This is a genomic window from Paenibacillus sp. NN59 (assembly GCF_057597225.1).
On the sequence record NZ_CP199678.1, the window covers coordinates 288,357 to 346,027 of the forward strand.

Sequence of the window (57,671 nt, forward strand, 5' to 3'; positions counted from 1 at the left end):
ACGTGGAACTTGGTGCTCTACCCGCTGGGGTAGAAGCTTAAAAGGGAAGTCCGGTGTGATGCCGGCGCGGTCCCGCCACTGTAACAGAGGAGTCAGGCAGCATATCCACTGGTCTTACGAAGACCGGGAAGGAGCTGTTATGGCAATGATACTGGAGCCAGGAGACCTGCCAGGTTGGACAAACACAGCAGTACCCTACGGGAGATAGGAAGGTGTTTAAAGAGCATGATTTTTTCTGAAAATCTGTTTATTTAAGGCGTCCTTATCCCGTGAAACGGAAAAGGGCGCTTTTTTGGCTTGAATTGGCTTGTATTGAATGGAATGAAAATGAAGGCGTACACGCGCATTAAACCGGGAAGGGCGTTTTATTATTGGGCAGATATATCGTTAAACGGTTATTACAACTGGTCGCCGTTCTGTTTGGAATCACCTTCCTGACATTTCTATTAACGTATCTGTCTCCTGGGGATCCCGCCAGACTGATGCTGATGTCTACCGGAGTCACACCTTCGGATGAACTGGTCAGACAGGTGAGGTCAGAGCTTGGGCTGGACAAGCCATTTCTGGTTCGGTATGGCACATGGCTGGGACAAGTAGTCACTGGAGACTTTGGTACGTCGTATAAATATGACCGTCCGGTGCTGGATGTGTTAATGGCCCGCCTTCCAGCAACGCTCAAGTTAACCGGGAGCGCAATGCTTCTGGTGATTTTGATTTCCTTTCCGCTCGGAGTTCTTTCGGCTGTACGCCGGAATCAAGGGCTGGATTATGTGATTCGCCTGTTTTCGTTTGCCGGTCTATCCATGCCGAGCTTCTGGCTGGGGATGTTGCTGATGCTGGTATTTGGTGTGCAGCTGAAGCTGCTGCCGGTCATGGGTAGTTCCGGCTGGAACAGCCTGATCCTGCCTGCTGCGACACTCGCGATTCCATTGATCGCCCAATACAGCCGGCAGATTCGTGCAGTCATGCTGGAGGAGACAAGCCAGAATTACGTAGTGGGTGCAAGAGCAAGAGGTGTGAAGGAATCAATGATTATTTGGCGACATATTTTGCCCAATTCACTGTTGCCAATTGTGACCTTGCTAGGCATGACAACAGGAGCACTACTTGGCGGAGCAGCAATTGTGGAGAGTTTATTCGTATGGCCGGGAGTAGGACAGATGGCGGTGGATGCCATTTTCACCCGCGATTACCCCCTGATACAGGGTTATGTAATCTGGATGGCAGTCATCTATGTCACCCTGAATCTGATCGTGGATCTCTGGACACATCTTCGCGATCCGCGCATTCAACTGGATGTGGATGTGTAGATGGTGATGAAGATTCGAGCATATCTGACACAACGTCGTCTATTTATTTTCTTGCTATCCCTGACCACAGGCTGGATCGTTCTGGCTCTGATTGCGCCGCTTCTGGCGCCTCACGATCCACTTGCTACGAATTTTGCGAAAGTGTTGCAGCCATCCAGCCCCGAATATCCACTCGGTACGGATCAGCTTGGGCGATGTGTCCTATCCCGACTTTTATATGGAGCACGCACCTCTCTGTTGCTTACATTTATGATGATCGGTATTGTTTTCGGCTTAGGCGTAGCGGTTGGTGTCGTCGCAGGTTTTCTGCGAGGGCTGGTGGATACGCTGCTGATGCGGCTGTGCGATACGTTGATGGCATTTCCGGGTTTGATTTTTGCTATTGCCGTAGTAGGCATGTTAGGGCCGGGGTTATTTAACACGGTGGTCGCACTGTCAGTTGTCTGGTGGGCAAAGTATGCACGGATGGCCCGAAGCCTGGTCATTTCTCTTCAGCAAAAAGAGTTCGTCACTGCCGCCGCGTTCAGCGGTGCGCGTAAAATCCAGATCATTAGCAGAACGATTCTGCCGAATATGTTGCCACCCTTGATCGTCATGGCGATGATGGACGTAGGCGGCATGATGTTGTCGATTTCGGGTCTGTCCTTTCTCGGACTTGGTGCACAGCCGCCTGATCCCGAGTGGGGAGCGATGTTGAATGAAGGCAGAAGATATCTGCAGACAGCGCCTTGGCTGTTAATCTATCCGGGGCTCGCGATATTTGGCACGGTTATCATTTTTAATTTGCTGGGGGACAGTCTGCGAGATGTGCTTGATCCCAAGAAAAATACAGTGTAACTGAGGGGAATGGGGAAGTATGGGTAAGTTTCAAAAAACATGGCTACTGGCTATCATATCAATGATGACTATTCTGTTGCTCGCGGCCTGTGGTAACGACAAAAATTCAACACCTTCATCATCCGATGCTACGGGGAAAAAGGCAGGGGTGGATGCGAGTGGTGCGGCTGGTGAGGACAAGAAATCACATCTGAATGTGGCCTTGTTCTGGCTGGGGAGTAGCCTTGATCCTGCGGAGGAATGGAACGGCTGGACGCTGACGCGCGCGGCTATTGGGGAGACGTTGATTCAGTTTGATGAGCAGATGAAGATCGTCCCCAAACTTGCCGATAAGTGGGATCGGATCGATGATACAACCTGGCATTTTCATATTCGCGACGGAGTAACGTTCCATAATGGCAATCCCGTGACTGCGGATGCGGTTAAAAAATCAATCGAACGCTCCATCTCGCTGAATGAGAGAGGTCAATCCACACTGCCAATTGCGTCAATGACTGCCAAGGGGCAGGATCTGACGATCAAAACAACACAGCCAGATGCCTCACTGCTAGGCAATATTGCAGAGCCACTGTTTATTATCGTGGATACGAGTGCAGATACATCAAAATTCAAGAGTGAGCCCATCGCTACCGGGCCGTTCATGGTTACAGGATATACGCCCGACCAGGAGATTCAGGTGAAAAAGTACGATAAGTACTGGGGTGGCGCGGCTGATCTGGATACGATGACACTAAAATACATCAAGGATGACAATACACGGGCGCTGGCACTGCAATCAGGGGAAATCGATGTAGCGAGTAATGTGGGACGCAGCCAGATGCCTCTTTTTCAGGATAAAACACAATATACGATTGATGAAATTCCGAGCCTCCGTACGCAGTTTGTGTGGTTTAACACGACCCATTCACTGCTAAGCGATGTAAAGGTTCGCCGTGCCATATCTTACGGAATTGACCGCGAAATGTACGCGAATACGCTGGTGGGTGGACAAGCAGCCAAAGGTCCGTTTACCTCTGCATTGCCTTTTGGGTACGACAAAATTACCGGATATGATTACGAGCCCGCGAAGGCAAAACAATTGCTGGATGAGGCTGGATATCAGGATGCTGATGGAGATGGCATTCGTGAAAAGGAAGGGAAGAAGCTGTCGTTACAACTCATTCTTAACTCAGCTTATGAATCCGATTCCGTTGTGGCTGCTGCGATGCAGTCCCAGCTTAAAGAAATTGGGGTTGAGCTGGAGCTCACCTCATATGAGGATCTCACTGACCATCAGAAGAGTGGGAATTATGATCTGGCTCTGACGAGCATCAATACAGGCATAACGGGTGATCCGCAGTATATTCTCGACTTTTATTTCAAAACAGGTGCGGAGTGGAATGTTGGCGGATACAGCAATCCGAAGCTTGACGAGCTTATTGAGCGTCTTCACTCGGAGTTTGATGTGGAGAAGCGTTATGCACTTGCGGCAGAAGCGCAACAGATGATTCTGGACGATGCTGCTTATATGTTCTTGACATATACACCGATTAATATCGTCAGCAAAAGTAATGTAAAGGGTGCAACGATGTACCCGATCGACTTCTATCTGCTAGATCGCAACATTAAGGTCGAGTAGTGATGACGTCCTTGCGTGGGGGAACGACATCTTTGCTTGTTGAGATGAAGAATCTGTCTGTAAGTTACAAGGAAGGCGTGCCTTCCTTGCAGGATGTATCCTTTTCGATGAAGCCAGGAGAGATCATTGGCATTGTGGGGGAAAGCGGAAGCGGGAAGTCGACCCTGATCCGGGCTTTGCTGGGACTACTGCCTGTAGGCGGACGATACACCGGAGGAGAGATTATTTTTCGGGAACGGGTGTTGCTACGTGACTCGCAACAAGATTGGCAGGGGATGCGTGGCAAACGAATCGCGATGGTTTTTCAGGACAGCGGTTCATATCTGAATCCGATTCGTAGTATTGGAAGTCAGTATGTGGAGGCGATTCGTGCCCACCTGCCTATGTCCCGTAAAGAGGCTTGGAGATTGGCCGTTCACACACTGACCCGTATGGGGCTGGATGATCCAGAGAGAGTCATGCATGCCTATGCTTCCCAGCTTAGCGGGGGGATGAAGCAACGAACCGCGATCGCAATGGCGGCTGCGTTGGAGCCGGAACTGCTGCTGGCGGATGAGCCGACGAGTGCGCTGGATGTTACGACTCAAAATGAAGTAATGAATCAATTGAGCAGGCTTTGTGCGGACAAGGGAACGGGCATGATGCTCGTGACGCATAATATGGCGGTTGCGGCCCATATGGCTGATCGGATCGGTGTGATGTTAGACGGCAGGTTAGTGGAACTGGGAGATACACTGCGTGTCATATCGAATCCTGACCACGAGTATACCCGCAAACTGTTAGAAGCTGTACCTGAACTGGAGGGGAACCATACATGATCAATGCCGGATCACCCATTCTAAAACTGAGTAACGTATGTAAAACGTACGAGATGAAAGGGCGGCAGGCTGTTCAGGCTTTACAGAATGTAGATCTTGCGTTATATCCCGGGGAGTGTCTGGGTATTGTCGGGCAGAGTGGAAGCGGCAAAAGCTCACTGGCCAAGTGTGTAACTCAGCTGGAACAGGTGACTTCAGGAGAGATTTGGTGCTATGGGCAGGAGATTACCCGTTTGAAAGGTGAGAAGCTGCGCCAGATGCGTAAGCAGATTCAGATGGTCTTTCAGGAGCCTGCGGCGATTTTCAACCCACGCATGAAGGTGGGCATGTTTATCGGTGAGCCTCTGTTGAATTATAAAATGATGAAACGGCAGGCGGCTGCTCAGGAAACACGCAGATTGCTGGAGCGCGTTGGATTGTCTGCTATGGATGCGGATAAGTATCCACATGAATTAAGCGGCGGGCAACAACAGCGAGCTGTCATTGCTCGTGCGATTGGTTTACGGCCTGAGATCATTTTGTTTGACGAAGCTACCTCTGCTTTGGATGTTTCCATTCAGCAACAGGTTTTGGATCTGCTTATGGAACTACGTAGGGAGACGGGAGTTTCCTCCATATTCATATCACATGATCTTGCTGTGGTGCAGCAAGTGAGTGACCGTATTGCAGTCATGCATCAAGGGAGAGTAGTGGAGGTTGTGGACAGTGCCAAGCTGACCAGTTCGGCCAATCATCCGTATACCCGAAGTCTGATGTCCTCCGCTCTGTCGCTGAGAGAGCTGAAGGATGATATGCAGATGCGTGAGCGTGTGGTGGTACTAGCGGGAAGTAGATAGATCAGGTTAATTATGAATAAAGATTAGATGAGAAAAGGGTTATCTGGAGTTGAATTCTGCTGATGAATGAATTCATTCGAGATAACCCTTTTGCCTTTTTTGATAGTTGTCATCTATACGGAATGAGAATGATCTTGCTGTTTCTGCCCTGGGTTAAACTTTATCCTGATATTCATTCTCCAGATATCTTTATCCGTCATCCGTAACTCTATTTCTTAATGAGGCACCTGAGACTGAAAGTCATTTCGACTGGACTGGTCTGCATAATAGAAGAGAATATCACCATCCTTCAATGGCCATCTACTGCTGTCGTTAGCGCTGTTATTGAATGCAGGTGGGTAGTTGAAACCCTCCAACTGCCACTGATCCATAAGTGGAGCATGGGTATATTGCAGATGCGGTGCCTGTGAATTGCCATTACGTAGACTCTCGATATTAAAGTTGACGACGATGTACCCATTTTTCAAAAAGATATCAGATTGTTCATCTAGCTTATTCTGTCTGGCAAGTGGTTCAAGATTTGTGCCTTTGGGAACAGCGTACACATCTGCCGGCAGACTGTATTCCCCGTACCACCGCTGGATTGCAGCATTGGCCCTGTCAACGTTAACGCTGGTAGGGATATTTGTTTTAGGACCAATCAGTGTACGAATCGGCGCCGTCAGAATCATCCAGTCATAACGGCCTGTCCAGGTTTTTTGGTGTGAAGTCTGGTTGGCGACTTTGACCATATGTTCTGCTAATGTGAGACGATTGCGTTCGTCTGGTGAAAATTCATACGTATATTGGTAACGTGCCGCATCGCTCAATTCGGTGCCGGGTACATTACGCAGTCGTGAGTTCAACACAACAAATCGTTTCTCCATATCCTGCGCTGAACCAATTCGAATAAGACGTTCCTGCCCCCGATGGTAGTATAGATCAACATCCTGACGGAAAGAGTTATCCTTGTTTATAAAAGAGAATGTGGGTGTTATTCGAATACCATCCTGTTTTCCGAACATATTACCCTTCGTCTTTAGATCAAACTTGAAGTGATAGCCTGTTTTCACAGCAACGTTCCGAAATCCTTCGACCGGATGACTGCCAGGCCTAATCGGCAATACAAATGGAGCAAGGTTTCCTCGGGAATCACCATCGATGCCGCGTAATCCGCTCCAGTAGCTATGACCTGTAGGTTCCGGGCCACCTGGTCGTTTGCGGAATACACTCTCCCAGTTATAGTCGGATACATCAGTCACATGAAAGTCATACAGCCTGCCGATTACATCTACAGGTATCTTATCGCTTGCAACATGATGAGTTAGATCGGTGTTGGCATCGGGTTGCTCTGTGAAGTTTGCTGGTGCATTCTCGGCGATGTTCCGAAATTCAATGGTATATTTCCCCTCGTCCACCCATACTGGCATATAGAATGTTGTATCCATTTGGTTAACCGGAATGTTGACCCATGTGTGGCTTGGGATGAACTGTGTTCGATCTGCTGTGTAGACGTCAAACGGGAATAACACCTGTTTGACGCGAAAATATGTGGCATAGTCCCGGTTGCCATATCCAGGATAGATGGATGCATCTAGGTGCTGTCCGGATGTAGGGATACGCACAATGAAGGGGCGCTCCAAAATCAGTGCAGCACGGGTAGGGTCAGGTGTTGTTTTCTGATTATGCGGCTGATCGTCCGACACCCATGCGTAGTTTACGACGGGGGTGTGCACCGTAACAGGGTTTATCCCATGAATCGGAAGTATCTTGTTGGCTCCGCCGTTCACGTTACCCGGTAGTAGATCATAATAGATCTGGCCAGAACTTTCCGTGTTGGCATTGTTTCGCAGGGAACTGCTGATCCTGTGGTTGGGAGTGTACAAGACATCCCGTCCAATTGTTGTTGGTGAAGGAATGTTATTCGGCAGTGGCCCATCCTTGGTAGTTTCGGTATCATTCATGATCACTGCATTGTTGAACTTCACCAAATCATTTTTTACGGTGCTTTGTGGTGTGTTAGTTTCCGCCATTCCCTTTAATAGGGCTGTGTCATCTGGTACATCCGGGGGTGCATTCAAGCCACCTGTCAGTTTGGATGGAGTGTACGAGATTGATGACGTTTGTCCTGGCCTCACATGACGTTCAACGGCAGAGTCATTGCTGGATTCAAGTGTCGGTGGAACATAACCGGCAGGATTCATCGTAATGGTTTCGCCAGGCAGTGCATAATTTTTCATCGTTGCTTTGACGAGCTTGTACACTTCAAGATTGCTAATCATCCAGTAGGAATAGTCTCGTGTAATTTGGAAGTTGTATGGTTTAGGAACGGTATCATTTTTAGGTATAGGTGTGCCATCCCTACATCCGTCGTCATTACACACCTGCGGTCCAGATACGGTCCATTCTCTATCATAGGAGATGGTGATATTACAATCATATATAACTTTGCCGCTCATCTTGGTCCAGGCTTGCTTGAATAGATAATTGTCCGCGAAGGCGTTAGTGTAAAGAGACTCGGAAGTAGGAATTCCTTTTAATACATCGAATATTTCATTACCTCTGTTATCTGACTTTATTATACCTGTAGCGTTGGGATCAAGGTCACTCATATTCATCGTTGTACCTGGAGATGGTGATCCAATCGTAGGTGTACAGCCACCCCCGCCTCCGCTATCTCCACCGCCGGTATTCCCGCCTCCGTCGTCACCACCACCACCACCACCGGTTCCCTGTTCAACACCAATGGTTGTGCGGGTTGTTAATTGGAATCCGTCTTTTTCCCATAAAATCGTTATAGATGTAGTACCCCTGCTAATCGCTTGTACCAGTCCGGAGTTACTTACCGTTGCAACCGAGGGATTGGAGGACTCCCACGTGGTCGTTCCTCCGCTGCCTGTGTTTACATTGGTTTCTGCACCAAAGTTACCATCCCCTGTTTTGGTTTTAACCATCGCATTGAGCTGTTTGGTTTGATTTAACCGAATTTGTTCCCCAGGAGAGAGGTTGATTTCTTTGGTGGTTTCGGCGACAGCCCGCCAATATATATCGGTATTAAATACATAGTCTGCAGAGTATTTGGGTGGGTTATAGGGTCTGTAGCCTGATGGTTGAATTACGCCTCCAATCTGCATTGTAAATTCTGCAATATCACCAGTGAATCTATCTACACTTACTAGTATGGGATTACCAGGTGTATAGTAATCTGAATTATCAATATAAATTGGTTTATTTGATGCAGAAACAAACTCAGAGTGATCATGTGGCTGGTCATTTTTATCTTTGTATTGTGATGGCTTATAGACTTCTTGGTCTAGAGGGAGATTTATACATACAAAAGAAGAATTAGGTTTGTTTGTTGTCGAATTATTTGATAGCTCTTGTCCATTACACTCTCCCTCTACTTTCCATTTCATATTATCTAATTGATATATGTATATGCCAATATTACTTGTACCTTTACCTTCTACAGGACTAATTTTCCTTTGGGATTTTGCTGGGGTAGAAGGCTCCCAACGAGGAGCCTCCAATGGAGGTTTTGTACCGGGGCCTCCCCCAGCGTAAATAAGATTCATAGGAATCACCAAGCTTAATGATATTATTGAGATCAGTGATTTATTTATAAAAGTTCTTAGATTCAAACTAGATCACCCTTCAAATTTATTAGTTTGCTGTCATGTTGAAATCTGTTCCATCCTTAGCGATGACTTTCACTTGAGTTGTAAGTGATTTATCGAAGTGCAACAATCCTGTAGACCAATATGTTGGATTCTTAACTTTAAATACTCCCCTATTACTTAGGAAATCATTAATGTGAGGTACCGAGTATTCCAAGAATGAATTTGAGTTTGGTGATTTCAAAGGGTTAATACTTGGTGACTGTAAGAGGCTCCCCGCCTGAAGTTGCGTCATGGAATCTTTGATATTTAAGTCAAATTCAGCAAAGGAATAGTAAGACCCACGTAAGAGGGAGTCTTTTTCATCAACAAAAACAGGGTAAAAGATACTTCTTTTCGATTCGATAGTGTATGGATTTACAATGATCCAGTTACGCAGTTTAACATCAGCATAATTCGTAATTGTAACTAAATCTTTATTTCTAACCTGTGAAAAGTCGGTTGTAACTTTGCTATAGTCATATGAATCAAGAAATTTATTTTTTGAGGTTTTCTGATACCTCGGTGCAATCACACTCAGATTGGTGCCTGTCAATCCCACCTGCCGCAGTTCATTCAGCCCTTGAAGATCGGCAGGTTTGGTTTTGGCAACGGACGCGTAACGACTGAGCAACACGGCGACTTCTGCCCGGGTTGTGGTGCGGTTTACGCCAAATGTTTTATCATTCGCAACGCTCATCAGCCCGGTTCCAAGGGCAACGGCGACAGCATTTTTTTGCGAGTCGGCCAGCTTGCCTGTAAAATATTCCTTCGCAGGAATGACGGTGTTTGTTACATCCGAGAGAGCCTGTCCATAGTCTGAATCTACTACACTCAATCCTTGTGTTAACCATTCCGCCATTTCGCCCCGTTCAAGTGCAGCTTGAGCACTTAGTTTGTCCTTATAGCTGGAAGGATGGATAAATCCTTTGGCAATCGCCGTAGAAACACCATTTTTAGCCCACTCCGGTACATCTGTAAAATGATTCGGTTCAGCAGTCGGTAGCTCCGGCTGATCATTCAAACGTGCTAAAATACTAGCCATTTCAGCTTTGGTGACGGGTAAACCTGGTTTAAACGTTCCGTCTGCATATCCCTTGAAATAACCTTTCTCTACTGCGGAATAAATTGCTGAGGATGCCCAGTGGGATGCGGGTACATCTTTAAATGAGCTGACGGCTTGCGCTGCTTCGACTGTACTAGTGCCGCCTATTCCCACCAAACTTGCATATCCCCCTACGAATAAAGCTAATGCTGTTAAACTGGAAATCATCTGTTTTCTCATGAATCTAACTCCTCTCGATGGATATAATTTGGCGCTGATATGTACTTACTAGGATTATATCTGCTAAATTTGTAATAATAATCAATATTCTACCATGTATATCCTCTCAAAACACAAAAAAAGGCCACGAATCCGCAGATTCATAGCCTTATGCTTTAAGGTCTCTCGAAATATGTAATTCATTTCAGTTATTGCTCAATACATAGAGAATACTCCATTTTCCAACATTTGAAAACCCCATGTACATAAAAATAAATTCAAGCAATCGGTGTTCCATTCGGTAACGGATGATCTGGGGAGAGCAGGACGACGTCACCTTCGCCGGGAACACCGCCCAGTACAAGTACCTCGGACACGAAACCGGCAATCCGCCGAGGTGGGAAATTCACGACAGCAACGACCTGTTTGCCAATCATCAGCTCGGGCGTGTAACGGTGGGTGATCTGGGCACTGGAATTTTTTAAACCGAGTGGCCCGAAATCTATTCTCATCTTAATCGCAGGAACACGAGCCTTCAGAAAAGGTTCAGCCTCCACCACGGTACCTACTCGAATATCATGTTGCGTGAACTCTTCAAAAGTAGCCATAAATAAACTCCTCTCAACGAAACGATGTCATATAGTATAGATGATATATCCATCCCCGAAAACAAAAAATCCAGATTACGCTGTATCGTAACCTGGATTAATCCCTGAAAAACTCTGTTTTTCTTTATGCAATTTTGATTAAGATCTGTTCCAGTTTTCTCCCGTGAGATATTTCTCGGTAAGAATGGACAGCATCTGAATCCCTACTTCATTATGCCCGCCCTCAGGGATGATGATATCCGCATACTTTTTGGACGGTTCGATAAACGCATCATGCATCGGTTTTACCGTTTCGAGATATTGTTTGTACACGGATTGAATCGAGCGTCCACGCTCTTCCATGTCCCGTAGTACTCTGCGCAGAATGCGTACATCGGAGTCGGTATCTACAAATACCTTGATATCCAGCAGTGTACGAAGATGCTCATCAATCAACACATGTAACCCTTCGACAATGATGATGTGGTTCGGCGCAAGCTCAATCGTTTCGCCTGCAGCGCGGTTATCTATGGTGAAGTCATACACGGGAGCATACGCTGGCTGGCCCTTTTTCAACAGGGTAAGATGCTCAATCAACAGATCGTTATCAAAAGCAAACGGGTGATCGTAATTCGTCAGTCTGCGTTGCTCAGGTGTGAGGTCTGACTGGTCTTTGTAATAATTGTCTTGGGATATGAATGTAACTTTGGCTGATCCCAGACGTTCAATAACGGAGCGAGCTACCGTTGTTTTGCCGGAGCCGGTTCCTCCGGCGATACCAATAATGAGCATGGTTGTTCCATAAACCTCCCTAAAGTGGCAGCATGATCAATCGATAAAGAGTGCCCAAAATGTTTTATTTTTAAGCGCGATCTGCATGTCTGTCTGCGAATACACAATTCCTTCATTGTATCACAGTTCGCGAACTTTTTCATCTTAAGGAACAGACCATGTTTTGCCTTCAAAGGAGGAAGCTCATTTTCAGATGTATCATTCTAACGTTGCGTAGAGTGTGATTTATGACCTGGCATTTTCCAAGGAAGAATCAGCTTTTGGCCGATCAGGCGGGTAAGCAGACTAAGCACAATAAACCCAAGCACACTTCCTGAAGTATTGGCGATCAGATCATTAATATCGGTTGAGCGGCCGTTGCCTACCGCAATTCGAATCACGAGTTGCAATAGTTCAATAGTTAAACTTACCGTTAAGCCTGTCTTCGCCACTTTTTTTATGGAGTTGACCGAAGGTCTCCAAAGAGGAAGCAGGAATCCTAACGGCATAAACAGCAGGATGTTCAAAAGAAAGCTTGGCGCATCCGCAGTCAGCAATGGAACCCACTGAATGTTTGAATACCAGGGTGTTTGGTTGGCATACATCCCGATGTTCACATCAATGGGGAAAAATACAAAATGCATCATGCCCAGCATATATATCACAAATGTCAGCATCAACATATACTGTTTGCCTGTATATCTGACTTTGCTCACCCTGGCATGAATCACCAGAGTGAGCAGGGTCAGAATAAACAGTGGCACAAGAACTACAAAGGATGAAATGGTAAACTGAATGGACATGCGATAACCCCTCTGCAAGGAAATGAAATTGAGCTATGGCAACTGGATTTTCATTTCCATTCCTTTAATGAATTGATCGTCCTTGACCTCTTCGGCAAAATCATCTTTCACCTTAAAAGGCTTCACAATCAAGTATTTCACATCCTTGGCTGTGGTAGCATAGATGTTTTCCCAGTTCAACTGGTTTGCTTGATACACACCTTCACCGCTCAATGCAGTCAATTGTCGGCCTTGATCATCATAGACAGCAAATCGGATTTCACGTAGCTGTTTCTCTTCTTTTTTACTTAACGTTTCTTCCCCTTTTAACGCGATCGAAGCAGTTAGACGAGTCGTAATTGGGGTGACCTCGGCTTTGTTCACAGTGACCGTGTACAGATCATTTTCTATCGTGCTATTCGGCTGAACGTTATGAGTGTCCGTTATAGATTTAGTGAACGGAACGGTCAATTCGAACTCATGATCCATACCTTGCAACTTCAACTTCACTTTAGCTTCGAACTGATCCGGGATGACGCCTGTGTGATCTGCAGGAATAACCTGTTCAAAAAGCAACGTATCAGGCTCGTTCGCTCCGGCTGAAGTATAGAACAGACCGCTATCTGGACGAGAACCGTTCACATCGAAAAATACATTTTCAACGCCACTGCTCAGCTTTACGATATCTTTGCCATTGTCGTACATGCCCTGATTGAGATTAGGTGCAGTAACATGAACGAGAAACGCTGCACGTGTGCCGTCATAGACCGTTTCTAATACTTTGAATTTCACATCCTGATAAGTGAAAGAGCTGTTCACTGGTGTAGTCAAACCTTCGTTGCCTGCTGTTCTCAGACCCATATCAGCTTCAATCGAGCTGAAGAGACTGCCTATCAGTGGAATGTTGCGCAACGAGTCAGCCATTGCTGGAGAGACAAAACCGGATGCAAATACCGTTAAGCCCAGCACACCTGCTGCGACAGCAGCTCCTGCGGTACGGCGTAGTGGCTTATGAACACGTTTTGATGGATGAGCCTGAACCGACTCCATATTCATTTGGCTAGCTGATTCCGGAAGGGAATCCAGTGTGGCATCAATGCGGTTACGTACGATTTTAGACATGGCAGGACGCTCCTTGGCTTGTTCTTTTAATTTTTGATCGAGATTAAACGGGTTCGACATGTAATTTTACCTCCCGAAAGTTTTTGAATTTTTGATATAGCTCTTTCCTTGCCCGGCTCAGCCTCATCTTCACGGCGCTTTCGGACAGGCCCAGTGTATCGGCGACTTGACGCAGGCTCATATCTTCAAAGTAGTGCAGTACAATCACAATGCGTTTGGCTTCTTCCAGCTGATCGACTGCTTCTCGCATATCCACCTCATCGTATGGACTGGATTGTGCCTGATGTTCTGCGGGTACTTCTGCGTAAGAAGTGGAGAGAGAGCGGCGGGATAACAAGGTATTGCATTCATTGATGAGAATACGGAACATCCAGGTTTTGAAATACTGTGGTTCCCGAAGGGTATGCATGGATTTGTAGGCTTTCAGGATCGTCTCCTGAATCGCGTCTGCGGCATCCTCTTCTTTGCGCAGCATGGATATGGCGGTATTGTATAGGGAATTTTCGATCTCTCGGATCAGCCTGATGAAAGCTTCACGATCTCCCTGGATAGCCTGTGTGATGAGATCGGGTGAATCCATAGTTAACAGCTCCTTTCGTAACGGGTTTATATCGTGTTAGAGATACATCTCTTGGCCGGTTTTACATAGATTAGACTGCCGGGTGGGGCAGATGGTCACATTTATTTTTTTGTAGGATAAAAATGAAGAGTTACACTGAATGCTGCAAACTTCATATGTTAGACGTCTAAGGAGAGAGCCTGCCCTTCACTTGAAGCAGTATAAGGATAGAAGAAGTAGCGTCTGGCGTTTTTGGAGAACATAAAGAACATCACTAAAAAGCACGTACCTGTCAGATCTTGAAGGGTACGTGCTTTTTGTTAAAGTTTTCATTTATATAAAAGCTCATGGGGGAGCTGAGGTATCTTACAGACCAAGCAATTCTTTGACACTTTCGGCTACGGCTTTGCTGGATTGCGGGTTTTGTCCCGTAACCACACGTCCATCTGTTGTCACATAGGAAGTGTAAGGAGAGGATTTGACGTACTCGGAAGCACGTTCCCGGAGTGCATCTTCGAGCAGGAATGGAACATATTTCGTTTGTTGTGCCAGTTCTTCTTCCTCGTTGGTGAAGCCAGACACTTTTTTATCGTTAATCAGAAGCAAGCCATTGGACAGCTTCACATTCAGCAGGGCAGTAACCCCGTGGCACACGCCGGATACTACGCCACCTTTTTCATAAATATCACGTGATAGCGCTTGAAGTTCGGCATTGTCCGGGAAATCCCACATTGTACCGTGTCCACCCGTGAAGTAGATGGCATCGTAGTCGCTTGCGCTTACTTCGCTCGGTTTCAATGTATTTTTCAATTTGTTCATGAAGGATTCGTTCTCGAAATAAGCTTTGGTGCTGGCATCCAGAGAGTCGCCCAGACTTTTCGGATCAAGTGGCACGTTGCCGCCATTCGGGCTAACCAGATCAATCTGCACATTATCGTTATGGTCGAACTCTTCAATGAAGTGAGTGGCTTCACTGAGCCACAGACCTGTAGGTTCATCTTTGGTTGCATATTTATCGACATTGGTCAAAACAACTAATATTTTTTTCATCGTGAAAACCTCCTGTACATGCTTGTAATTTAAATTGTGTAAAATATAATCGTTAACAACTTCATGCAGACAATATACCATACTCATTTGTTAAAGTAAACTAAAACGATGAAATTCGTATAGTTCGTTTATTCTATCTATTTTGTCCAGGCATGGTATACTCATTATATTGTCCAATTTGGAGCAATTGACGCAGCATGAAGGAGGTACCCCCTTGAAACGTTTGGAAAATTCACAAAAACTACTAACCAAAATCATTCCGGTTCTGCGTGCAAAGTCCATCAGTTCCCTGCGCATGGATGACATCGCGAAACATATGGATATCAGCAAGGCAACCCTATATAAATATTTCTCATCCAAAGAGGAAATTATCCAGAACGTACTGAACGTGTATATTGAGGAGATTCATGATTCCCGGGCAACAATGGACGATGATACGATCTCGTACGAGCGTAGATTTCAGATCGCCTATGAGCATGCGATGACCCATGTGTTATATCTGCCCGAGTTCTTTTGGAACGAGGTGAAGAAGCTTTACCCGGAATTATACGAAGGCATTGCTTCCGCTTTGAGGCATCATAGTGAACAGTTATGTTCATTTTTTGAAAAGGGAATAGAACAAGGTATTTTTAATCGCATTAGCCCGGTGTTATACATGATTCAAGATGAAGCTGTGATCCGCAGAATCGCTGAACCTTCGTTTTCCATTACACATGATATGACCATCCGGCAGGGTTTGTTTGACTTCTACATCCTAAAGAAACATCAGTTACTTAACCCGTCAAGGATTAAGAATCTGGATGATCAGCCGGTGAAATCATACATTAACGAACTGATTCAACAGCTATCACGGACGATGTAACTAGCAGATATGAGAGTTTATTGGATGGCTAGCTCTGGATATAACAACGGGAAGTATATATTTTATTTCAAATTTAAAATAAATAGATTTAAAGTCCTAGGTCTTCTGATATAATCATGTCGAAAGATGTCAATTATGACCAGATGTCTTCTACATATTTTGGGAGGTCTACCCTATGAAAAAGTCAACAAAGCTTCTCTCTTCAACAGCTATTGCTGCAATTGCAGCAGTATCGGTTGTCACTTCTGCATCGGCAGCAAGTGCAACTGTGGCAAAGCCCGTTTCTTCATTGTCCGGAGTAAACGTCTCTGTAGCCAGCGTTAACATCTCCTCTATGGATATTGAAACGGCCTTGATGATGGTGCAGCAGGAGCGCACCAGATTGCTGGATGCTCAATTGCAAACACAAATTCAAGAGGTACAGAACCGCAATCAACAGATTGCTGATCTCAATGCAAAATTGCAAGTGGCTCAGCAAAACGGAGATCAAGCCGCTGTGCAAACATTGAAAGGCCAGATTGATGCCCTCAGCAATTCGCAACAAATGGATATGCTTCGTCTGCAGTCCATGTCTAACAAGCGGAATGAAGCTTTTGATCTCATGACTAATTTCATTAAAAAGATGCAAGACTCCAGATCCTCCATCATCGGTAACATGCGCTAGAACTGGGATCCCAAAACAAGGTTTAGAATGGTACTTTCATCAAGAAGCACAACGTTACAAAAGCAAAAAGAGCGAAGCCGGAATCCACATTCCAAAGCTTCGCTCTTTTTTTATTTTACTCAGCCAGCTTAACCAGACCAGTCCCGGCGACGCGTGAACAAATCCTTCAGCTCATCGGTCGACAGTTCGGTAATCCAGTTCTCCGAACTCGTGATGATGTTGTCACTAAGTTGTTGCTTGCTCTCCAGCATCTCGTCGATGCGTTCCTCGAGCGTACCGAGAGAGATAAACTTGTGCACCTGCACGTCCTTGGTTTGTCCCATCCGATAGGCCCGGTCTGTTGCCTGGTTCTCCACTGCGGGGTTCCACCAGCGGTCAAAGTGGAAGACATGATTGGCCGCCGTCAGATTTAGCCCAACACCACCAGCCTTGATGGACAGAATGAAGACCGAAGGTTGCTTGTCCGCAGGCAGTGTACGGGACTGAAATTCCTCAATCATGCGATCCCGTGCAGTCTTCGACGTGCCGCCATGCAGGTAGAGTACAGGCTCTTGCAGCTCCTGCCGTAGCACTTGCTGTAATATCTGCCCCATGCCGATATATTGTGTGAAAATCAGGCAGCGTTCGCCCTCGTCACGTAGCTCACGAACCAGCTCCATGAGCCGTTCCAGCTTGGCCGAGCGGCTGATCAGCATCGCCATGTCCTGCGGACTGTACACGTCATAGGTTGATGTTGCCGGATCATCCGCAGGCAGTTCTTCAGGCAACGTTTCCTTGGTGAGCAACAGCGGGTGGTCACACAATTGCTTCAATTGGGTTAACGCGGAGAGAATCGCACCTTTGCGCTTGATGCCCTCCAGCTCTTTCATTTTATCCATCAGGGCTTGCACCGATTGGTCATATAATGCACTCTGTTCACCTGTGAGGTGAATATATGTTTTCATCTCATTTTTGTCCGGCAGATCGAGCTGGATATTCGGATCTTTTTTCTTACGGCGAAGCATAAAAGGTTTCACCAGTTGTTGCAGATCCTGCATGCGCTGCTCATCCTTATCCTTTTCAATCGCACTGATGAAGCGGGTTTGAAATGCCCGGGCACTGCCCAGATAACCCGGATTAATGAAATCATAGATCGACCACAGTTCGGATAACCGATTCTCGATGGGCGTACCTGTAAGCGCAATGCGATGTTTCGCCGGGAAGCTGCGTACAGCCACGGACTGTTTCGTCTGGGCATTCTTGATATTCTGTGCTTCATCGAGGCAGATAGCAGACCACGTGTAGGTTTCCAGCAGTTCCTGATCCAGCGTCGCCGTGGCGTAGGAAGTAATGATAATATCCGACTGTTCGGCTTGCTCCCGGAATTCTTCTCCGTTTAACCGGCGTGCCCCGTAATGCAGACTGACACGGATGGAAGGAGCAAAACGGCTGATTTCCTTCTGCCAGTTCCCGAGTACGGATGTTGGACAAATCAGAAGGGCAGGTGCTTGTCCAGGTAGTCTTGGCTCATAATCTTTAATGTGCAACAAATACGTAATGAACTGAATCGTTTTCCCAAGACCCATATCATCAGCAAGACAAGCGCCTAAGCCGAATCTGCGCAGAAAACCAAGCCAAGCAAAACCTTCCTTCTGGTAGGAACGTAGCTCTGCGTGAAGTCCCTCCGGAACTGGCAGGGAAGGGGCTCCGCCTTGTCCGCCTCCGAGCTGAGCGATGACCCGGTTCAGATGATCATTTAACTCCACCTCAAGCCGGATACTCTCGCTGGTCTGAGATGGCTCTGGTTCCTGTTCGCCCTCGGCCTGTTGACCTTCCTTCCATTTCTGCTTGGCATATTCACGCTGTTCATTGTGAAGTAGATGCAGATGCAGAATATCCTGGAAAGAGAGTCCTTCCTCCCGATCTACACCCCCCATCGCTCTGCGAATTTGCTCCAGCAGATCGGGGTCGAGCGGAACCCATTCGCCGCGGAATCGGACGAGTCGTTCATTACGGGCGACGAGATCTGCAAATTCTTCTTCACTAAGATCACTATCCCCAATGGCGATGCGCCAGTCAAAATGAATGATGGAGTCCAATCCAAAGAACGATTGGCCACGCTCACTGCCTTCCTCCGGTTTTACTTTGGCTCGCAGCTTCGGTTTTTTCTTCCGGGCGGCTTCCCACCAGCCCGGCAATAGAACTTGCCATCCCGCGGCTAGCAAGCGACCGCTCTCTTGGGTCAGAAACTGCCAGGCTTGCTGATCATCCAGCGGATCGCTCAGAATATCTCGTCTGCCGCTGATGGAACTGCCAAGACGCGGCAGTTGCGCACGCAGCTGATCCAGCCAGCCAGCCGAGCGATCCAGAACAAATGGCGTCCAAGCTTCGGGCCATTCGCCCTCCAGTCGTCCGCGTGAATCGAGCATGACGGGCACGAGAACGGCAGCATCCAGCTTGTTCTGCAATACCAAACGCAGTCGCCAGGAGAAGTCGTCCTCGTCCGGCTCCTGCAATTGCAGCATCGGGCGGAAGGGTGCAGCATCGGCTTTCCAACCGATGGACACCAGCCACGACCGAGCATCAAGGCCGCCTGTTCGCGGAAGCACTCCGCGCTCGGGGAAGAGCTGTGGGAACTCCCGCCGCAGGTCGGTGGCTGCTTCTTCGGAGCTATACCAGCGCTGGAACACAGCGGCGGAGTAAGCTGCGCCAAGTCCTTCAGCGAAACTTTCATCCGTCTGCTGCATGGCTTGGTGAAGTGCAGCCAGATCCTGCTTTTTCAGACTATCCGAGTCCCACGTCCATTGCAGTTGTCCGGCACGATAAGCCTCAAAGCTGGGTACATGCTTGCGATGATCAATAGACGAGGACAGTATCGGGGCTAGTCGGATCAGGTACTCAGCCTGTTCATCCCACTTCCACTCAATATGAATCAGAGTCTTCATCTCTGCAAAGAATGGGAGAACCTCTTCCGCAGGCAACACCACAAGCTCAATCTCTTCAATCTGCCGGATTTCAAGCTCCGTGCCGTAAAAGGAAGGAGCATGCCATGCGAATAGACGCTGCTTCAACGATTGGCCTGACACAAAGTGATGTGTATTCAGCGCACCGTAAAATAGCGCATCGCCATAGCCGGTCAAAGCCACGTGTACCTCAATCGTTTCCGTGTATGGGTGAATTAGACTCATGGTATCAGCTTACCTTTCCGAAGCTCCTCCTGCAGGGCGCGCAATCGGCTGTTGCGAACAGCCAGTGCAGTAATGAACTGCTCCCACGGCTCCTCTCGCTTCATTTTTTTATATATTTTGGACAGTCGTTTCAGCAGCTTTACTGCGGCTTTGTAACCATCCCTGTTCTTGTGTGCAATATAACGCTCCACCGCCTGATGATAGAACGGCAAAAGCAACTCAGGGGCGTCCTTCTCAATGGGTTGCAATACAGCTACTCGGAATTCGAGAGGTTCAGTGCCTGTGCTCAGCTGAAAATCAATCCACCTGCGCCACTGCCCCCGAGAATGCATGGCATCCTCATAAGCAGGCCTGGAGTGGGGAAGCATGCTGACCAGCGTGTCCCACATCCGGTGCTCTGCATCCGGGACATGCTGGATTGCAGTATCCCACAATCGCATATAGTCCTGTAAAGGAGCATTGCGGCGACCCGCCAGCAGGGGCCCGAGCTGTACCAGCCATTCGGACAGACGTGTCCATTCAGCTGCATCGGTCAGTGTATGGAGAAAGTACAACAGATGTTCCGGCGGAATGCCATAGGCTGAGCTGCCATGGACAAGTTTCTGCCAAGCTGATGAATCCTGTTCCAGATGGTAGTACATCCAGCTCTGTGCCAGAACAAGCGGTAAGGGTAAAGATCCTTTTCTGACGTTCTTCTCTCCGCCGGGGACAGCTCCTTCTGGCGAAATGATCTTTGCTTCTGCTTCGTTCAGTAGATGAAGTTCTGACTCCAACATCGCCTGTTTACCTTGAAGCCAGGGCACAATCCAGTTCAGCCACAGCTTGGAGTAAACGGGTGAGAAGAACATCATATTAGCTGTCTCCGGCAACATCTCTGTCCGCAAATAAGCCGAAGTTTCTTCGAGCCTTGCCCAGACTTGTTCAAATGCCGTGCCCTTCAATCCGGACAAGTCCAGCGACTGGAGCAGAAGGGTCTCAATTCCTTTTTGGAGAGAGTCTACCGCCAGCTGGGCAGGGTAACTTAAATACACAGGAGTATGCGTAATAGAGTTGCGCGCGGGTGGTATACAGTATCGCATGAGGTAAAGCTGAACATGCAGCTCAAACAGCTGATCCATCGCCACTGACATCTTGGGTTTGATCGCGTATAGTTCATCTGCAGCTTCCTGAATGTAGCCCGTCGTTGCCGTTCCTGTCCCGAGTCGCTTAAGGGTCGCTCGAAATAGTTCATGCCATTCAACAATGTCCATTCCAGCGAGTTCGGTTGCCCGCTCCTTAATTGTGCTATACTGGGGTCCATCCGAGGAGATATTGTCTTGGACAGCCTCCTCTTGTTCCGTAACATCGCTGAAGCTATAAGCTCTCGCAGATGTCGAACCTGCCGGTTTGCTGGTTTGTTTCAAGGCAGTACTTGCATGTGCATTGACCAGTGCAGGAACGGGGCGTCCTTGCTGTTCAGCATAACTCATCAATACAGCAGCCATATGTTTGCATGGAGAGTTAACCGGGCAGGTACAATAACTGGTGGACAAGTCCTGCATACGGAGCACAACCTCGTAAGATTCTGATCCTTGTACCTCGGCGGTAATAGCCTGAGCATCGTTGAAATTTATAGATATAACACGTTTCTGTTTATAATATTGGAATCCACGCATGATCGTCAGGTTGTTAAAAAGATCTGCAACTTCACGAATCAGTGCTTGCCACTGCGTGTCATCCATGATCTGATCCTTAGGTTTGTTCATCATTCCATCTCCTGGGGTATACATGGTTAACTAATGATGACGTCTTCGACGTCAAGGTCTAGAGTTTCAATGCTTCTATCATATCAGTTCTGGAGATGCTCGTGCAGACGTCATCGGAATCTACTGCACGAATACTCCATATTGTGTATGCTTATCTTATAACGTATGTATTCATTTCAGGAGCGGTACTGGCTGCGCGGCAGCCATATAAAGACTATATTCAACAACAGGAGCGAGCATAGAGATGAAAATCCTTACATTAAATGTCCATGCTTGGGCGGAAGAAAACCAACGAACCAAGATCAGTCAGCTGGCTGATTTTATCAATACACATCAATTTGATATCATATCGATGCAAGAAGTGAACCAGCCGATTCAAGAAACGGCTCTGACCCAAGAGGAATTGCAGACGTATACAGCAACCGAAGCGGATGTGACGATCAAAAAGGATAACTACGCTCATGTCCTGCTACAGCAACTAACCGAGACGTATTACTGGACCTGGATTCCAACACATATCGGGTTTCGTACATACGATGAGGGGCTGGCGATTCTAAGCCGGACACCCATTACTCGTTCATTCGGCGAATACGTGTCCCACATGCGGGATTATAACAACTATCGAACACGCAAAATCGTCGGGATTGAGACTACCCTGGAAGGTGAGTCCACATCCACATGGTTTGTGAACGGACATTATAACTGGTGGGATGATGCACAGGAACCTTTTAAGGGGCAATGGGATTTGACCGAGCGTGTGCTTGCACCTTATATGCATCAACCGTTGTATCTGATGGGGGACTTCAACAATGTCGCGGAGATTCGTGGACAAGGCTACGATTACATGATGGAACATGGCTGGAATGATCTGTATACGACAGCCGAACAAAAAGACGACGGGGCTACTGTGGTTAAAGCGATTGCCGGTTGGGCGAACAATGAACAACCGCTAAGAATTGATTATATTTTCTCGAATCGTCCTGTTCAGGCGCAGATCTCCAACGTTGTGTTAAATGGTAAAAAGGGACCTGTCGTATCCGATCATTTCGGTGTTGCGGTAGAGATATAAGGATATTCCGAGTTTATGCTTTTGCACGTACATTCTCTTTCTCGTGTACGCCTGAATGCTATATTCGATCATGTAGATAGAAAGCCTCCGCTCATATCCCGAACAGGGAATGACTGTGGAGGCTCTTGGTGTGTTATGAAAAACTCATTTCTTATGTAAATCGTGCTGCTTAAATTAAATTTTTCTAAGATTCATTGTTGATCAATAAATGTTTATTCAAGCGCCAGCATCTGCTGTACAAACTTTTTTAGATTTGCACTGGTCTCACTCAGTTGTTCAATACTTTGCATAAATTCAGTCACAAGCTTGGCTTGATCTCCAGTTGCTGTCGTAATCTGGCCAATCTCTTGCTCCATATATTTCATGGAATGCTGCACACTGCCCAGAGAGGTCTCTATATCCGACGCAGCTTGTTTCGTATGATCGGAGAGTTTACGGACTTCACTAGCTACGATGCCGAATCCGGCGCCTTGCTCACCGACACGAGCGGCCTCGATCATTGCGTTTAATCCAAGCAGATTGGTTTGCTCGGAGACTTCACGAATCACGTTAGTGACTTTTGTGACGTTAATCGAATTTTCGGATGCCTTTTGAGAATTTCGCAAAATTTCCTCCGAGGTTGTTGACAGCTGCTCCGAATGAGCTGCAATTTGCTGAATGCCACCAACAAGGGAGTTGATTGTTTTTTCGCTTTCGCTAATCAGCTTTTCCAGTGTAAGGTGATTATCAAGTGCGTAGTTGACCCCCAGGATGCCGACTACTTGTCCGTTTTCTTTTACAGGGATGAGGATGGAATCGAACGGCCTTCCCTGAAGATCACCAGGCATGCGCACAACGGTGCGGGAGTCCTTATTGCTCAGCATTTTGAAATGCTTGTAGTCATCATGTAGTTCGTCACCGGCTTTTACACCAATATCTAGACTTTGGGCTTCGGAGAAATATAATACCTTTTCATGATCATTGATCGATATGGAGATATCGTCACGGAACATTTGACGTACAAAAGGCATCGTATTGACCAGAGATTCAAGCGTATTCAATATAAATCTGTCCTTTCCAAATTAGTATGGATTGTTATTAAACTACCTAGTATATATCGGTTGCGCCTCGAATTTCTTTTAACCATGATTGTAACAGGTACCATATATTTCTTGATTTTGGTAAGCAAAGCGAGGATTTGCGAATACAGTGTAAGCGTAAACAAAAATCTATAGCCACCATGAGCTGTGTCAGTTATACTAGGATTATTAATCGATACGAATGGTAAAAGAAATGCTGTCGCTTGCTCATAAAGGGGTATCCTCATTGAGGTTAAGCGCTATATCTATATCATGAAAATAAGTGAACAACGTCCTGTAAACAAGCATGGGCTTTTATAAGATTGAGAAGTACTTCAACATGAGAGGAATGTGGCATTCAATGACAACGTATTTCAGTGAACCGCAGAGCATGTATTATCGATTCGGAGAAGATCAGGAGCAGGTATTGAAGGTGCTTGCCGAGAGATATATTGGTGCCAATGCACAGGCTGATTTTGTGTACCGTGCGTTTCAGCAATCCGGCATTTTGCAAAATGATAAAGGGCTCTATGATCTGAATCTTGGTAAACGCTTTCCAGACGCGCCGAAAGATCATATCTCCTACGCCGCAGCGCTGGTATGGGGGGATGAGAACCGTAATCTCGATGTGCTGGTACGTTGCTATGGACCGGTACGTTTTTATTTTAACAATGAGTTGATCTACCGTTCTACGGTCATTGATGAGATAACGCCAGATGCCACGGTGAAGCTTGGAATCGACATCGAGCCCGGCTGGAATACCGTGTGGCTGGAGATGAAAAACACCCCTGCCGGATTCGGATGCCAGTTCGGTTCCGATGAAGGCAAAGTACGTATTCTGAATGTACTTGCTCCTTTTCAAGAGCGTTCGGGGCAAGCGGGATGGGTCTTCTCTGAACCTGTTACATCCGCACAAGCCCAGCCAAACCTGCTCGCGAGTCAAGGAGAGAGTAATCTAAAATGGTTGCCAGAGACCCAGTGGTCTGCTTCTGATCAGAATAAATCGGCTTTGGAACGAATCTATGGACTGCTTCCAGGCAGACACGCTTATGCATGGACGAATCTGAACAATCGTGATACCTCTGGACGTCCGGTTCGATTATCTGGACAATCCTCTGGTCCAATACAGATCTGGCTCGGGGACAAGTCAGTTGCAACAATAAAAAACGCAGGATCGTTTGAAGTGGAGGTTGAAGCCACATTTGGCCGAAATGATCTTCTGGTACGAAGTGAATGTCAAGCCGGTGCTGGCTCATGGGGATTTGACCTGAAAGCTTCTGTCGGTACAGAGTCTCTTCAGTTGGAGCTTCCGCAACGAGTGCAGGGAGCATTGGAAGAATGTTGGTTCTATGCAGGTCCATTTGAATCTGGAGCCGAGCCAGAACTTGCAGATTTGATGCGTTTGGATCGTGTGTACCGGACTAATGCAGGACAACAAGGCACAGGAACGAGCGGCGTTTCGCAAGCAGGGCGGACGTACTGGCGTTTGGGTCGGCCGGATACGTTCATCCGACCTTATTATGAAAATGCGATGCTGAGCAATAAATGGACCGTGGGTAGTGTAACCAACTATGGACGTTGGGATTACCCGCTGGGTGTCACCGTCTATGGCCTGCTCCAGGCAGGACGATATATGCAAAGAACAGATATTACCCGTTATGCCGCAGAACATGTACAGTCATGCACTCAGATGTATGAGTATTCTCTATGGGATCGTGAGCAGTACGGTTTCCCTTCTATTAATCAGCAGTTAATTATGTTGAAAATGTTGGATAACTGTGGTTCCTTCGGCTCAGCGATGCTGGAATCATATACGGAATGCAAGGAACCAACCTTCCTTCCCATTGCTGAACGAATCGCGGACTTTATGCTTAACCGTTTGGAGCGTCAAACGGATGGGGCGTTCTATCGAACATGTGCTGGGGAATATGCCGAGAATACGATGTGGGCAGATGACCTTTACATGAGTACACCATTCCTTGTGCGGTATGCTCGTGTGACAGGGAAATCCGAAGCACTCGATGAAGCGGCCAAACAGTTTTCACTGTATCGCAAATATTTGTTTATGCCTGAATACAAGATTATGTCTCATGTATATGATTTCAAATATAAACAGGCGACTCAGATTCCTTGGGGGCGTGGTAACGGGTGGACTCTTTTCTCCCTGACAGAAGTACTGGAGGCATTGCCTGAAGACCACGCGGAGCGTCCCGCTTTAATCGAGTTTTTCAACGAGCTATGCGAGGGTTACGCAGCACTGCAAAGTGAGAGCGGGCTCTGGCATCAAGTATTGAATCATTCGGAAACGTATCTGGAAGCCTCCTGTACAGCTATGTTTGCGTATGGTTTCGCACGTGGTGTACGTTTCGGCTGGTTTAAAGATCCTTCGGCATACGTTACGGCAGCTCAGCGGGCTTGGAAGGGACTGGTGAGCAACGCCATTGACCGTCAAGGGAACGTTCACGGCGTATGTAGCGGATCAAGATATGCATTCACAGCTGAATACTACGATCAAGATTTGCGGACGGTTACCAATGACAACCATGGGATCGGGATCATGATGCTGGCTGGAACAGAGGTAGCCAAAATGGAGAAACATTTATCGGAGCGCACGGCGAAGTCTACAGCGTCTACTGTACATTCCGGATAGAACGAGGTTGTATCAGCTTCCCACCTGCTTCATTTTTTAGGTTTGTTCATCATGAAGAGATAAGCGCCACCGGGAATGTGGTTTCCGGTGGTTTTTCTTTCCTGTGAACCCCTTACTTTTTTGACAGGATAGCTTACTTTTGTTTATGTCATGTACAGAGACAGGCGATTACAATAGTTTTGTAAGCGATTTCATATAAGCAAAAAGGGGAGGAAATTCATTCATGATCATCACCAAAAAGTGGGTAACCCTGTTCTGCCTGTCCCTGTTATTATTCGCTACAGCCTGTTCTGGAGGAACCTCAAGCACACCGGCATCTTCCGGTGATTCAGGCCAAGGCGGTACTTCTGACAAAATTGAACTGCGCATGACCTGGTGGGGATCACAGACCAGACATGATCTGACAACCAAAGTGATCAAACTGTTTGAAGAGAAACATCCAGGCATTACAATTAAAGCTGAATATTCGGGCTGGGATGGATATTTTGACAAACTTACGACTCAGGTTGCCGGTTCGAACGCTCCGGATATCATCCAGATGGACTACGCGTTTCTGACGGACTTTGCACGGCGCGGTGCTTTGCTTGACCTGACGCCATATGCAGATAAAGAGCTGCGAATCAAAGACCACGACAAGAGCATGATTACAGCCGGATCGATCGACGATAAACTATATGCCATCACCCTTGGGGTGAATGCGCCAGGTGTCATTTATGACGCAACATTATTCCAGCAACTGGGCATTGAAGAGCCGAAGGAAAGCTGGACATGGGACGACTTCTCAGCGATAGCAGCCAAGATTGCTGCAGCGAAGGGAGACGGATTCTACGGTTCGGCTGACATTTCCGGTGCTACGAATATGTTTGAGGTATTTGTACGCCAGTCCGGCAAAGGGTTGTTTGAGGATGGCACCATGACAGCAACAAGTGACCAATTGAAAGAGTGGTTTGAGATGTGGGCTGCATTGCGTGAGAACAGAGGAGCTACATCCGCTGAAGTCGCTGCTTCCACAACCAATGCACTCGAAACCAGACCGATTTCTTTGGGTACAGCGGCTATGGACTTTGCGTGGTCCAACCAACTGCTTACGTTCCAACAAGTGAACAAAAACCAGGATCATAAGCTTGGCATTCAAGTGTTGCCACATGGTGTGAACGAACAACGGATCGGTGAGTATCTGAAGCCAGGCCAGTTCCTGTCCGGTTATGCCAAATCCAAACATCCAAAAGAAGTAGCTATGTTCATTGACTTTATGGTGAATGACCCTGAAGCGACAGCGATTCTTGGATCAGAGCGCGGTGTGCCAGTCAATGCGAGCATCCGTGAGCAGATGCAGCCGAAGCTGTCAGATGCAGAGAAAGTCATTTTCCAATTCATTGATACGGTATCCAAACATTCCAGTGAAATTAGCCCGCCATACCCGCAAGGTTTTGCTGAAGTGGACACGAGTTTCAAAAGTGCAAGCGAACAGATCGCTTTTGGTCAAGGTAGTATGACAGACATCATTGCCCAGTTTATTGAGGGCGCCAAAGCAACGCTTGGATCAAGCCAGTAAAGAGAATAGAACTTGTAGCTATAGACGAGTTTTACCTGTATCTGTATTTGTAGATATGTCTACAAGATATATCTACAAATACACCTGGCGGAAACCGTTCCGATGAATTCAAATCCTGCGGGGAGGTTGCGAAAATGACGACATCACAGGTCAGTCAAGCCAGACTCGAGAAAGTAGCCGCCCGGCGCATGAAACGTCGATACGCCCATAATGGAGCCGCTCTGCTCTTTCTCGCTCCTTGGCTTGTCGGATTAGTATTTCTGACCCTGGGTCCCATGCTTGCTTCGTTATACATTTCCTTTACCGATTATAGTATTCTTGCCGCTCCGAACTGGGTCGGTCTGAATAACTACGTCACCATGTTTACGTCTGACAAGCTGTTCACCAAGTCACTTCAGGTGACATTTACCTACGTTGCTGTCTCCGTTCCACTCAAACTGATTTTTGCCTTATTTGTCGCGATGCTGCTCAACAAAGGCATTCGCGGACTTGGCATATACCGCACCGTGTATTACATCCCTACATTGCTGGGAGGAAGCGTAGCTATCGCAATGTTGTGGCGCAAAATGCTGGGCGGTGACGGATTGCTCAACAGCGTACTGGCGATGGTAGGCATTAAAGCACCTGACTGGGTGGCTAATCCGAAGTACGCACTGTATTCCATTGTTCTGTTGTCTGTATGGCAGTTCGGTTCATCCATGATCATCTTCCTGGCAGGACTCAAACAGATTCCACCGGAGTATGATGAAGCTTCTGCGGTAGATGGTGCGGGGCCGATGCGGAGATTTTTCTATATCACGTTGCCGATCCTGTCACCTGTCATCTTCTTTAACTTAGTTATGCAGCTGATTACGTCCTTTCAATCGTTCACACAGGCCTTCATTATCAGTAACGGCAGCGGGGGTCCGGTAAATTCCACATTGATGTACTCTCTCTATCTGTACAAAAAAGGGTTCTCCTTCTTCCAGATGGGTTATGCTTCTGCCATGGCATGGGTGCTGGTAATCCTGATCGGCGTATTTACATTGCTCGTATTCCGCAGCAGCAAGTTGTGGGTACACTATGAGGATGGTGGAAAATCATGATTGGACAACGTAACTCCGTAGCATGGATTGTCACCAAACATGTACTGATTTCAGGTATTGCCCTTGTGATGCTCTATCCTGTTCTATGGATGCTGGGCAGCTCGTTCAAGCCGGGGCATATGATTTTTACAGAAACGTGGTTCTGGCCAAAGGAATGGAATTGGCAAAATTACATGACGGGTTGGTCCGGCGCTCAGGGGAATGCCTTTTCCAAATTTCTGACCAACTCCATCGTTCTGTCGCTTGGAGCCGTGCTGGGCAATGTGATCTCCTGTTCGATGGCGGCCTATGCCTTCGCCCGGCTAAACTTCCGCTTCAAAGCGATCTGCTTCGGGCTAATGCTGATGACGATTATGCTACCGCACCACGTTACGCTAATCCCGCAGTATATTCTCTTTAATCAGTTGGAGTGGGTGAATACGTACTTGCCACTTGTTGTACCAAAATGGTTGGCAACTGACGCGTTTTTCATCTTCCTTATGGTACAGTTTTTCCGGGGATTGCCGCGAGAACTGGATGAAGCAGCGACGATCGACGGTTGTGGCCCGGTAAGAATCTATACCAAAATCATTATCCCGCTCGCTTTTCCGGCACTGGTAACGACGATGATCTTTACGTTTTTGTGGACATGGGATGATTTCTTCAGTCAATTGATCTACCTGAGCGATGTGAGCAAGTACACCGTTCCGCTGGGACTACGTCTGTTCCTGGATTCGAGCTCACAGTCCGATTGGGGTCCGATGTTTGCCATGTCTGTTTTATCCCTTGTGCCATGTTTTATCGTATTTATCGTGTGTCAGAAGTACTTCGTGGAAGGAATCGCGACCTCTGGGCTCAAAGGGTAATTCCAAGACGAAACGAGTTGATTCCGAGTGCGAAAAACAAGATGGTCTGCCTACATTCTTCAAAAGTTGCAACAAAGCAAGCTCTCCACATTGATGGTGACTTGCTTTATTGCGTTTAATTTGCTGCTTGTCTCCATTATTGTATGGCTGGCTTACCAATCCTTCTCTGCGGTCACATTTACCGAAATCAGTAAAGCACGTCTTGCTCTTTTGAATGAGAGCACCAGGCGGGGCTTTGATTTTATTACTGGGGTAACGGGCACGTCCTATGGGCTCGCAAGCAACAGGGAGTTGTCTAACTTGCTGGATACATCCAATACGGGCAGGTTGGCACAGATTCATCAGCGGAGAGAGGTTTCAAAAATTCTGGATCATACCATGGTGGTGAGTGATGGGATTACCTCGATTGAGCTGTATACGGATGCCTTTAATGAAGTAACGGTGACGATGGCTGATCGTATTTTTCCTGTAGATGCTATATCGAATGATTCCTGGTTTGCCGCACTGGAGAAGGCGGACGCAGCTTGGGTCCCGCTTCGTGAGAATGAATCGGGACAATCCTTGGTTGGGTATGCACAGCGGATCTATGATAGTCGAGGCGGGACGGTCGCTTATGTGCTCATTCGTCTAAGCAGAGCGGATATCGTACGCAGGTTTGCCGATGTTCCAATGGTGCTCGATGGCAAAGTGCTACTGGTGGATACCGCCGGCAATGTGGTGATGCAGATGGGGAAGGCTGATCCGTCAGGGGGAAGTACAGGTCAGTCCGATCAAGAAGATCAATCACGTCCCGAAGAAAAGCAGACCATAGCTCAAGGAACGGTGGACGGGACTGACCCATCATCTTCTATTATAGATAGTGCCTGGATTCAGGAGCATGCGCGGCCTGGAGAAGATGGATTCGAAGTGGTATCAGGTCAACCGGGTGGAGCAGAGTTGGTGCTGTACTCCAGACCTGCTATGCTTCAGTGGCGTCTTGTGCAGACGATTCCTGTCTATACCTTGTTATCCCCGGTGCGCCAAGCAGGCTGGCAGATTCTCGGCATCGCCGTCCTTGGATTGTTATGCTCGGCTGTGCTTGCTTATTTATTTGTACGGCAGATTATTCGGCCTCTGCGCCAACTGATCAAACGAATGAGACAGCTTGAAAAAGGGGACTTCGATACGCGTGTAAAACTGTCGTTTACAGAGGAGTACGCCCATCTGGCCTATGGTTTTAACCATATGGCTTCACAGCTTACGATGCTGATGGAGCAGGTCAAGGAAGAGAGTCGAGCGAAACGGGAAGCACAAACCAGCTTGCTTGAGGCTCAGATCAAACCTCATTTCTTATACAATACGCTGGATATGATTCACTGGCGTGCGCTTGATTATGAAGCCAAGGACATCAGTCGTATGATTGTGCAATTGAGCAAGCTGCTGCGGATCGGGCTGAGCGGGGGCAGATTGTTTATCCGTGTAAGGGATGAATTAGAGCATGCCCGTTGTTACGTCAGCATTCAATCTGAACGCTTACCGTTCTCGATTCAATATGAGGAGCGGATCGACCCACGTATACGTGGGTGTCACATTCCCAAGATCATCTTGCAACCCTTTATTGAAAATGCTGTGATGCATGGGCATCCATTGGAAGGAACATTGCGTATCCAAGTATGTATTGCCCCGGCGGAAGGGGCTGTTGCTGATATCACCATTCGAATCACGGATAATGGACAAGGTTTGCCGGAGGATTGGAACATGGAGGATGCACGAGGTATCGGTGTTCGTAATGTACATCAACGTATTCAGTTGTATTGTGGACAAAGGTATGGCGTGCAACTACGGAATGGAAGTTCAGGCGGTGTCGAGGTGGAGATTACACTACCGCGCATTGAGACCGAAGAGCAATTAAATCTGTGGCTGGACGGTGAAAAATGATGAAAACCATTATGCTTGTCGATGACGACCCGCATATTATTAAAGCGCTGACCGAGCATATTAACTGGCCCTCCCTGGGCCTGAGTATTGCTGGTACAGCTGCGAGTGGAGTGGATGCACTTGAGCTGTTCCAGCGCGTGCGTCCGGATCTTGTCATGACCGACGTGTACTTGCCGGGCATGACTGGACTTGAAGTCACGCAGGAGTTGCGGCGTGACTATCCCCACTTGCCGATTATCATCCTTAGTGGATATGACGAGTTCGAAAACGCCAGAGCGGCTATGCGCTGGGGCGTGAATCACTTTTTGCTAAAGCCAGCGGAGGTGGAAGAGATTGAGTCAGTGCTACGGGAAGTGTTGCTGGAACAAGATGTGCGAGAGCGGCGAGAGCGGCTGGAGCGGACGTATAAACAAGAAGCGGGAAGAGTGCTCCCTTACTTACGCAAACAGTTTCTTCATGAATTGCTGACCACACGTTATCGAGCGGACGAATTGCCCGAGGCACGGATGGATTATATCGGGTTTCAAATCTATGATAAGGTTCGTGCAGTCAGTTTGCAGTTGAATCGTCCGGGTTTTATGACACGTATGAAAGAGCGAGACTGGCAACTGTTACGTTATGGAGCGGCGGATATCATCCAGGAAACAGTGAAGCAACAGACTGCTGAGATGGCGAATTGCCAAGTGGAGGTTGTGGATTATTCGGATCAGGTATTTGTACTCGTTATGCTTGGAGACAAGGATTATTTTGAGGACTTGCAGGCTCTCGTAGGTCGGATGATTGATCAGATCTTTACGTATCTGAAAATTGAAGTTAGCGCCGGCATTGGTCGGGTGAAAGAGCATCCCTGCGAGGTCATCGATTCTTATCTGGAGAGCAGGGAAGCGGTAGAACGAGCGGAGTTTCAGGGTGGGAACCGCATTTATCATGTGGAGACATCGGAAGAGGTGGAGCGAAGCGCGACAGATTATTCATTGTTGCTTCATCAATGGGATGAGGCGTGGGCCGATCTACGGATTGATCAGGCGGAGGAGGTCTGGCTTCAATTATTCCATTCGCTACAAGAGGGGAACTGTGCAAGCATTCAGGATGCCCAGGTGGTAGCGGTTAGTTTATTTGATACGATGATGCATAGCTGGAAAAAGCAACAGCCGATGCTGACACCGCCTCTCACGATGAGTGACTTCCTGCGTGAAATTCAGTCTAAATATGCTTTGCATGATCTGATAAACTGGATGGATGGCGTCATTAAGGGATGGCTGGAGCAGATCCGCAAGGAGATGGGCGAGAAGAAAAGCAACAAACTTATCGCTCAAGTGAAACAATACGTTGAGGAACATTACGCAGAGGAGATCAGTTTCGAGGCCATTGCCAAAGGTCTTTTTGTGCATCCCAAGTATTTAAGTCAACTATTCAAAAGGGTAACCGGAGAGAATTTCGTCAGCTACCTGAACGGATACCGTATCCAGCGGGCAGTGGAGCTACTGCAGTCGGGACATTATATGGTGTACGAAGTCAGTGAAATGACGGGGTTCCGCAATGCGACGTATTTTAGTCAGGTGTTCAAGATGTTGACGGGGAAAAGCCCGTCAGAGATTGGCTGAGTGGATTAGTTGTCAGTCTGGCAGGTTGAAGATTCGGGATTCTAAGTCAGATCGAGTGAGGTTGGCGCACCGAACAGAGCAGTATATAGAAGAGAATAAGACAAGGTGAGTGTGGAATGTAGCCTAAACAGAGTTGATGATGTTGTTAATGTTAAGCGTGAAAGGTGTGAGAGAGGCGAGATGATCATTGATGATCAGGAGTACCTAGTCAAAGGAATGCAATATACCATTCGTTCAGCCGTGGAAAAGGATGTAGATACGTTGTGCTCACTTCGTGTACAGCTAGACGGTGAGACGGATAATATGGATCGTGAAGCGGGCGAAGCCTACATTGATGCTTCGGGGTTCCAAGAGTTGATTCGCATGGATACCGCAAAACGTAACAATCTGTTTCTGGTTGCTGTGGCATCAGGTGACATTGTCGGGTACTGCAGGTGTGCTGGATCTGAGTTGAAGCGTTTTTCGCATCAGGTCGAGTTTGGGGTATGTGTTGCCCGTTCCTTCTGGGGATATGGTATAGGAAGAGAGTTACTGAAATCGTCCTTACATTGGGCGGATGAACAAGGGATCGAAAAGGTAACGTTAAAGGTACTTTCAACGAATGATAAAGCGATACGATTATATAAGATGAGTGGTTTTGAGATTGAAGGAGTCCTCAAGCGAGATCGAAGGCATGCGGATGGAGAGTATTACGATACAGTGATGATGGCCAGATTTCCCGATGGAACGAGATAACATATGAAATTAGGGGTCTTTGCTTAGTAGCTAGAATACACGGAACAAATGTTACCATAGATAGTTTTATCCCTATTGCTAGATGGAAGGGTTGTATGATTAATACAAGCTAGCTGAGAATAAACATTTAAAAAATAAGAGCTGGTCTAGTATCACAGGATTCCTTGGATAAATTTAAATGATGAGTATTTTATAAGGTGTATTTCATGTGTAGCTGAAACGAGTAGGGTAAGTAAAGGAATGTAGTGTGTGAGGGCAGTTTCAATTATCATTATAGAAGCAGGCTGATGTTATATGGTTTTGATCTAATGTCGACATATAGATGGGATATTTTACAAGTTGCAAAAAGGTTGTATGTTATGATATATTCTAAATCCGGCCAAGAAAACACAGTTTACACGGTGCGGCAAGCAAATAAAAACAAGCTTCAAAAGAAACTTGAAAAAAGAGCTTGCAAAGTTGGTTCGGAAGTGGTATGATATAAAAGTTGCTGAAGCGAATGAGTGACGGTGACTGAATACGTTTGATCTTTGAAAACTGAACAACGAGTGAGTGAACATTCTGCTTGCAGAATGACGTGAAGGTTTTTGGTACATGCCATCTGGCTGTATGAAAACTGGAACACAAATGAGATGTTTAATCTCGTCAGATTCAAAATGAGCTTATCGCTCTTTTCAATACCCCGATGAGTTTCACAGCGTTTAACGACGCTGACGAAATTCATCTTTATTGGAGAGTTTGATCCTGGCTCAGGACGAACGCTGGCGGCATGCCTAATACATGCAAGTCGAGCGGAGTGGATGGAAAGCTTGCTTTCCTGATACTTAGCGGCGGACGGGTGAGTAACACGTAGGCAACCTGCCCTCAAGCTTGGGACAACTACCGGAAACGGTAGCTAATACCGAATACTTGTTTTCTTCGCCTGAAGAGAACTGGAAAGACGGAGCAATCTGTCACTTGGGGATGGGCCTGCGGCGCATTAGCTAGTTGGTGAGGTAACGGCTCACCAAGGCGACGATGCGTAGCCGACCTGAGAGGGTGATCGGCCACACTGGGACTGAGACACGGCCCAGACTCCTACGGGAGGCAGCAGTAGGGAATCTTCCGCAATGGGCGAAAGCCTGACGGAGCAATGCCGCGTGAGTGATGAAGGTTTTCGGATCGTAAAGCTCTGTTGCCAGGGAAGAACGCTTGGGAGAGTAACTGCTCTCAAGGTGACGGTACCTGAGAAGAAAGCCCCGGCTAACTACGTGCCAGCAGCCGCGGTAATACGTAGGGGGCAAGCGTTGTCCGGAATTATTGGGCGTAAAGCGCGCGCAGGCGGTCATGTAAGTCTGGTGTTTAATCCCGGGGCTCAACCCCGGATCGCACTGGAAACTGTGTGACTTGAGTGCAGAAGAGGAGAGTGGAATTCCACGTGTAGCGGTGAAATGCGTAGAGATGTGGAGGAACACCAGTGGCGAAGGCGACTCTCTGGGCTGTAACTGACGCTGAGGCGCGAAAGCGTGGGGAGCAAACAGGATTAGATACCCTGGTAGTCCACGCCGTAAACGATGAGTGCTAGGTGTTAGGGGTTTCGATACCCTTGGTGCCGAAGTTAACACATTAAGCACTCCGCCTGGGGAGTACGGTCGCAAGACTGAAACTCAAAGGAATTGACGGGGACCCGCACAAGCAGTGGAGTATGTGGTTTAATTCGAAGCAACGCGAAGAACCTTACCAGGTCTTGACATCCAACTAACGAGGCAGAGATGCGTTAGGTGCCCTTCGGGGAAAGTTGAGACAGGTGGTGCATGGTTGTCGTCAGCTCGTGTCGTGAGATGTTGGGTTAAGTCCCGCAACGAGCGCAACCCTTATATTTAGTTGCCAGCACTTCGGGTGGGCACTCTAGATAGACTGCCGGTGACAAACCGGAGGAAGGTGGGGATGACGTCAAATCATCATGCCCCTTATGACCTGGGCTACACACGTACTACAATGGCCGGTACAACGGGCTGCGAAATCGCGAGATGGAGCCAATCCCAACAAAGCCGGTCTCAGTTCGGATTGCAGGCTGCAACTCGCCTGCATGAAGTCGGAATTGCTAGTAATCGCGGATCAGCATGCCGCGGTGAATACGTTCCCGGGTCTTGTACACACCGCCCGTCACACCACGAGAGTTTATAACACCCGAAGTCGGTGGGGTAACCGCAAGGAGCCAGCCGCCGAAGGTGGGATAGATGATTGGGGTGAAGTCGTAACAAGGTAGCCGTATCGGAAGGTGCGGCTGGATCACCTCCTTTCTATGGAGAATCGTTTCCCGCGTGGAAACATTCAAATATGCAGCTTAGCTGCAAACCACTCACTCGTTGCTCAGTTTTGAGAGCTCAAACTCTCAAACAGCTTGCTTATTATGAAGCTTGTTCTTTGAAAACTAGATATCGAAACGAAACAAACGCGAATTAGAACATTCCTTTAAGCTGATCTTGTGTAAACAAGTGAAGTGTTTTATAAGGTAGATTGCTGGAGCGAGTGATCGAAATGGAACGACTTTTGGCTTTGCGCAAGCAAACCAAGGGAAGTGACAGCTCGAACACGAGCGCAATGGTTAAGCTACTAAGAGCACACGGAGGATGCCTAGGCGCTAGGAGCCGATGAAGGACGTGGCGAACAACGAAACTGCCTCGGGGAGCTGTAAGCAAGCTTTGATCCGGGGATGTCCGAATGGGGAAACCCAGCTGGGGTAATATCCAGTTACTCATAACTGAATACATAGGTTATGTAGAGGCATACCAGGGGAACTGAAACATCTAAGTACCCTGAGGAAGAGAAAACAATAGTGATTCCGTCAGTAGCGGCGAGCGAACGCGGAGAAGCCCAAACCAAAGAGCTTGCTCTTTGGGGTTGTGGGACGTCTCACATGGAGTTACAAAGGAACCGGTTAAGCGAAGAGGTCTGGAAAGGCCCGCCAAAGAAGGTAAAAGCCCTGTAATTGAAAGTCTGTTCCCTCCGAGACGGATCCCGAGTAGTGCGGGGCACGTGAAACCCCGTATGAATCCGGCAGGACCATCTGCCAAGGCTAAATACTTCCTAGCGACCGATAGTGAAGCAGTACCGTGAGGGAAAGGTGAAAAGCACCCCGGAAGGGGAGTGAAATAGAACCTGAAACCGTGTGCTTACAAAAAGTCAGAGCCCGTTTTAGGGGTGATGGCGTGCCTTTTGTAGAATGAACCGGCGAGTTACGTTCCCGTGCAAGGTTAAGGTGAAGAGCCGGAGCCGCAGCGAAAGCGAGTCTGAATAGGGCGACTATAGTACGTGGACGTAGACCCGAAACCGGGTGATCTACCCCTGTCCAGGGTGAAGGTGCGGTAACACGCACTGGAGGCCCGAACCCACGCATGTTGAAAAATGCGGGGATGAGGTGGGGGTAGCGGAGAAATTCCAATCGAACTCGGAGATAGCTGGTTCTCCCCGAAATAGCTTTAGGGCTAGCCTCGGAAAACAGAGTCGTGGAGGTAGAGCACTGATTGGGTGCGGGGCCCGCAAGGGTTACCAAGCTCAGTCAAACTCCGAATGCCATAGACTTACTTCCGGGAGTCAGACAGTGAGTGCTAAGATCCATTGTCAAAAGGGAAACAGCCCAGACCATCAGCTAAGGTCCCCAAGTGTGTGTTAAGTGGGAAAGGATGTGGAGTTGCACAGACAACCAGGATGTTGGCTTAGAAGCAGCCACCATTGAAAGAGTGCGTAATAGCTCACTGGTCGAGTGACTCTGCGCCGAAAATGTAACGGGGCTAAACACACCACCGAAGCTATGGCTTGATGCTTGCATCAGGGGTAGGGGAGCGTTGTATAAGGGTTGAAGGTGTACCGTAAGGAGCGCTGGACATTATACAAGTGAGAATGCCGGTATGAGTAACGAAAAGATCAGTGAGAATCTGATCCGCCGAAAGCCTAAGGGTTCCTGAGGAAGGCTCGTCCGCTCAGGGTAAGTCGGGACCTAAGGCGAGGCCGAAAGGCGTAGTCGAAGGACAACAGGTCGAAATTCCTGTACCACCGTAAATCGTTACGAGCGATGGGGGGACGCAGTAGGGTAGTGACGCAGGCTGATGGATGCCTGTCCAAGCAGTAAGGCTGGTTAGTAGGCAAATCCGCTAACCGTAAGGCTGAGCTGTGATGGGGAGTGAAAATTACAGTAGCGAAGGTCATGATCTCACACTGCCAAGAAAAGCCTCTAGCCAGATGAAGGTGCCCGTACCGCAAACCGACACAGGTAGGCGAGAAGAGAATTCTAAGGCGCGCGGAAGAACTCTCGTTAAGGAACTCGGCAAAATGACCCCGTAACTTCGGGAGAAGGGGTGCCCCGGTAGTGTGAATAGCACGAGGGGGCCGCAGTGAAAAGGCCCAAGCGACTGTTTAGCAAAAACACAGGTCTGTGCGAAGCCGTAAGGCGAAGTATACGGGCTGACGCCTGCCCGGTGCTGGAAGGTTAAGGGGAGTGGTTAGGGAGTAATCCCGAAGCTGTGAACCGAAGCCCCAGTAAACGGCGGCCGTAACTATAACGGTCCTAAGGTAGCGAAATTCCTTGTCAGGTAAATTCTGACCCGCACGAATGGCGTAACGACTTGGGCGCTGTCTCAACGAGAGATCCGGTGAAATTTTAATACCTGTGAAGATGCAGGTTACCCGCGACAAGACGGAAAGACCCCATGGAGCTTTACTGCAGCTTGATATTGAATTTGGGTACGATCTGTACAGGATAGGTGGGAGCCTTTGAAGCGTGAGCGCCAGCTTGCGTGGAGGCACCGTTGGGATACCACCCTGATCGTATCTAGGTTCTAACCTGGTACCGTAAACCGGTGCGGGGACAGTGTCAGGTGGGCAGTTTGACTGGGGCGGTCGCCTCCTAAAGAGTAACGGAGGCGCCCAAAGGTTCCCTCAGAATGGTTGGAAATCATTCGAAGAGTGCAAAGGCATAAGGGAGCTTGACTGCGAGACCTACAAGTCGAGCAGGGACGAAAGTCGGGCTTAGTGATCCGGTGGTACCGCATGGAAGGGCCATCGCTCAACGGATAAAAGCTACCCTGGGGATAACAGGCTTATCTCCCCCAAGAGTCCACATCGACGGGGAGGTTTGGCACCTCGATGTCGGCTCATCGCATCCTGGGGCTGAAGTAGGTCCCAAGGGTTGGGCTGTTCGCCCATTAAAGCGGTACGCGAGCTGGGTTCAGAACGTCGTGAGACAGTTCGGTCCCTATCTGTCGTGGGCGTAGGAAATTTGAGAGGAGCTGTCCTTAGTACGAGAGGACCGGGATGGACGTACCGCTGGTGTACCAGTTGTTCCGCCAGGAGCACCGCTGGGTAGCTATGTACGGACGGGATAAGCGCTGAAAGCATCTAAGCGTGAAGCCCCCCTCAAGATGAGATTTCCCAGTATGTAAGACCCCTTGAAGACGACGAGGTAGATAGGCTGGGGGTGGAAGTGCAGCAATGCATGGAGCTGACCAGTACTAATCGGTCGAGGGCTTATCCAATAGCAAGTTTTAAATCGCGTACGTTTCGTTTCGAATCTAGTTTTCAGAGAACAACACTCTGAATGAAGTGGAAATCGGTACATCACGGAATGTGTGTATGATTTTCAGTTCTGAATGAATGGAAGAAGCTATGCTTCGACCAATCGCGTTTGGTGGCGATGGCGGAGGGGTTCCACACGTACCCATCCCGAACACGACCGTTAAGCCCTCTAGCGCCGATGGTACTTGGACCGCAGGGTCCTGGGAGAGTAGGACGCCGCCAAGCGGAACCCCAATGGGGTATTTTTTTTCGAATGATAGGGGCTTTTAGCTCAGTTGGTTAGAGCGCACCTCTGATAAGGGTGAGGCCGGTGGTTCGAGTCCACCAAGGCCCATAGTAACTTCATAAGAAATACATGTATGGGGCCATAGCTCAGCTGGGAGAGCGCCTGCCTTGCAAGCAGGAGGTCAGCGGTTCGATCCCGCTTGGCTCCACCATTTTCCCTGATAGCTCAGTTGGTAGAGCACTCGACTGTTAATCGAGTTGTCACAGGTTCGAGTCCTGTTCGGGGAGCCAGTAAGGCCCGTTGGTCAAGGGGTTAAGACACCTCCCTTTCACGGAGGTAACAGGGGTTCGAATCCCCTACGGGTCATATTTTCGGAGGCTTAGCTCAGCTGGGAGAGCATCTGCCTTACAAGCAGAGGGTCGGGGGTTCGATCCCCTCAGCCTCCACCATATATTTTTTTAAATGACGCGGGGTGGAGCAGCCCGGTAGCTCGTCGGGCTCATAACCCGAAGGCCGCAGGTTCAAATCCTGCCCCCGCAATTGTAGCTTTCCTAACCGAAAGTGATCTGGAACCGTGGTGTAGTTGGCCTAACATGCCTGCCTGTCACGCAGGAGATCGCGGGTTCGAATCCCGTCGGTTCCGCCATCTTTATATGGCTCGGTAGCTCAGTCGGTAGAGCAGAGGACTGAAAATCCTCGTGTCGGCGGTTCGATTCCGTCCCGAGCCACCATTAATAAAACAATTTGATACGCCGGTGTAGCTCAACTGGTAGAGCAACTGACTTGTAATCAGTAGGTTGGGGGTTCAAGTCCTCTCGCCGGCACCACTTTATGGAGGATTAGCGAAGTGGCCAAACGCATCAGACTGTAAATCTGCTCCCGTACGGGTTCGGTGGTTCGAATCCATCATCCTCCACCAGTTCTATTATGAGTCATTAGCTCAGTTGGTAGAGCACCTGACTTTTAATCAGGGTGTCGAAGGTTCGAATCCTTCATGACTCACTTTTATTATATGCGCGTGTGGCGGAATTGGCAGACGCACTAGACTTAGGATCTAGCGTCTTTGACGTGGGGGTTCAAGTCCCTCCACGCGCATCCCTTATTTTGCGGAAGTGGCTCAGCGGTAGAGCATCGCCTTGCCAAGGCGAGGGTCGCGGGTTCGATTCCCGTCTTCCGCTCCAATATTTGCGCCCTTAGCTCAGCTGGATAGAGCGTTTGACTACGAATCAAAAGGCCGGGAGTTCGAATCTCTCAGGGCGCGCCATTATAACTAAATTTAAACTATGCCGGCGTGGCGGAATGGCAGACGCGCTCGACTCAAAATCGAGTGGGAAACCGTGGAGGTTCGAGTCCTCTCGCCGGTATATTTAACGGGATGTAGCTCAGCTTGGTAGAGCACCTGGTTTGGGACCAGGGGGTCGCATGTTCAAATCGTGTCATCCCGATTTTTTTGTTTATGCGGGTGTAGTTCAATGGTAGAACTTTAGCCTTCCAAGCTAATAGCGTGGGTTCGATTCCCATCACCCGCTTTATATATTGAAGAAGAAAGAGACACAATCTGTGTTCTCTTTTTTTTTTTGCATGAACAAGAAGTTAGTCCCCTTTTCCTATATTATGTGGCCAAGTCTCCGTCATATTCTTCAGCTATTTTCTCAATTAACATTCAATCCACATTCAGCGAACTCTCTTGTTACACTCCAAGCTAATATTTGTTGATCATTTATACCTTACATTCCTCCAGCATCGTACGATCTCACCCCTTATTTTACGCAAATCCAACCTAATTTTAATAAAACGCTTTCAAAAATAGCTTGCGAAAATGCTCAGCCTGTAATACCATATGAATTAAGCGCTTAACCTTTAGGGGTAAGGCGCTTAAACTTAACTTAGATTAAGCGCTTAACCCGTAAAGGAAAGGATGGCGATCAATTCATGACAACGATTCGACTAACGATGGCTCAGGCCTTGCTTCGATACCTGGATCAGCAGTATATCTCGGTAGATGGGGTAGAGACCAAGTTTGTAAAAGGAATTATCGGAATATTTGGACACGGGAATGTAACAGGCATCGGGGAAGCATTAGAACGCAGCTCTGGAAGCCTGACGTATATGCAAGGTAAGAACGAACAAGGTATGGTGCACACAGCTGCAGCGTATGCCAAACAGAAAAACCGCAAACAGATCTACGCATGCACTACATCTATCGGCCCTGGTGCACTGAATATGATTACTGCCGCAGCAACAGCAACGGTGAACCGGATTCCGGTATTGCTTCTCCCAGGAGATAACTTTGCTACAAGAGAGCCAGATCCAGTATTGCAACAACTTGAAGTAAGCAGTGACTATACCATATCGGCTACAGATCCGTTCAAAGCGGTCAGCAAATACTGGGATCGCATCGTGCGCCCGGAACAGTTGATGGTTGCAGTTACCAATGCTATGCGTGTATTGACCGACCCAGCTGAGACAGGAGCTGTTACGCTGGCATTACCTCAGGATGTGCAGGCAGAAGCGTATGACTACCCGGAATCTTTCTTTGCCCGTAAAGTGCATTATCTGGATCGCAGGCCACCTGTTCAGGCAGCCATTGAACGGGCAACGAAGCAGATCACCCATAGCAAAAAGCCCCTGCTCGTTGCGGGCGGCGGGGTGCTGTACTCTGAGGCATCTGCACAACTGATCGAGTTCGCCGAAGCTTTCGGTATTCCAATTGCTGAAACGCAAGCAGGCAAAAGCGCAGTATCTTGGGAACACCCGCTTAATGTGGGGGCCATCGGGGTTACCGGTTCTCTGGCAGCCAATCGCTTGGCTAAAGAAGCAGATGTCGTGATCGGCGTGGGTACGAGGTTCTCCGATTTTACCACGGCCTCACATGCTGCTTTTCAAAATCCAGAAGTATCCTTTATCAACATCAACTTGAATAGTATGGATGCTGCCAAGTTAGGCGGGGAAGCTATCCTGGCTGATGCCCGTGAAGGCTTGCAGGCGTTGCAACAAGAATTGAAGGCACAACAGTACAGCAGTGCATATGGTTCATCTGAAGTGGCTGAACTTCGTGATCAATGGAATACAGAAGTGGATCGACTCTACGCTGCGGAGCATGAAGCCGGTCTGGCGCAGACCAAAGCCATTGGTATTGTAAATCGCACGATTGATCCATCCTCGGTAATTGTCTGTGCGGCAGGTAGTCTCCCAGGGGACTTGCACCGTTTGTGGCGTACTGCTGAGCCGAAGACTTATCACATGGAGTATGGGTTCTCTTGTATGGGATACGAGGTCAGCGGTGCATTCGGAGCAGCACTTGCAGAGCCGGATCGTGAAGTCTACGCCATGGTGGGTGACGGCAGTTACCTGATGTTGCATTCTGAACTGGTTACAAGTCTGCAGGAACAGAAGAAAATGACGGTTCTTTTATTTAATAATAATGGCTTCCAGTGCATTCATAATCTGCAACGTGAACATGGCAGTGACGGATTCGGGAACGAGTTCCGTTATCGTGAAACAGACAGTGGCCGTTTGACGGGTGAGTATATGCCTATGGATTTTGCGGCTCACGCTCGCAGTATGGGAGCGAAAGCATATCGTGCGGAAACCGCAGAGCAACTGGAACAGGCACTTCGGGATGCCAAGAACGAGACGGTAACAACATTGATTGAAATTCCGGTTGTACCGGGGACCAACACGGGCGGATATGAGTCATGGTGGAATGTCGGCGTACCTGAAGTATCTGTTGAGGAGAAAGTCGTTCGTGCCCACGAGACGATGAAATCAAATCGTGGTAAAGCAAAACGGGTGTAATTCACGCTACTAATCTCATCTACTCATTTATTTTATAAATAAATCTCTTCTCATAAAGATAAAGTCTGACAAAGCTGAACAACAAAAGGAGCCGTGGAATCATGAGCAAGCTGCCATTCCAGCTTGGGATTCATCCGATCAATTGGGTCGGCGAAGATGTGAAAGAACATGGTGATCATACAACTTGTGCGCAGATTCTGGACGATATTCAGCGTCTGGGATTGAAGGGTACTGAGATGGGACGCAAGTATCCGACCGATCCCGCTACACTGCGTGAAGAACTGAGCAAGCGGAATATTAATCTGATCTCCCAGTGGAAATCCGTACTGTTCTCCGATCCGGCATATCGCCAAGCGGAGCTGGACGATTATCGCAGACATGCTGAATTTCTGCAGTCCATGGGCAGCAAGGTCATTAGTACAGCCGAGGTTGGCGGGTCACTTCATTTTGATCCAAGACGGACACCGAATGAAAAAGAAGTGCTTAGACTCAGTGATGCCGAATGGCATGTTCTTGCTGAAGGTTTGAACCAAGCTGGTGCCATTGCTCAGGAGTATGGGCTGAAACTCACCTATCACCATCACGGAGGCACGGTAGTTGAGCAACCTGAGGAAATTGATCGTTTGATGGAGCTCACAGACCCATCACTGGTTTACTTACTCTTTGATACAGGCCATGCCTATTATGGCGGCGCTGATCCACTTGAGGTGCTGCGTAAACATTACGACCGGATTGCCTACATCCATCTGAAGGATATTCGCCCGGATGTGCTGGATCAGGCACGAGCGGAGCAATCTGACTTTGTTGGCTGTATTCGCAGGGGGGTATTCACGGTACCAGGAGATGGTTGCATTGATTTTGCACCGATCCTGCAGGAACTGATCACTCGCGGGTATAACGGCTGGGCGATGCTCGAAGGAGAACAAGATCCTGCCATTCATAATCCGTATGAGTATGCGAAACGCTCTTTGAGTTACATGGAGTCTCTGTACTAGGGCAGAAAAGACACCGCAATTAAAGACAGTTAACCAGCCTAGCATCTATATGTGTAGCAAATTAAAAAGAACCAATATGAATTCATATCAATGGAGTAGAAATCATCTCCTAACCAATCGAGATTCAACCATAGAAAGGGGCTCAAACGCAATGACTTACGTATCCTTTCCAGCATCCAGGAAGAAGGATTTCACTGCCATTGGCCGCTTGTGCATCGATTTGAATGCCAATGAGATCAATCGTCCGATGGAAGAGACGATGACGTTCACCAAATACGTCGGCGGTTCTCCGGCCAATATTACAATCGGCATGTCCAGACTTGGCATGGAGACGGCTTTCATCGGCAAAATCGCAGGTGACCAGATGGGCAGATTCATCCAAAGTTATCTGGAGAAGAACGGGATCGACACCTCCAATGTGGTGACTGATAACACGGGGGCAGTAACCGGACTTGCTTTTACCGAGATCAAAAGCCCGACAGACTGCAGTATTTTGATGTATCGAGACAACGTAGCGGATCTTTTATTGCAGGCTAGCGAGGTACAGGAACAGCTGATTGCGGATTCCAAAGTGTTGTTGATCTCCGGTACAGCTCTCGCACAGAGCCCATCACGGGAAGCGGTTATTCAAGCTCTGACTTATGCAAAAAAACATGGCACTGTCATCGTATTTGATTTGGACTACCGTCCATATACTTGGACATCGGATGAAGAGACAGCAGTCTATTATAACCTCGCTGCCGAGAAATGCGATATCATTCTGGGAACACGAGAAGAGTTCGACATGATGGAGACATTTGAGAATAACCCGGATCATAATGATCAGGTGACAGCACAGAAATGGTTTGATTTTGCAGCGAAAATCGTTGTGATCAAGCACGGAAAAGAAGGCTCCATCGCGTATACGCGTGAAGGGCTCTCACATCGGGCTAACAGTTACCCTGCTCGTGTTGTGAAAACGTTCGGTGCAGGCGACTCTTACGCTGCCGGATTCCTTTACGGCTTAATGCAAGGCTGGACGATTGAGCGCAGTATGAGCTACGGAAGCGCAGCAGCAAGTATCGTTATCTCCAGCCACAGCTGTTCTGACGCGATGCCAACCGTAGAGCAGGTAAATGATTATATCGAACGCTGTGACCGGGGCGAAATTATTCCATCTTAATGAACTGCACAGTCAATTATAAAATACAGCATTCTACAAGCAAGTGATGCACATAAACGAGGGGAGACAGCACACATGGGAAAAGGAACTTCAGAAGCATCTGCAGCAGTGACGAATGTACAGAACTGGATCGGGGGTACTTGGGTAAACCCGACGACAACACGAACCGAAGCGGTTGTTAACCCGGCTACAGAAGAGATTATTGCATACGTGCCGCTGTCTGAACAAGCGGATGTGGATCAGGCAGTACAGGCTGCACGGACAGCATTCAAATCATGGAGCACCACACCGGTTCCTCGCCGTGCCCGCATTTTGTTCCGTTATCAGCAACTACTGGTAGAGCACTGGGAAGAGCTTGCTAAACTGGTGACACTGGAGAACGGTAAAAGTTATGCCGAGGCTTATGGCGAGGTATTGCGCGGGATTGAGTGTGTTGAATTCGCGGCAGGTGCCCCGAACCTCATGATGGGCAAACAGCTGCCTGACATCGCTACAGGACTGGAATCAGGCATGTACCGTTACCCAATCGGGGTCATCGGCGGAATCACTCCGTTCAACTTCCCGATGATGGTACCTTGCTGGATGTTCCCGCTGGCGATCGCTTGCGGTAACACATTTGTTCTGAAGCCGTCAGAGCGTACTCCGCTCCTGGCCGGACGTTTGGCAGAACTTTTCAAAGAAGCGGGACTTCCAGACGGCGTACTCAACATCGTTCACGGTGCACATGACGTTGTAAACGGATTGCTTGAGCATAAAGAAGTTGCGGCTATTTCCTTTGTCGGTTCACAACCTGTTGCTGAATACATCTACAAAACAGCTTCTGCACACGGCAAACGTGTTCAAGCACTTGCTGGTGCGAAGAATCACTCCATCGTTATGCCGGATGCTGACCTTGATCTGACCGTAAAAGAGATCACAAGTGCAGCGTTTGGTTCAGCTGGCGAACGTTGTATGGCTTGCTCCGTTGTGGTTGCTGTTGGCGATGTGGCGGATGCCTTGGTACAAAAGCTGGTGGAAGCGGCGGACCGGATCAACATCGGTAATGGTATGGACGAAGGTGTATTCCTGGGACCTGTAATCCGTGGACCTCACAAAGAGCGTACACTGGGTTACATTGAGTCAGGTGAACAGGAAGGCGCAACCTTGATTCGGGATGGACGTAAGGATCAAGCGACAGACGGCTCCGGTTATTTTGTAGGGCCAACTGTATTTGATCATGTAGATAGCACCATGAAAATCTGGAAAGATGAAATCTTCGCTCCAGTACTTTCGGTGGCAAGAGTAGAAACGCTGGAGGAAGCGGTAGAACTGGCAAACCGTTCAGACTTTGCTAACGGGGCATGCCTATTTACTCGCAGCGGTGCGAATATGCGCCAGTTCCGTGAAACGATTGAAGCGGGTATGCTGGGCGTGAATCTGGGTGTACCAGCGCCGATGGCCTTCTTCCCATTCTCCGGTTGGAAGAAATCCTTCTACGGTGATCTGCATGCTAACGGCACGGATGGTGTGGAGTTCTACACTCGCAAGAAAATGGTAACTACACGCTGGTAATCGATCAACGCACAGCGTACACCATGCAATACAGGGGCTGAGCAAGGGCTCAGTTCCCAGACACCATAGGGATGCAAATAGGGAGGATAACGGAATGGGCAAGGACAAAGTAAGAATTGGCATCATCGGTGCTGGACGTATCGGCAAAATCCATGCAGACAACCTACTGCGTAACCCACATGCCGAAATTGTAGCGATCAGTGATTTGTTCGCAGGACCTGAACTGGAGGCGTGGGCCTCTGAACGCGGCATCTCTGTTGTCACCAAAGACAGCAGTGAGCTCATTGCTATGCCAAACATTGATGCAGTATTAATCTGTTCTTCAACAGATACACATGTACCGTTGATCGAGCAAGCAGCACAAGCGGGTAAACATATCTTCTGTGAAAAGCCGGTAAGTATGGACTTGTCCCAGACCGAAGCGGCTGTAGCGGCTGTAGCAAAGGCTGGCGTGAAACTTCAGATCGGATTTAACCGCCGCTTTGACCACAACTTCAGAAGAGTACGCTCTCATGTGCTGGAAGGCACGATTGGTGATCCACATATTCTCAAGATTACTTCCCGTGACCCGAGCCCACCACCTGCGGAATATATCCGGGTATCCGGCGGAATTTTCATGGATATGATGATTCATGATTTCGATATGGCCCGTTATTTGTCCGGCAGTGAAGTAGAGGAAGTTTACGCCAAAGGCAAGGTACTCATTAACCCGGTATTCGCAGAACATGGTGATGTGGATACAGCCATCGTTACGTTAACGTTTGCTAATGGCGCAATTGGTGTGATCGACAACAGCCGTCAGGCCGTGTACGGATATGATCAACGTGTGGAAGTATTCGGTTCGCTGGGCAGCGCTTCGGCGGATAATGATCATCCGAATACAGCGGAGATCAGCACAGCAGCTGGGCTGATGCGCGACAAACCACTGCACTTCTTCCTGGAACGTTACAATGAAGCGTATGTGCAGGAGACTGCTCTTTTCATCGATGCAATTATTCATGATAAACCTGTCATTGTAGACGGTAACGATGCAGTACAGGCGGAGCGGATTGCTTTGGCAGCTAAGATGTCCATGGAGCAGGGAAGACCTGTGAAGATGACAGAAGTCCCAGGTGCATCACGTGAGACGCAACCGGCAAATTAAGTAGAATTTAGTAGAAGTTGCAAAGCAATTTTCTCTTCAAAATGAATGAATGAATGTTACCTATGTCAAACACACAAGGATCAGATCAAGTGATAGCAGACGAGTATGGAAGGAGTGGATCAATAACATGTCAGAACTTATCGTAAAACCTGCCGCAAACCCGGAGGCAGACGGAACAATATTAACGGTGACACCGGAATCTGCTGGCTGGGAATACGTCGGATTTCAGGTTGCGAAACTAGCAGCAGGGGAGAAGCTAAACCGTGAGAGTGGAGACCAGGAGCTCTGTGTGGTGCTTCTCAGCGGGCTTGCGAATGTAAGTACTCGGGAGCATACATGGGATAATATCGGGAAACGCATGAGCGTTTTCGAAAAAATTCCTCCGTACTCCGTCTATGTGTCCACGTCAGATCAGATTGAGGTTACGGCACTTACCGAGCTGGAGATCGCGATTTGTGTTGCTCCAGGGAAAGGTACGTATCCTTCACGCTTGATCGCTCCTGAGGATGTAGGTGTGGAAGGGCGCGGTTACGGCAATCTGGAGCGTCATATCCATAACATTTTACCGGAGCAAAAGGAAGCCGACAGCCTGCTGGTCGTTGAAGTGTTCACACCGGACGGTCACTGGTCGAGCTATCCGCCGCATAAACATGATCGGGATGCGTTGCCGGATGAATCACTGCTAGAGGAAACGTATTATTTCCGTGTGCAGCCGGAGCAGGGATTTGCCATTCAACGCGTGTACACCGATGATCGTTCTATGGACGAGACGCTTGCCGTGAAAAACGGCGAGGTCGTGCTTGTGCCGAATGGATACCATCCGGTAGGTGCGCCTCCGGGATATGAAGTCTATTATCTGAATGTGATGGCTGGGCCGACACGAACGTGGAAGTTCCATAACGACCCGGATCATGAGTGGCTTTTCAAAAAGTAAAAGTCATAAGTAATTCTGTCTTCGCATTGCGTAAGCAGTATTCCCCCTTCATAATAAGAAGAGAATAATCATCTATGTATAATGAATTTATATATAGCACAAATGGGGAAAAACGATGAAAGCAACCATTTACGATATAGCACGCGAGGCGGGGGTATCGATTGCCACCGTCTCGCAGGTGATTAACGGCAAAGGCAAGATCAGTGAGAAGCGCCGTGCCGAGATTATGGAGATCATGGAGCGGCTTCACTATCAACCGAGCGCAATTGCTGCCGCACTGACAGGTAAACAGACGTATACGCTAGGCCTGCTTGTGCCGGATATTTCGAATCCGTATTTTGCCGAACTTGCCCGGGCAGTAGAGGATCGTAGCCGCCAGTTGGGATATAGCGTGGTGATCTGTAGTACGGATAACAAGGACGAGCGAGTAGAGCGATACCTGAACCTGTTGCAGCAAAAAAGAGTCGACGGCATGATGATCGGAACCGGGATCGATAATGCCGAAATTCTGTCACCGCTCTTGCAGCAGTCGATGCCTGTTGCGCTGATTGCCCGCCATATGCCCGCGTTGTCAGTGCATACGGTCACCATTGACGATAGACTTGGCGGCTTATTGGCTGCGCAACATCTGCTTGAACTTGGACATACGCGTCTGGCAGTTTTGTCTGAGCCATCCAAAGTCAGTAGCAGTCAGGAACGGATACGTGGCTTCCGTGAAGCATTAAATAAGGCAGGATACGTACTGGAGCCTGATCAGATCCGTGAATCAGCTGCAGATCTAGGCTCTGCCAAACAAGAAGCATTGCGGCTACTCGGTGAACAGAATCATCCGACAGGCTTATTCTGTTGTAATGATATTCAGGCGATTGGTGCACTTCAAGCAGCCAAGGAGTTAGGACTACGTGTACCGAGAGATGTATCCATTATCGGATTCGACAATACGATTCTCGCTTCAGTAACGAGTCCACCTCTGACCACGATTGCCCAACCAATTGAAGATTTGGGCCGCCGGGCAGTGGATTTGTTGATCGATGAGCTAAAGGATGAACAGAAGGCTCCACAAAAAATTGTACTTAAACCCGAGTTGGTGGTTCGGGATTCGGCAGGCCAAGCACCAGCAGAGCTGCGTAAATAGTCGTAGCATTTAATGTAAAACACGGGATCTAACCGTACCTGTTGATTATTTATCTGCTGCGGTACCATGCAAAGTTTCAATGGTGTCTGTGACACATAACCAAACAGTAAACAGACCTCATTATGCACCATCTGGGAGCATAATGAGGTCTGTTTTTTTATATCTATAATACTGATTTTTTGATTTAATCAGCTTGGATATGCATTTCCTTTTGCAGAGGTCATCCGTATCGATATTGAAGATTACACTTTAAACTTTTTCACCTCGTCGGCCAATGCTTTGGATTGCTCAGCCAATTCATTAGAGCGCTCGGAGATGCTGGTAATATAATTGAATTGCTCTTGTGTGGAAGAAGCCACTTCTTCCGTCGAAGCAGCGCTTTGCTCCGACATCGCCGCAACGCTGGAGATCACCTCGGCAACTTTGCCAGCATTGTCGTCCAGTTCCGTCGTAGCAGAGGAGACTTGTTTCAACTGAGCTTCAATACCTTCAATCGACTGTTGAATGCGGACAAAGGATTCACGCATATTGTGCACGGCAGCAACCTGTTGCTCCACACCCTGCTCAGCAGTGCGTACTTCGTTAACACTCATGCCGCTGGCAGTCTGAATTTCATTCAGCAGTATGATAATGTCTTTGGCAGAATCGGCAGATTGCTCGGCAAGTTTGCGTACTTCTTCTGCCACAACAGCGAAGCCCCGTCCGTGTTCACCCGCTCGTGCAGCTTCAATCGAAGCATTTAACGCCAGCAGATTGGTTTGAGAGGCGATGCCTTGAATCATAGCAACGATGCCCTCAATCTTCTGAGACTTGTCGGCAAGCAGTGTAATGGATTCACCTACCCGGTCAATGGAGTGACGATTGCCGTCTGCCAGTTCAACCTGGTGATCCACGGCTTGCAGACCTGTGAGCATCGCTTCACCGGCGTCACGTATCATCTCCACCGATTGTTCTACACTGCGGTTAATACCCCCAACATTGTCACTCATAATAGCCAGACGACCTGATCCATCGTAGACGGATTCAGCTTGTGTGCTGGAGCCTTGAGCCAGCTCATCTGTGGCAATCGAGATTTGTTCAGCAATTCGTTTGGTATTTTCCGTGTGTTCCTGCATCTCTCCTGATATGCCGTGTACCCGGTCAGCCGAGGTGGTGACTTGGCGTAGCAGTGTGCCGAGTTGATCAGACATTTGGTTAAAGGCGATGCCGAGTTCGGCAAATTCATCTTTGCCCTTCGCGTTAACCCGTCCCGTGAAGTCACCGCCTGACATTTGCATGGAAGTCTGGTGCAGCTGTTTCAACGGTTTGATGAACAGTGTCGCAATCCAGTAAGCTCCTGCCAGTACAGCCAGAAGTGTAGCTCCAATAATTAGAATATAGTTATTACGCAACTGATAAAATTCAGCATAGGCAAGTTTTTTTGAAATCACGGAACCAATCACCCAGCCTGTACTAGGAATCTGGTTATAGAATAACAAATAATCTTCTCCGTTATATTGAAACGACTTCTCCCCTGAAGGATTGCTCTGCATATCTGCGAGCAGGGGACTTAATTCTGGATTATCCTTGGCAGAGGTGTTCAACATTTTATCCTCTGGATGGGCGAGAATCATCCCATTTTTGTCTATCAAAAAGGAGTACCCGAGTCCGTTTAGATTAATTTTATTAACTGTATCCTTTAAGGTAGAGAGCAATAAAACGCCTGAGACGACTCCTTCTAGGCTCCCTTGTTTATTATGAACAGGCATAGCCATGGAAATAGCGTATTTTTTAGTCATCATATCCTGATAAGGGTCAGAGAATATTAAGGTAGATGCTTGTTTGGCCTGTTCATACCATGGGCGTTCACGTGGATCGTAACCTGCATCCGGTGACCAATCTGATCCGTTCATGAAGGTGCCATCTTTCTCTGAGCCAAAGTATAGATCGGATAGATAGTCCTTATTATCGCCCATGTTCATTATTTTGAAATAATCCTCTGTAAGCGTGCCTTCAGGCACAGCTTGTTCGATTACAAAGCCTAAGGTTTCGACGACCTTGGCATTGCTCGCAATCCACCCCTCTAACTGGTTAGTCGCTGAATTCATTAACCCATGAAGTAGAGATTTGACGTTATGGGTAGCCTGATTTTCTGTTTGATACAAACCAAGAAGGGCAAGAGGCAGTGCAGTAACTAGCACAGAGGCCATAAACATTACCATTAATTTAGGTTTGAGCTTCATATTATTCCTCCTAGTATGTTAATTCTCTGTTGAATGAAACTCATGTGATGTTACAGAATCCCTTCTATTCTCTGTAGTTGCTTTACCCCATGAAAAGTTCGATAGATCCGTAACCCACATGTTAAAAAAACACAAGCGAAATAACGATTATGATAGTGTGGATTACAGCTCTGGTATATGAAATATATCGTCATTATTAAATTAAAATGTATAGCTTTTCGCGAGATCTTGTATATTTATACTTCTTACTTGAAAACGCTCTTTCTAGACACACGGAGAATTAAAATGAGATATTATCCTAGTATATTGCACTTTATAAGCTGCTTAATAAACGAGAAAAATGAAAGGGGCGCTTTCCAATGGAAAGCACCCTTTTTTTTAACACATCATATTGCACTCTTATTTCAATAAAAATTCCAATGCCTCATCATACGTTTCCCATTGGAATTCGGTCTGATGTTCTGATTCTTTGGAGATTCGATTGAGCTGCATTTTGGCGATCGCTCCACCGACAGCCACACTGGCCCGCTTCATGCCCAGGTCTTTCAGTTTTTTTTGATGCTCCACCATTTTCTCCTTCGTGTCTTGCGGAAAAGCCTTCATGTGTATCATATCAACGAGTACATCAAATGGTTGACCTAGTTGCGGGGCGATCTTTTCAATCTCTGCGTTGACTTGATCGACCTGCTCTGGTGAGACAATCCCCTCCCACGTAATCTCAATAATCGGTTTTGTTGAATCCAAACGTTTGACAGACATAAAAGCAGCTCCTCATTGATTGTTTTATGTATTTTATAAGTCTAATAGCCTATTAATTATACTGTTTTCTGCGATAGTTGAATATGGAATTCACATGATTGTAGTTCTTTTGAACCATATAATTCTAGTAGAGTAAAATGCGGGGTTTACAACTCCGGTCAAGCGTGGACTCTGGAAGGATTCTAAAAATCAAAAGCCGCCCGGAGTATTATCGCCAGGCGGCTTTTGTGAATATCAGTATTGCAAGGGAGTATCAGGAACGGTTATAAGCCAATCTTCAGGCTTTCCCCTTCCGTAGCAATTCCCTTGGAAAGGGTAATGCTTAATTTCTGCTCTGGAGTGAACCCAAGAGTCTCACCATCATGCAGGGTAACATCATTTTCAACAACATAGGTGGTTGTCATAAACATCATCTCAAAGACATCACTTAATGGCTTGGACGATCCAGTAATCTCCATCTCAACTTTCCCGAAGTTACGCAGGCCGTACGTATAAGCTGAAGCACCTTCGGTGTTTTGATACAGACCAATGAACACCCATAGAGGTACCGGTAATTCATCCTCTTTAAGCCCACGGCTTACCTCCACATACTTACCTGCTTCAACGACAAGTGGAGACATGTAGATTGCGAGAGCATGATCCAATTGCAGTAATGCGGATGCGGTTTGAGTAAAAAGGATGTGTCCTTGAATAGCATCTGTTGCATTCAGAACAGATACAATGATCTGAGACTGGTGCCTTGCAGTTACCTGTTCAGCTTCTGGCCAAAGAATGTTTAACTTCGCATTCTCCTCGACCTCGCGATCGGGTACAGGTGCGGCAATGTGAGCGCACACGACCTGCATTCCATCAACTTCAAAGAAGAGGTTGCCTTCCTCGGCTTGTTCATTAATCTCAATATTCCATTCCATCTTCATCCGGTCGATAAAAAGATTAAAATCACAGTCTTCCCGTTCTAATAGCACAAATCCGACAATGGTTTGACTATAATCCGTCTGCGGAGCAACAACGCTGGATGGTACCTTTTCCTTTTTGCGCCGACGCAGCTTGTCAAACAGTCCCATGACATGTTCCCCTTTCTACTCCCAGAACCATTCTGGTGATTGGTAAGATATACTTCCTACCTTACCATATCCGAGGGTTCAGTCGCAGATTTTGCCCGTTTTAACCAAGTTACAGGAACAATACAAGCAAAAGTGCTATGATAGCCGGCAAACCCTGTTTGATAATAATGGATCGTGAAGAAGTTGCACCGCCGTAGAGAGCCGCAATGATTACACATGCTAAGAAGAAAATCTGAATATGCAGCCCTACACTGGAATCCGGATACAACAGGCCCCAGATCAGACCGGCTGCAAGAAAACCGTTGTACAGACCCTGATTTGCGGCAAGAGCTTTGGTGGAGTTAGCAAACTCCGGTGTAGTGCCAAACGTTTTCATCGTGCGTGGACGTGTCCACATGAACATCTCCATAATCATGATATAGAAGTGTTCAACAGCTACAAGAGCGACAAAAATAGTACCTATCAAAAGAAACACCCTGCTTTCTACTATGTAATGAACTCCTATCATACTTAATATATAGATTAGCATATAAACGTGGAATTTCAAATTAATTTTTTGCAATTTAATTGCGTATACTGTAATTGAATTTTATTCGTGATTTTCTTCTAACTTCGAAAAGTGGGTAAGATAATAAGACATACCTTTTACCTATCAGCATCTACCGATTATCAAAAATTCATACACAGAGTAATAACACTTAGAGTAACAGGGGAAAGTGAATGATCCAGAAAGGGAGGGGAGTTTAATGGGAACAGCTCAATTTGTTCTGCTTGCAGATGATCCGTCTACATTTGTAACAAGGGTAGTGCCCTTTATAGATATTGAACTTGCTGGAATACCCGGTGATCGGCATTACGGTCTGTTAAGACCGGCAGATTCCCGTCAGAAAATCTACAAACGGGGTACGCCGATTGCCAATCGCCGGCAGATCAGCATCGTTTCTGAGGAAGAGTGCGCTTTGATCGCCCAGAAGATGAACATTCCGGAAGTGCGTCCCGAGTGGCTTGGTGCCAATATACTGGTTCGAGGTATAGAGCAATTGACTGAACTGCCCGTGGGAACCAGACTTCTGTTTCCTGATGGAACAGGCTTGATCTGTGAAGGAGAGAACCTGCCTTGCGTGCATCCTGGAAAAGTCATTGAACAGTTCTACGGACAGGAGGGTTTGCGCAAAAAGTTTGTGCCGGCCGCCCGCAAGAAACGCGGTATCGTCTGTTCCGTTGAACGTGAGGGTACCATTCATACAGGTGACACGATTGAAGTGATACGTTTGCCTTAGGTATCTATCCTGGTGGCTGTATTTCATAGATTCTCATCCTGCATGGTTTCCGCTTCTGCTTCATGGAACAGATGCAGACAACAGCATATATTCTTCGGGTGTGCTGCCAATGATGGATTTGAAGTCTTTAATAAAATGAGATTGATCATGGTATCCCAGGTCTTGAGATAACTTGCCCAGGTCGCAGGCTAAGCCGCGTTCGATGCATTCAGCGGCATTTTGCAGGCGATATAATTGGATGACTGTTTTGGGGCTGATGCCGACATATTGATTAAACAGACGCTGGAGTTTGCGTGTATGCAGATTCCAGTGGGATGACAGCTGATCTACTCTCAGCATATCCCGATCTTGCTCAATATGCTGCACAATAGCACAGGTTAAGCTTGCGTCAATGTCCTTCGCGGGAAGGCGTGCAGAAAGCATTTGATCCATATAGCGGGCTTTTTCCTCCATAGCGTCTTCACCAAGCAAAATATCTTCTAATGCTCCGGCACGGATGCCGAGCAGACCCGATACCTCAAGTGGTTTCCCGTAGAGAGTAGAAACGGGTGCTCGAAGGAAGGGATAGAATCCCCCCGGTCTGAACTTTACGCCGAAAACACAACCTTTGCCGTGAATAGCGTAGGTAAACTTTTGATCAGAAGGCCCAAAAAAAAATGTTTTGTTTCGTTCAACAACCAGATTGACGCAGGGGTTAGGTACGACATGCTGGGGATACGTGTCACTGCCCGCAAGATCCCAGGACACCATCCAGTAATGTTTGACAAATGGATTCAGTTCCTCGGCTGGAGGCACTCGCAGTAACTGATATTGTTGCCTGCCTACTTCCAGATGAAGCAAACCCATGGGGGGCGGATCGAGCTTGCCTGTCCTGTGCATACCTGTGTACACTCCTTCCTTTTTGGAAAAGATGGTGAAGCGATCTGGTTCAATGAGTCTTCTTTAGTATAACGGATTTTTCGTCGTTGTCGCGTTTTTACAATACGAGTAATGGGGTTTATAGATAGGATAGAAATGCGGGAGAAATGCCGTATTTTGAGTGTATGAAAGGGAGTGCGCAAGTGATGGATCTAAAATATGAAATTTATATCAATGCAGGGCGTGAAGAAGTATGGAATGCTCTGATATCCTCGGAGGGTACACGCAGTAGCTTCTTCGGCAGTGAGCTTCGTTCGAATTTTCAACCTGGACAGCCCTTTGCTTATGTCGGGCCCGGTAATGATGGTGAGGAAACCGTCCATGTATATGGTGAGATTCTGGAGTTTGAGCCGCTCTCCACACTTGGCTACCTGGAACATCCAGGGCCCTCGTATCATTCCAATCATGCCGAGCTTCAGTCGAGAGTCATCTTTCAGTTGGAGAACGTAGGGGAGTGTACCAAGCTGACGCTGATCAATGATCGGTTTACAGATAACCATCCTTCCTATGCCAATGCGCAGAATAGCTGGTGGATGATTCTAAGTAGTATTAAAACATGGGTCGAGACGGGCAAAACGCTTAATTTCGGATGGTAGTAGAGAATTATTTTTACGTAAATCGGAGTTATACAAAAAACAGAATATCATCTAACAACGTGGATCTTCTCCAACTGAGGGAGATTTGCGTTTTTTTTTTACATTGGAGACTTTAGACCTACACTTCTTGTCAATATATGTCGAAGAATATATAAAGACACCTTACATAAGAGGGGATACCGCGATGTT

General features: G+C 47.7%; 42 protein-coding genes, 17 tRNA genes, 3 rRNA genes and 1 riboswitch (2 of these 63 cut by a window edge). Of the genes, 46 read left to right on the forward strand and 16 right to left on the reverse strand.

Features of this window, described 5'->3' with window-relative positions; genetic code table 11:
* Nucleotides 1–188: riboswitch (cobalamin riboswitch) on the forward strand (it extends 7 nt beyond the left edge of the window).
* A 183-nt stretch (nucleotides 189–371) separates the two neighbouring features.
* Genes nikB through ACT89M_RS01310 form a run of 5 tightly spaced genes read left to right on the forward strand, consistent with a single transcriptional unit; the run spans nucleotide 372 to nucleotide 5,419 of the window.
* Nucleotides 372–1,310, forward strand: a complete 939-nt coding sequence (gene nikB / locus ACT89M_RS01290; protein WP_090924220.1) for a nickel ABC transporter permease — start codon at nucleotides 372–374, stop codon at nucleotides 1,308–1,310.
* Nucleotides 1,311–2,147 (forward strand): nickel transporter permease, encoded by an 837-nt coding sequence (gene nikC / locus ACT89M_RS01295; RefSeq protein WP_154891501.1) that lies wholly within the window; start codon nucleotides 1,311–1,313, stop codon nucleotides 2,145–2,147. It begins immediately after the preceding gene.
* A gap of 19 nt (nucleotides 2,148–2,166) precedes the next feature.
* Nucleotides 2,167–3,765, forward strand: a complete 1,599-nt coding sequence (locus ACT89M_RS01300) for an ABC transporter substrate-binding protein (protein WP_154891500.1) — start codon at nucleotides 2,167–2,169, stop codon at nucleotides 3,763–3,765.
* Between the two features lie 2 nt (nucleotides 3,766–3,767).
* The gene (locus tag ACT89M_RS01305; RefSeq protein WP_154891499.1) at nucleotides 3,768–4,583 is read left to right on the forward strand and encodes an ABC transporter ATP-binding protein; all 816 of its coding nucleotides are present in this window, start codon (nucleotides 3,768–3,770) and stop codon (nucleotides 4,581–4,583) included.
* A complete protein-coding gene (locus ACT89M_RS01310; protein WP_487344968.1) occupies nucleotides 4,580–5,419 on the forward strand; it encodes an ABC transporter ATP-binding protein in 840 nt (279 codons plus the stop codon). Before ACT89M_RS01305 ends, ACT89M_RS01310 begins: the two co-directional genes overlap by 4 nt.
* Nucleotides 5,420–5,634: 215 nt before the next feature.
* Here ACT89M_RS01310 and ACT89M_RS01315 read toward each other — a convergent pair whose 3' ends face one another.
* The 8 genes from ACT89M_RS01315 to ACT89M_RS01350 all read right to left on the reverse strand — a co-directional run bounded on the left by ACT89M_RS01315 (nucleotide 5,635) and on the right by ACT89M_RS01350 (nucleotide 15,189).
* A complete protein-coding gene (locus ACT89M_RS01315; protein WP_308723401.1) occupies nucleotides 5,635–8,532 on the reverse strand; it encodes a DUF5704 domain-containing protein in 2,898 nt (965 codons plus the stop codon).
* A 529-nt stretch (nucleotides 8,533–9,061) separates the two neighbouring features.
* Entirely contained in the window at nucleotides 9,062–10,339 is a 1,278-nt protein-coding gene (locus ACT89M_RS01320; protein ID WP_308723400.1) for an S-layer homology domain-containing protein, read from the reverse strand.
* 257 nt (nucleotides 10,340–10,596) lie between these two features.
* A complete protein-coding gene (csaA, locus tag ACT89M_RS01325) occupies nucleotides 10,597–10,926 on the reverse strand; it encodes a chaperone CsaA (protein ID WP_154891496.1) in 330 nt (109 codons plus the stop codon).
* Between the two features lie 138 nt (nucleotides 10,927–11,064).
* Nucleotides 11,065–11,697: a uridine kinase gene (gene udk / locus ACT89M_RS01330; RefSeq protein ID WP_090924213.1), complete on the reverse strand. Its 633-nt coding sequence runs from the start codon at nucleotides 11,695–11,697 to the stop codon at nucleotides 11,065–11,067.
* Between the two features lie 203 nt (nucleotides 11,698–11,900).
* The gene (locus ACT89M_RS01335) at nucleotides 11,901–12,479 is read right to left on the reverse strand and encodes a VanZ family protein (protein WP_154891495.1); all 579 of its coding nucleotides are present in this window, start codon (nucleotides 12,477–12,479) and stop codon (nucleotides 11,901–11,903) included.
* Nucleotides 12,480–12,512: 33 nt separating this feature from the next.
* A complete protein-coding gene (locus ACT89M_RS01340) occupies nucleotides 12,513–13,640 on the reverse strand; it encodes a DUF4179 domain-containing protein (RefSeq protein WP_154891494.1) in 1,128 nt (375 codons plus the stop codon).
* Entirely contained in the window at nucleotides 13,624–14,160 is a 537-nt protein-coding gene (locus ACT89M_RS01345; RefSeq protein WP_154891493.1) for an RNA polymerase sigma factor, read from the reverse strand. The genes ACT89M_RS01340 and ACT89M_RS01345 overlap by 17 nt, the downstream gene beginning before the upstream one ends.
* Nucleotides 14,161–14,505: 345 nt before the next feature.
* Nucleotides 14,506–15,189 (reverse strand): type 1 glutamine amidotransferase domain-containing protein, encoded by a 684-nt coding sequence (locus ACT89M_RS01350; RefSeq protein WP_090924207.1) that lies wholly within the window; start codon nucleotides 15,187–15,189, stop codon nucleotides 14,506–14,508.
* A gap of 214 nt (nucleotides 15,190–15,403) precedes the next feature.
* Here ACT89M_RS01350 and ACT89M_RS01355 point away from each other — a divergent pair, with 214 nt between their 5' ends.
* Nucleotides 15,404–16,051 (forward strand): TetR/AcrR family transcriptional regulator, encoded by a 648-nt coding sequence (locus tag ACT89M_RS01355; RefSeq protein WP_154891490.1) that lies wholly within the window; start codon nucleotides 15,404–15,406, stop codon nucleotides 16,049–16,051.
* 175 nt (nucleotides 16,052–16,226) lie between these two features.
* The gene (locus ACT89M_RS01360) at nucleotides 16,227–16,715 is read left to right on the forward strand and encodes a hypothetical protein (protein ID WP_154984887.1); all 489 of its coding nucleotides are present in this window, start codon (nucleotides 16,227–16,229) and stop codon (nucleotides 16,713–16,715) included.
* 128 nt (nucleotides 16,716–16,843) lie between these two features.
* Here ACT89M_RS01360 and ACT89M_RS01365 read toward each other — a convergent pair whose 3' ends face one another.
* Both ACT89M_RS01365 and ACT89M_RS01370 read right to left on the reverse strand, forming a co-directional pair.
* Nucleotides 16,844–19,882: a DEAD/DEAH box helicase gene (locus ACT89M_RS01365; protein WP_373323318.1), complete on the reverse strand. Its 3,039-nt coding sequence runs from the start codon at nucleotides 19,880–19,882 to the stop codon at nucleotides 16,844–16,846.
* Nucleotides 19,879–21,630, reverse strand: coding sequence for an SWIM zinc finger family protein (locus tag ACT89M_RS01370; RefSeq protein WP_308723399.1), 1,752 nt, complete (start codon nucleotides 21,628–21,630; stop codon nucleotides 19,879–19,881). Before ACT89M_RS01370 ends, ACT89M_RS01365 begins: the two co-directional genes overlap by 4 nt.
* Before the next feature lie 241 nt (nucleotides 21,631–21,871).
* Between ACT89M_RS01370 and ACT89M_RS01375 the strand changes: the two genes are divergently transcribed.
* Nucleotides 21,872–22,696, forward strand: a complete 825-nt coding sequence (locus ACT89M_RS01375) for an endonuclease/exonuclease/phosphatase family protein (RefSeq protein ID WP_221790178.1) — start codon at nucleotides 21,872–21,874, stop codon at nucleotides 22,694–22,696.
* A 212-nt stretch (nucleotides 22,697–22,908) separates the two neighbouring features.
* On the opposite strand, the gene ACT89M_RS01380 is transcribed toward ACT89M_RS01375, so the two are convergent.
* Nucleotides 22,909–23,736: a methyl-accepting chemotaxis protein gene (locus ACT89M_RS01380; protein ID WP_253498542.1), complete on the reverse strand. Its 828-nt coding sequence runs from the start codon at nucleotides 23,734–23,736 to the stop codon at nucleotides 22,909–22,911.
* 379 nt (nucleotides 23,737–24,115) lie between these two features.
* Here ACT89M_RS01380 and ACT89M_RS01385 point away from each other — a divergent pair, with 379 nt between their 5' ends.
* From ACT89M_RS01385 to ACT89M_RS01555, 35 genes are all read left to right on the forward strand, one after another.
* Nucleotides 24,116–26,404: a glycoside hydrolase family 88/105 protein gene (locus tag ACT89M_RS01385; RefSeq protein WP_487344969.1), complete on the forward strand. Its 2,289-nt coding sequence runs from the start codon at nucleotides 24,116–24,118 to the stop codon at nucleotides 26,402–26,404.
* A 223-nt stretch (nucleotides 26,405–26,627) separates the two neighbouring features.
* Nucleotides 26,628–27,959: an ABC transporter substrate-binding protein gene (locus ACT89M_RS01390; RefSeq protein WP_154891485.1), complete on the forward strand. Its 1,332-nt coding sequence runs from the start codon at nucleotides 26,628–26,630 to the stop codon at nucleotides 27,957–27,959.
* A gap of 134 nt (nucleotides 27,960–28,093) precedes the next feature.
* Complete coding sequence (locus tag ACT89M_RS01395) at nucleotides 28,094–29,044, forward strand: carbohydrate ABC transporter permease (RefSeq protein ID WP_373323317.1); 951 nt, start codon at nucleotides 28,094–28,096, stop codon at nucleotides 29,042–29,044.
* On the forward strand, nucleotides 29,041–29,889 hold the full coding sequence (locus ACT89M_RS01400) for a carbohydrate ABC transporter permease (protein WP_090924199.1): 849 nt from the start codon (nucleotides 29,041–29,043) through the stop codon (nucleotides 29,887–29,889). Before ACT89M_RS01395 ends, ACT89M_RS01400 begins: the two co-directional genes overlap by 4 nt.
* Before the next feature lie 27 nt (nucleotides 29,890–29,916).
* Entirely contained in the window at nucleotides 29,917–31,806 is a 1,890-nt protein-coding gene (locus ACT89M_RS01405; RefSeq protein WP_253498532.1) for a cache domain-containing sensor histidine kinase, read from the forward strand.
* The gene (locus ACT89M_RS01410; RefSeq protein ID WP_154891483.1) at nucleotides 31,803–33,410 is read left to right on the forward strand and encodes a response regulator; all 1,608 of its coding nucleotides are present in this window, start codon (nucleotides 31,803–31,805) and stop codon (nucleotides 33,408–33,410) included. Before ACT89M_RS01405 ends, ACT89M_RS01410 begins: the two co-directional genes overlap by 4 nt.
* A gap of 180 nt (nucleotides 33,411–33,590) precedes the next feature.
* Nucleotides 33,591–34,145, forward strand: a complete 555-nt coding sequence (locus ACT89M_RS01415; protein ID WP_154891482.1) for a GNAT family N-acetyltransferase — start codon at nucleotides 33,591–33,593, stop codon at nucleotides 34,143–34,145.
* A gap of 308 nt (nucleotides 34,146–34,453) precedes the next feature.
* Nucleotides 34,454–34,624: a hypothetical protein gene (locus ACT89M_RS01420; protein ID WP_487344970.1), complete on the forward strand. Its 171-nt coding sequence runs from the start codon at nucleotides 34,454–34,456 to the stop codon at nucleotides 34,622–34,624.
* 247 nt (nucleotides 34,625–34,871) lie between these two features.
* A 16S ribosomal RNA gene (locus ACT89M_RS01425) occupies nucleotides 34,872–36,427 on the forward strand.
* Between the two features lie 303 nt (nucleotides 36,428–36,730).
* A 23S ribosomal RNA gene (locus ACT89M_RS01430) occupies nucleotides 36,731–39,658 on the forward strand.
* Between the two features lie 148 nt (nucleotides 39,659–39,806).
* Nucleotides 39,807–39,923 (forward strand): 5S ribosomal RNA (rrf, locus tag ACT89M_RS01435).
* Together the 16S, 23S and 5S rRNA genes with 17 tRNA genes alongside form the textbook arrangement of a ribosomal RNA operon.
* A 35-nt stretch (nucleotides 39,924–39,958) precedes the next feature.
* Nucleotides 39,959–40,032 (forward strand) — tRNA-Ile (locus ACT89M_RS01440).
* Between the two features lie 27 nt (nucleotides 40,033–40,059).
* Nucleotides 40,060–40,135: transfer RNA gene (locus ACT89M_RS01445), tRNA-Ala, on the forward strand.
* 3 nt (nucleotides 40,136–40,138) lie between these two features.
* Nucleotides 40,139–40,214 (forward strand) — tRNA-Asn (locus ACT89M_RS01450).
* A gap of 4 nt (nucleotides 40,215–40,218) precedes the next feature.
* Nucleotides 40,219–40,290: transfer RNA gene (locus tag ACT89M_RS01455), tRNA-Glu, on the forward strand.
* A gap of 7 nt (nucleotides 40,291–40,297) precedes the next feature.
* Nucleotides 40,298–40,373, forward strand: a tRNA-Val gene (locus ACT89M_RS01460).
* Nucleotides 40,374–40,390: 17 nt separating this feature from the next.
* Nucleotides 40,391–40,464, forward strand: a tRNA-Met gene (locus tag ACT89M_RS01465).
* Nucleotides 40,465–40,492: 28 nt separating this feature from the next.
* Nucleotides 40,493–40,570, forward strand: a tRNA-Asp gene (locus ACT89M_RS01470).
* Between the two features lie 9 nt (nucleotides 40,571–40,579).
* Nucleotides 40,580–40,655, forward strand: a tRNA-Phe gene (locus ACT89M_RS01475).
* Nucleotides 40,656–40,675: 20 nt separating this feature from the next.
* Nucleotides 40,676–40,751: transfer RNA gene (locus ACT89M_RS01480), tRNA-Thr, on the forward strand.
* Between the two features lie 6 nt (nucleotides 40,752–40,757).
* A tRNA-Tyr gene (locus tag ACT89M_RS01485) sits at nucleotides 40,758–40,843 on the forward strand.
* 10 nt (nucleotides 40,844–40,853) lie between these two features.
* Nucleotides 40,854–40,926, forward strand: a tRNA-Lys gene (locus tag ACT89M_RS01490).
* Between the two features lie 12 nt (nucleotides 40,927–40,938).
* Nucleotides 40,939–41,019 (forward strand) — tRNA-Leu (locus ACT89M_RS01495).
* Between the two features lie 11 nt (nucleotides 41,020–41,030).
* Nucleotides 41,031–41,105, forward strand: a tRNA-Gly gene (locus ACT89M_RS01500).
* A gap of 6 nt (nucleotides 41,106–41,111) precedes the next feature.
* A tRNA-Arg gene (locus tag ACT89M_RS01505) sits at nucleotides 41,112–41,188 on the forward strand.
* A 21-nt stretch (nucleotides 41,189–41,209) separates the two neighbouring features.
* A tRNA-Leu gene (locus ACT89M_RS01510) sits at nucleotides 41,210–41,288 on the forward strand.
* Between the two features lie 7 nt (nucleotides 41,289–41,295).
* Nucleotides 41,296–41,369 (forward strand) — tRNA-Pro (locus tag ACT89M_RS01515).
* A 13-nt stretch (nucleotides 41,370–41,382) separates the two neighbouring features.
* Nucleotides 41,383–41,453: transfer RNA gene (locus tag ACT89M_RS01520), tRNA-Gly, on the forward strand.
* Between the two features lie 403 nt (nucleotides 41,454–41,856).
* Complete coding sequence (gene iolD, locus ACT89M_RS01525) at nucleotides 41,857–43,722, forward strand: 3D-(3,5/4)-trihydroxycyclohexane-1,2-dione acylhydrolase (decyclizing) (RefSeq protein ID WP_308723559.1); 1,866 nt, start codon at nucleotides 41,857–41,859, stop codon at nucleotides 43,720–43,722.
* A gap of 101 nt (nucleotides 43,723–43,823) precedes the next feature.
* On the forward strand, nucleotides 43,824–44,717 hold the full coding sequence (gene iolE / locus ACT89M_RS01530; RefSeq protein ID WP_308723558.1) for a myo-inosose-2 dehydratase: 894 nt from the start codon (nucleotides 43,824–43,826) through the stop codon (nucleotides 44,715–44,717).
* A gap of 151 nt (nucleotides 44,718–44,868) precedes the next feature.
* On the forward strand, nucleotides 44,869–45,879 hold the full coding sequence (gene iolC, locus ACT89M_RS01535) for a 5-dehydro-2-deoxygluconokinase (protein ID WP_308723557.1): 1,011 nt from the start codon (nucleotides 44,869–44,871) through the stop codon (nucleotides 45,877–45,879).
* Nucleotides 45,880–45,954: 75 nt separating this feature from the next.
* Nucleotides 45,955–47,430 carry a CoA-acylating methylmalonate-semialdehyde dehydrogenase gene (locus tag ACT89M_RS01540; protein WP_308723556.1) on the forward strand — a complete coding sequence of 492 codons (1,476 nt, stop codon included), beginning with the start codon at nucleotides 45,955–45,957 and terminating at the stop codon, nucleotides 47,428–47,430.
* Nucleotides 47,431–47,524: 94 nt separating this feature from the next.
* A complete protein-coding gene (iolG, locus tag ACT89M_RS01545) occupies nucleotides 47,525–48,574 on the forward strand; it encodes an inositol 2-dehydrogenase (RefSeq protein WP_154892221.1) in 1,050 nt (349 codons plus the stop codon).
* Between the two features lie 127 nt (nucleotides 48,575–48,701).
* Nucleotides 48,702–49,508: a 5-deoxy-glucuronate isomerase gene (iolB, locus tag ACT89M_RS01550; RefSeq protein WP_154892220.1), complete on the forward strand. Its 807-nt coding sequence runs from the start codon at nucleotides 48,702–48,704 to the stop codon at nucleotides 49,506–49,508.
* Between the two features lie 115 nt (nucleotides 49,509–49,623).
* On the forward strand, nucleotides 49,624–50,643 hold the full coding sequence (locus ACT89M_RS01555) for a LacI family DNA-binding transcriptional regulator (protein WP_090924982.1): 1,020 nt from the start codon (nucleotides 49,624–49,626) through the stop codon (nucleotides 50,641–50,643).
* 242 nt (nucleotides 50,644–50,885) lie between these two features.
* On the opposite strand, the gene ACT89M_RS01560 is transcribed toward ACT89M_RS01555, so the two are convergent.
* The 4 genes from ACT89M_RS01560 to ACT89M_RS01575 form a co-directional block, all read right to left on the reverse strand.
* Entirely contained in the window at nucleotides 50,886–52,865 is a 1,980-nt protein-coding gene (locus ACT89M_RS01560; protein WP_154892219.1) for a methyl-accepting chemotaxis protein, read from the reverse strand.
* Between the two features lie 399 nt (nucleotides 52,866–53,264).
* The gene (locus ACT89M_RS01565; protein WP_253498515.1) at nucleotides 53,265–53,624 is read right to left on the reverse strand and encodes a hypothetical protein; all 360 of its coding nucleotides are present in this window, start codon (nucleotides 53,622–53,624) and stop codon (nucleotides 53,265–53,267) included.
* Between the two features lie 263 nt (nucleotides 53,625–53,887).
* Nucleotides 53,888–54,688 carry a DUF4261 domain-containing protein gene (locus tag ACT89M_RS01570; protein ID WP_154892217.1) on the reverse strand — a complete coding sequence of 267 codons (801 nt, stop codon included), beginning with the start codon at nucleotides 54,686–54,688 and terminating at the stop codon, nucleotides 53,888–53,890.
* Between the two features lie 109 nt (nucleotides 54,689–54,797).
* On the reverse strand, nucleotides 54,798–55,196 hold the full coding sequence (locus ACT89M_RS01575; RefSeq protein ID WP_154892216.1) for a DUF1304 domain-containing protein: 399 nt from the start codon (nucleotides 55,194–55,196) through the stop codon (nucleotides 54,798–54,800).
* A 238-nt stretch (nucleotides 55,197–55,434) separates the two neighbouring features.
* On the opposite strand from ACT89M_RS01575, the gene ACT89M_RS01580 reads away from it, so the two are divergent.
* Nucleotides 55,435–55,968 (forward strand): MOSC domain-containing protein, encoded by a 534-nt coding sequence (locus ACT89M_RS01580; protein WP_090924978.1) that lies wholly within the window; start codon nucleotides 55,435–55,437, stop codon nucleotides 55,966–55,968.
* A gap of 60 nt (nucleotides 55,969–56,028) precedes the next feature.
* Here the strand turns inward: ACT89M_RS01580 and ACT89M_RS01585 are convergent, their stop codons facing one another.
* The gene (locus tag ACT89M_RS01585) at nucleotides 56,029–56,847 is read right to left on the reverse strand and encodes a helix-turn-helix transcriptional regulator (RefSeq protein WP_154892215.1); all 819 of its coding nucleotides are present in this window, start codon (nucleotides 56,845–56,847) and stop codon (nucleotides 56,029–56,031) included.
* Nucleotides 56,848–57,032: 185 nt separating this feature from the next.
* On the opposite strand from ACT89M_RS01585, the gene ACT89M_RS01590 reads away from it, so the two are divergent.
* Nucleotides 57,033–57,482, forward strand: a complete 450-nt coding sequence (locus ACT89M_RS01590) for an SRPBCC family protein (RefSeq protein ID WP_341181485.1) — start codon at nucleotides 57,033–57,035, stop codon at nucleotides 57,480–57,482.
* A 184-nt stretch (nucleotides 57,483–57,666) separates the two neighbouring features.
* Nucleotides 57,667–57,671 carry the 5' portion of a methyl-accepting chemotaxis protein gene (locus ACT89M_RS01595; RefSeq protein WP_154892213.1) on the forward strand. 1,519 nt of this gene lie beyond the right edge of the window, so 5 of the gene's 1,524 nt are visible here — the first part of the coding sequence; its start codon is at nucleotides 57,667–57,669; its stop codon lies beyond the right edge, outside the window.

Excerpts from the sequence above, each read along its gene's own strand:
- nikC (WP_154891501.1), top strand. The coding sequence starts at position 1,311 with ATGGTGATGAAGATTCGAGCATATCTGACACAACGTCGTCTATTTATT.
- ACT89M_RS01300 (WP_154891500.1), top strand. The coding sequence starts at position 2,167 with ATGGGTAAGTTTCAAAAAACATGGCTACTGGCTATCATATCAATGATG.
- ACT89M_RS01305 (WP_154891499.1), top strand. The coding sequence starts at position 3,768 with ATGACGTCCTTGCGTGGGGGAACGACATCTTTGCTTGTTGAGATGAAG.
- ACT89M_RS01310 (WP_487344968.1), top strand. The coding sequence starts at position 4,580 with ATGATCAATGCCGGATCACCCATTCTAAAACTGAGTAACGTATGTAAA.
- ACT89M_RS01315 (WP_308723401.1), bottom strand. The coding sequence starts at position 8,532 with ATGCAGATTGGAGGCGTAATTCAACCATCAGGCTACAGACCCTATAAC.
- ACT89M_RS01320 (WP_308723400.1), bottom strand. The coding sequence starts at position 10,339 with ATGAGAAAACAGATGATTTCCAGTTTAACAGCATTAGCTTTATTCGTA.
- csaA (WP_154891496.1), bottom strand. The coding sequence starts at position 10,926 with ATGGCTACTTTTGAAGAGTTCACGCAACATGATATTCGAGTAGGTACC.
- udk (WP_090924213.1), bottom strand. The coding sequence starts at position 11,697 with ATGCTCATTATTGGTATCGCCGGAGGAACCGGCTCCGGCAAAACAACG.
- ACT89M_RS01335 (WP_154891495.1), bottom strand. The coding sequence starts at position 12,479 with ATGTCCATTCAGTTTACCATTTCATCCTTTGTAGTTCTTGTGCCACTG.
- ACT89M_RS01340 (WP_154891494.1), bottom strand. The coding sequence starts at position 13,640 with ATGTCGAACCCGTTTAATCTCGATCAAAAATTAAAAGAACAAGCCAAG.
- ACT89M_RS01345 (WP_154891493.1), bottom strand. The coding sequence starts at position 14,160 with ATGGATTCACCCGATCTCATCACACAGGCTATCCAGGGAGATCGTGAA.
- ACT89M_RS01350 (WP_090924207.1), bottom strand. The coding sequence starts at position 15,189 with ATGAAAAAAATATTAGTTGTTTTGACCAATGTCGATAAATATGCAACC.
- ACT89M_RS01360 (WP_154984887.1), top strand. The coding sequence starts at position 16,227 with ATGAAAAAGTCAACAAAGCTTCTCTCTTCAACAGCTATTGCTGCAATT.
- ACT89M_RS01365 (WP_373323318.1), bottom strand. The coding sequence starts at position 19,882 with ATGAGTCTAATTCACCCATACACGGAAACGATTGAGGTACACGTGGCT.
- ACT89M_RS01370 (WP_308723399.1), bottom strand. The coding sequence starts at position 21,630 with ATGATGAACAAACCTAAGGATCAGATCATGGATGACACGCAGTGGCAA.
- ACT89M_RS01375 (WP_221790178.1), top strand. The coding sequence starts at position 21,872 with ATGAAAATCCTTACATTAAATGTCCATGCTTGGGCGGAAGAAAACCAA.
- ACT89M_RS01385 (WP_487344969.1), top strand. The coding sequence starts at position 24,116 with ATGACAACGTATTTCAGTGAACCGCAGAGCATGTATTATCGATTCGGA.
- ACT89M_RS01390 (WP_154891485.1), top strand. The coding sequence starts at position 26,628 with ATGATCATCACCAAAAAGTGGGTAACCCTGTTCTGCCTGTCCCTGTTA.
- ACT89M_RS01395 (WP_373323317.1), top strand. The coding sequence starts at position 28,094 with ATGACGACATCACAGGTCAGTCAAGCCAGACTCGAGAAAGTAGCCGCC.
- ACT89M_RS01400 (WP_090924199.1), top strand. The coding sequence starts at position 29,041 with ATGATTGGACAACGTAACTCCGTAGCATGGATTGTCACCAAACATGTA.
- ACT89M_RS01410 (WP_154891483.1), top strand. The coding sequence starts at position 31,803 with ATGATGAAAACCATTATGCTTGTCGATGACGACCCGCATATTATTAAA.
- ACT89M_RS01415 (WP_154891482.1), top strand. The coding sequence starts at position 33,591 with ATGATCATTGATGATCAGGAGTACCTAGTCAAAGGAATGCAATATACC.
- ACT89M_RS01420 (WP_487344970.1), top strand. The coding sequence starts at position 34,454 with ATGTCGACATATAGATGGGATATTTTACAAGTTGCAAAAAGGTTGTAT.
- iolD (WP_308723559.1), top strand. The coding sequence starts at position 41,857 with ATGACAACGATTCGACTAACGATGGCTCAGGCCTTGCTTCGATACCTG.
- iolE (WP_308723558.1), top strand. The coding sequence starts at position 43,824 with ATGAGCAAGCTGCCATTCCAGCTTGGGATTCATCCGATCAATTGGGTC.
- iolC (WP_308723557.1), top strand. The coding sequence starts at position 44,869 with ATGACTTACGTATCCTTTCCAGCATCCAGGAAGAAGGATTTCACTGCC.
- ACT89M_RS01540 (WP_308723556.1), top strand. The coding sequence starts at position 45,955 with ATGGGAAAAGGAACTTCAGAAGCATCTGCAGCAGTGACGAATGTACAG.
- iolG (WP_154892221.1), top strand. The coding sequence starts at position 47,525 with ATGGGCAAGGACAAAGTAAGAATTGGCATCATCGGTGCTGGACGTATC.
- iolB (WP_154892220.1), top strand. The coding sequence starts at position 48,702 with ATGTCAGAACTTATCGTAAAACCTGCCGCAAACCCGGAGGCAGACGGA.
- ACT89M_RS01555 (WP_090924982.1), top strand. The coding sequence starts at position 49,624 with ATGAAAGCAACCATTTACGATATAGCACGCGAGGCGGGGGTATCGATT.
- ACT89M_RS01560 (WP_154892219.1), bottom strand. The coding sequence starts at position 52,865 with ATGAAGCTCAAACCTAAATTAATGGTAATGTTTATGGCCTCTGTGCTA.
- ACT89M_RS01565 (WP_253498515.1), bottom strand. The coding sequence starts at position 53,624 with ATGTCTGTCAAACGTTTGGATTCAACAAAACCGATTATTGAGATTACG.
- ACT89M_RS01570 (WP_154892217.1), bottom strand. The coding sequence starts at position 54,688 with ATGGGACTGTTTGACAAGCTGCGTCGGCGCAAAAAGGAAAAGGTACCA.
- ACT89M_RS01575 (WP_154892216.1), bottom strand. The coding sequence starts at position 55,196 with ATGATAGGAGTTCATTACATAGTAGAAAGCAGGGTGTTTCTTTTGATA.
- ACT89M_RS01580 (WP_090924978.1), top strand. The coding sequence starts at position 55,435 with ATGGGAACAGCTCAATTTGTTCTGCTTGCAGATGATCCGTCTACATTT.
- ACT89M_RS01585 (WP_154892215.1), bottom strand. The coding sequence starts at position 56,847 with ATGCACAGGACAGGCAAGCTCGATCCGCCCCCCATGGGTTTGCTTCAT.
- ACT89M_RS01590 (WP_341181485.1), top strand. The coding sequence starts at position 57,033 with ATGGATCTAAAATATGAAATTTATATCAATGCAGGGCGTGAAGAAGTA.